The following is a 56,966-nucleotide window of genomic DNA, read 5'->3' as shown; positions in this document are numbered from 1 at the left end:
TCGAGGCGTGGCTACCGTGGCCGGCATGACCATCCGGGTGCTGCTGACCGACGACGACGCGCTCGTCCGGGCCGGGCTGGCCCTGATCCTCGGCGGCTCGTCCCAGATCGAGGTCGTCGGTGAGGCCGCGAACGGCCACGAGGCGGTCGAGCGCGTGCGGGCCGGCGGCATCGACGTCGTGCTCATGGACATCCGCATGCCGGTCATGGACGGCATCGCGGCCACCGAGGCCGTCCTCGCCCTCCCCGAGGCGCCCAAGGTGATCGTGCTGACGACCTTCGACGCCGACGCGTACGTGGTCAGGGCCCTGGCCGCGGGCGCCAACGGCTTCCTGCTCAAGGACACCCCGCCGGCCGACATCGTCGACGCGATCGCCCGTGTCGTGGCCGGCGAGCCGATGCTGTCGCCGGCCATCACCGAGCAGCTCATCCGCCAGGTCACCGACGCCGTCCCCGACGCCCGCGCCGGCCAGGCCGTCGAGCGGATCGCGTGCCTCACCGACCGTGAGCGCGAGGTCGCGGTGGCCGTCGGGCGCGGTGCGTCCAACGCCGAGATCGCCGCCGACCTCCACATGAGCGTCGCCACCGTCAAGGCGCACATCTCGCACCTGTTCACCAAGCTCGACGCGACCAACCGCGTGCAGGTCGCGATCGCGATGCACGAGGCAGGCCTGCTCTAGACCCTCCCCTCCCCGCGATGTGTGACGCCTACGGCGTCACGAAGGCCCCATGCCGCCGTAGGCGTCACGGATCGCGGGGACGAGCGGGGTCAGGAGGTCGCGCCTACCGTGGAGGCATGGTCTCTCCTCTGCTCTCGGTCGTCGACACGATCCTCGACAAGACCCTCGTCCCGGGCTACTCGTCGATCGGACCCGCGCTTCGTCGCCGGTGGTGGGCGGACGACCCCGATCCGCAGGCCCTGGTGGGCCGTCATGTCGTCGTCACCGGCGGCAGCAGCGGGCTCGGACGAGCGGCAGCCACCGGCATCGCCCGGCTGGGTGCCGTGGTGCACCTGGTCGGTCGCAACGCCGACCGCCTCCGCGAGTCGGCCGACCTCATCCGTCGCGACGCGCCGGACGCGCAGCTGGTCGAGGAGGTCTGCGACGTCAGCGACCTCGACTCCGTCCGCGCGTACGCCGCCGACCTGAAGGAGACGGTGGGTGCGCTGCACGCGATCGTCCACGACGCCGGCGTCATGCCGCCGGAGCGCACCGAGACGGCGCAGGGCCACGAGCTGGCCCTCGCGACGCACGTCATCGGACCCCTGCTGCTGACCGAGCTGCTGCGCGACACGCTCGCTGCCGCCGGGGACCCCCGCGTCGTCATCGTGTCGTCGGGCGGCATGTACTCCGCTCCGCTCGACAGCTCGATCGGCGACGACATCGAGTACGAGGAAGGCCCGTACGAGGGCATCCGCGCGTATGCGCGCACCAAGCGCATCCAGGTGACCCTGGCCGAGCTGATGGCGCGCCGGTATGCCGGCGACGGCGTCGTGGTGCACAGCATGCACCCCGGGTGGGCCGACACCCCGGGCGTCACCGACTCGATGCCCCGGTTCGCCAAGGTCGTCGCCCCGATCCTGCGCACCGCCGAGCAGGGCGCCGACACGATCGTGTGGCTCACGGCCTCACCGGTGGCGACGCGGTCGAGCGGCCGGTTCTGGAGCGACCGCCGTCCGCGGTCGACCTACTACCTGCCCGGCCGGGCCGACGACCCCGAGGCACGGCGGAGCGTCTGGGCCTACGCCCTGGACGCCGCGGGCATCGACCACGTCCCGGCCTGACTCAGTCGGTCCAGGCGTCCTCGATGGGCACGTCGCGGCCCAGGACGTTCTGTGCGGCGCGGTGCCCCGAGCACAGGGCCGCCGTGACCGTCGCCGGGTCGTCGGTCCACGTGGCCTCGCCGGCCAGGTGCAGCACACCGCCGACGGGGGTCGCGAGGTCGTCGTGGTCGGACGTCGTCGAGCCGACCGTCATGTAGGCGTACGAGCCGCGGGCGTACGGATCGTCCTGCCAGTGCGTGACATGCACGGCGGTCGGCACGCCGACTCGGTGGCCGTAGAGGCGCCGCAGCTGCGAGAGCACCGAGTCGATGACCGCGGCGTCGTCCCAGTCACGGATGGCTCGCGCGGCGGGACCGGCCGCGAAGGTCAGCAGCGTGGGCGTGCCGTGCAGGGACGTGAGGTCGTACCAGGAGTGCCACCACAGACCCTGCGGGCCCTGCTGGCGGATCGCGTACACCTCGTCGTCCCAGAACCTGGTCGGGAACCGCAGGAAGACCTTCTCGAAGGCGTTCATCTCGAGGCGCGACAGGGCGCCGGCCACCGGCGCGGGCAGGGCCGGCTCGATGACGAAGTCGGAGCTGCGCAGCACGCCGACCGGCACCGTGACGATCGCTGCCGCCGCCGTCAGCGTGCCCCGGTCGCCGCTCACCGACACGCCGTCGTCGTCCCAGCGGACGTGCGACACGACGTGCTCGAGACGGAGGTCGACGCCGTCGGACAACCGCTCGGCCAGGCGGTCGTACCCGTCGGGGAACACGACCTCGTCCCCGTCGATCGAGTCGTCGTCGAGGCCGTGAGCGGCCAGGTCGCCGATCCACGCGCCGTACTGCTCCTCCGACCGGTGGCGCAGGTACTCGCGCACGCGCTCGGCACGCGCCTCGTCCCAGCCGAACGTTCGCAGCACCTGCTCGGCGACGTCGGAGTACGAGGCGTCGGGCGCGGACGCCTCGATCACGGCCGGCAGTGCCTCGTCGACGGCTCGGATGTCGTCGACGAACCCCGCTGTCTCGACCTCGGACAGGCGACTCCCGGCCGGGCCGTAGTAGGCGATCGGACGGCTGTCCGGCTGGTAGCCGCCGACCGTGAACTCCGTCATCGGCATCTCGAAGGCGCGGGCCGCGGCCGCCACCGGACTGCCGTCGACACCATGGATCCACGACGCACCGAGATCGGTGGCCTCATCGCCGTCGCGCACCGTCCAGACGCGACCGCCGATGCGATCGCGCGCCTCGAGCACCACCACCGACCGGCCCGCGCGGGTCAGCAGACGGGCAGCGGTCAGGCCCGCCACCCCTGCACCCACGACGATCGTGTCGTAGCGGTCCATGGTCACCTCGTCGATCGTGTCGTGGGCTGCGGTGCGCTCCCATCCAACCTCATCCCCGACCTCGGGACAACGGATTCCGGTGCGAATGTCCGACAGAACCACGAAATCCCTTGTTTTCGACCAACCAGAGGCCTGACAATGAGGACATGACCCTCGACGACTACGACCACCTGCAGGAGGCCGGCAAGCGGCACCTGTGGATGCACTTCTCCCGTCACGGGAGCTACGACGACGCCCACGACATCCCCATCATCGTCAAGGGCGACGGCATGCACATCTGGGACACCCAGGGTCGCCAGTACCTCGACGGGCTGGCCGGGCTGTTCGTCGTGCAGGCGGGCCACGGACGCGAGGAGCTGGCCGAGGCGGCCGCCAAGCAGGCCAAGGAGCTCGCGTTCTTCCCGCTGTGGACGTTCGCGCACCCGCATGCCATCCGCCTGGCCGAGCGCATCGCGTCGTACGCGCCCGGCGACCTCAACCGCGTGTTCTTCACGACGGGCGGCGGCGAGGCCGTCGAGACCGCCTGGAAGCTGGCCAAGCAGTACTTCAAGCTGACCGGCAAGCCGGCCAAGACCAAGGTCATCAGCCGACAGGTCGCCTACCACGGCACGCCGCACGGAGCCCTGTCGATCACGGGCATCCCGGCCATGAAGTCGATGTTCGAGCCGCTCGTGCCGTCGACGTCGCACGTGCCCAACACCAACTTCTACCGGGCGCCCGACGAGTCCCTCGGCGGCTTCACCGACGAGAAGGAGCAGCAGCAGGCCTTCGGCCGCTGGGCCGCGAACCGCATCGAGGACGCGATCCTGGCCGAGGGCGCCGACACCGTCGCCGCGGTCTTCCTCGAGCCGGTGCAGAACTCGGGCGGGTGCTTCCCGCCCCCGCCCGGCTACTTCGAGCGCGTCCGCGAGATCTGCGACGAGCACGACGTCCTGCTGGTCTCCGACGAGGTCATCTGCGCCTTCGGACGCCTCGGCGAGATGTTCGGCGCCACCAAGTTCGGCTACCAGCCCGACATGATCACCTGCGCGAAGGGCCTGACGTCGGGCTACTCGCCGCTCGGAGCGATGATCGCGTCCGACCGGCTGATGGAGCCGTTCCTGAAGGGCAACGCGTCGTTCGCGCACGGCTACACGTTCGGCGGGCACCCGGTCTCGGCCGCCGTCGCGATGGCCAACCTCGACATCTTCGAGCGCGAGGACCTCAACGGTCACGTGCTGCGCAACGAGGGTGCCTTCCGCTCGACGCTCGAGAAGCTGCTCGACCTCGACCTCGTCGGCGACGTCCGCGGCGACGGCTACTTCTACGGCATCGAGCTGGTCAAGGACAAGACGACCAAGGAGACGTTCGACGACGTCGAGTCCGAGAAGCTGCTGCGCGGCTTCCTCTCCAAGGCCCTGTTCGACAACGGCCTGTACTGCCGCGCCGACGACCGCGGCGACCCGGTCATCCAGCTGGCTCCCCCGCTGATCGCCGACCAGTCGCACTTCGACGAGATCGAGCAGATCCTGCGGTCGGTGCTGACCGAGGCCCAGGGCCTCGTCTGACGACCGCCCCGGCGCGGTTTACCACGCCGGCAGGGCAAACTGGCTCGGGACGCGGCACCTTGGCCGTGCCCTGATCCGGTTCACCATGCCGGCAGGGCAAACCGACCCCGGGTGTAGTCCGGGCGACGCGGTTTCCCACGCCGGCAGGGCAAACTGGCTCGGGGCGCGGCACCTTTGCCGTGCACCGACGAGGTTTACCACGCCAGCGTGGTAAACCGGGGCCGTCAGGCGGCGAGGGCCTTCTCCTGACGACGCCGGACGATCTCGTTGCCGAGCACCACCGCGATCGAGATGACGAACATCGCCGTGCCGATGACGTTGACCTCCATCGGCACGCCGCGCTGGTTGGCGCCGTAGACGAACATCGGGAACGTCACCTCCTGGCCGGCATTGAGGTTGGTGATGATGAAGTCGTCGAACGACAGCGAGAAGCTCAGCAGCGCCGCACCCACGATGCCGGGCAGCACGAGCGGGAACGTCACCCGCCAGAAGGTCTGCGCCTCGGTCGCGTAGAGGTCCATCGCCGCCTGCTCGAGGTTGTCGTTGAGACCGCTCAGCCGTGCCTTGACGGTCACGATGACGAACGAGAGGCAGAACATGATGTGGGCGATCAGGATCGTCCAGAACCCGAGCTGGCCGCCGAAGCCGGCCGACACGAACAGGGCCAGCAACGACGAGCCCATGACGATCTCGGGCGACGCCATCGGCAGGAAGATGATCAGGTTGGCCGCCGAGCGTCCCGCGAACCGGTGCCGCACGAGGGCGAAGGCGGCCAGCGTGCCGAGCGCCGTCGCGACCACGGTCGCCAGCAGCGCGATGCGGATGCTCAACCACACCGAGTCGGCCATGCCGTCGGCCCAGCTTCCGGGGTGGAGCCAGTTGTCCCAGGTGAACTTCTGGAACTTGTAGACGTTGCGCGACGTGCTGCTGTCGTTGAAGCTCATCAGCACGACGATCGCGATCGGCACGAACGTGTAGGCCAGCACCAGCAGGCCGAGGCCGAGCACCAGGTGCTCGCCGATCCAGCGGCGCGCGCGTGTCATACCAGCTCCTCCGTTCCGGCGGTGCGGACGTAGGCCATCACGGCCGCCACGATGATGACCATGAGGATCACCGACAGCGCACCCGCCGTGGCGTAGTCACCCTGCGTCGTGAACAGGCTCTGGATCGAGTTGCCGATCATCTTGGTGTTGGTGCTGCCCAGCAGCTGCGCGTTGACGTAGTCGCCGGCCGCCGGGATGAAGGTCAGCAGCGTGCCCGCCACGACACCGGGCAACGACAACGGGAACGTGACCTTGAAGAACCCCCGCATGGGCGAGGCGTACAGGTCGCCCGCGGCCTCGATGAGACGGATGTCGACCTTCTCGAGGCTCGCGTAGAGCGGCAGCACCATGAACGGCAGGAAGTTGTAGGTGAGCCCCGCGATCACGGCGAACGGGGTGGCCAGCAGCCGGTCGTCCGTCGTGGTCAGACCGATGATGTTGAGCACGTCGGTCAGGTGGATCGCCTGGGCGACGCCCACGACCCAGCCGTCGTCGGCCAGGATCAGCTTCCACGACAGGGTGCGCAGCAGGAAGCTGGTGAAGAACGGGGCGATGACCAGCACCAGCATCAGGTTCTTCCAGCGTCCTGCCTTGAACGCGATGGCGTACGCGAGCACGTAGCCGACCACGAGGCACGTGAGCGTGGCCAGGCCGGCGTAGAGCAGCGACCGCCCGAGCTGGCCCTTGTACTGGTTGAACGCGTCGACGTAGTTGCCGACGTGCCAGGTCATCTCGTAGCCCGTCAGCACCGATCCCTTCGGGTCGAACAGGCTCGAGGCGACCAGCGAGTAGAACGGGATGACGAAGAACAGCAGCAGCCAGACAGCACCCGGCAGGATCAGCCAGTAGCCCGTGAGCTTGCGGCCGCGGGGCTTGGCTGCCGTGGTGTCGTCCGTGGAGACCGGCGGGACGCCTGCGGTGGACGTCATGTCAGTCGTCCTCGATCCCGGCCTTGGCGTCCTGGCTCGCATCGAGCAGGAAGGCGAACTCCGGCCGCCACGAGATGTCGACCTTGGTGCCGACCGGCAGCATCGACCGGGCACCGGTGTTCTGCTCGAAGACCGTCAGCTCCTGCCCCCACGGCATCATGACGGAGTACTGGGTGCTGACCCCGACGAAGCTGACGTCGGTGACGTAGCCACCCGTGATGACGTCGCCCGGGGCGTCGATCGGCGTCCCGGCCTCGGCGATCAGGACCTTCTCGGGCCGGATGCCCAGCCAGCCCTTGCCGGAGTCGGAGTGCGCCCGGTCGCCCGGGACGGACGCGACCGCACCTTGCACGCGGACCTTCACGTGGTCGCCGTCGCGCCCCTCGATCTCGCCGGCGATGAGGTTGGACTGGCCGAGGAAGTTGGCGACGAACGTCGTGCGCGGGTTCTCGTAGAGCTCGCTCGGCGCACCCATCTGCTCGATGACGCCCTGGTTCATGACGGCGATGGTGTCGGCCATGGTCATGGCCTCCTCCTGGTCGTGCGTCACGTGGACGAAGGTCAGCCCCACCTCGGTCTGGATGCGCTTGAGCTCGAGCTGCATGCCGCGCCGCAGCTTGAGGTCGAGGGCGCCCAGCGGCTCATCGAGCAGCAGCACCTCGGGCTTGTTGATCAGGGCCCTCGCCAGAGCGACGCGCTGCTGCTGGCCGCCGGACATCTGGGTCGGCTTCTTGTGCGCCTGCGAGGTCAGCTCGACCAGCTCGAGCATGTCGGCGACCTGCTGCCTGGTGTTCTTGATGCCGCGGCGCTCGAGCCCGAAGGCGACGTTCTTGGCGATGTTGAGGTGCGGGAACAGGGCATAGTTCTGGAACACCGTGTTGACGGGACGCCGGTACGGCTTCTCGAACGTGATCTCGGTGTCGCCGAGGTGGATCGTGCCGGACGTCGGGGTGTCGAGCCCGGCCACCATGCGCAGGGTCGTCGTCTTGCCGCAGCCCGACGGCCCCAGCAGTGCGAAGAACTCGCCCTGCGGCACGACCAGGTCGAGGGACTTGACGGCCGTGAACGTCGCGTACTCCTTGGTCAGGCCGGTGAGCCGCAGGTCTCGCGACCCGTCCGCTCCCCTCGCGTGCGCCCCGGATGGCGCTGCTGCTCCCTCATGCACCTGTGACATCGGCGTAGTCCCCTTCGTAGGTTCGCATCGTGGCCTCGTCGAGGGCCATGAAGCGGTGGGTCTGCGACAGCGTCTTGTCTGTCGGGAAGATGAGCTCGTTGTCGACCTGGTCGGGATCGACCTTCTCCATCGCCGCCTGCGCACCCTTCACAGGACAGATGTAGCTGTTGTAGGCCGCCAGCTTCGCGGCCACCTCGGGCTCGTAGTAGTAGTTGATCCACTTCTCGGCGTTGTCCTGGTGGGTCGCGAGGTTGGGCACCAGCATGTTGTCGGCCCAGATCATGATCCCCTCCTCCGGCGGCACCCACACGAGGTTCTCGTCGCCGGCATTGGCGATGTCGCCCGACCACGCCTCGCAGGCCAGGATGTTGCCCGACGCGAGGTCCTGGACGTACTCGTTGCCGCTGAACGAGCGCACCTGGCCGTCGCTGCGCGTCTTCTTGAGCAGGTCGATCGCGGCCTGCCACTCGTCGTCGCTGAAGTTCTCGGGGTCTCCCCCGCCGATCATCACCAGGAAGCCCATCGTGTCGCGCATCTCGGTCAGCAACGAGATCCGTCCCTTGAGGTCCTTGCGGGTCAGCAGCTCCTCGAACGACTTGATCTCGCCGACCTTGGCCTTGTTGTAGGCGATGCCGGTCAGGCCGCTCTGCCACGGGGCGGAGTACTGGCGCTTGGGGTCCCACGCGGGCGACTTGAGCGAGTCGATGATGTTGGCGTGCAGGTTCGGCACCTTCGCGGCGTCGAGCTTCTGGATCCACCCGACCTGGATCATGCGGGCCGCCATCCAGTCGGTCAGGGCGAACAGGTCACGCTTGGACGACGTGCCGGAGCCCAGCTGGTTCTTGACCTTGGCGAAGAACTCGTTGTTGTCGTTGACGTCCGGGGTGTAGCGCACCGAGATGCCGGTCTCCCGCTCGAACTGCGTCAGCGTCGAGACGTACTTGCCGTCGTCCTCGTCGATGTACTCCGGCCAGTTGGAGAACACCAGCGTCTTGTCCTGCGCCGAGCGGTCCTTGGCCACCAGCGTGGAGGGGTCCTGCTTCTGGTCCGGCGTGTTGAACCCGTACCTCAACGCCACCGCGCTGAGACCCAGCGCCGCCGCGCCACCCGCCCCCTTGAACACCGTCCGCCGGTCGACACCCGCCATGCGCCACCCTCACTTCTCCCCGTTGTTCACGAATAGTCGCAAGATACATCCGGCAGCACAAGGGATTCCGCCGTTAAGAGTGTGTTTCGCTCATGAAATCGTTGCCGTGGCGAGGTGATACGACCAAGGTCCCGGGTCGTGGGGCAGAATGTCCGTCATGACCGACCGCAGGCCCGCGCAGGTACGAGCACAGAGCCTCGACGCCACCGCCAAGCGCATCATCGAGCTGCTCCAGGACGACGGCCGGCTCTCGTACTCCGCCATCGCCAAGGACGTCGGCCTGTCCGAGGCCGCCGTGCGTCACCGCGTGCAGAAGCTCATCGACACCGGCGTCATGCAGGTCGTCGCCGTCACCGATCCCCTGCAGATGGGATTCGCCCGCCAGGCCATGATCGGCATCAAGGTCAACGGCAACATCCGCGAGGTCGCCGCCGAGCTCTCCACGATGCACCAGCTCGACTACATCGTCATCACCACCGGACGCTTCGACATCCTCGCCGAGATCGTGGCCGAGAGCGACGACGAGCTGCTCGACATCGTCTCGGCCCAGATCGGCGCTCTCGACCGCGTCGTCTCCACCGAGACCTTCGTCTACCTGCGGCTGGAGAAGCAGACATACGCTTGGGGGGTGCGGTGAGCGGCTCGTTCCTCGCCGCAACAGCCGTTCGTTCCTCACGGCTGCCGGGCTTCGCCCGGTCACCTGTCTTCGCTCGCTGCGCTCGCTCGACTCTTGGTGACCTCCCCCGGGTCAGACCTCGGTGATGGTGCCGCCGGTTTCTAGGGTTTCGATGATGGTGCCGTAGGCGGCTCGGAGTGTCTCTTCGTAGCCTTCGTCGTCGTGCTCAGGGGCCGTGTGGGGCTCGGTGCGGCCGGCCTTGTCGAGGACGTCCCACGCCACCTCGGTGTCGGGGGCGTGCAGCACCGGCGGCGTGCCGGCCAGCCGGAAGCTGCCCGTGCCGGCCGGCACCGCCCCGATGCGCGCGCAAGCCAGCACCGCCGTGACCAGGTCGCGACCGTGCAACCCGTCCAGCACGATCGACGTCCCGGCCTCGACGCCCATGTGGTGCAGGCCCGCGGCGATGCACGCCGACTCGTGCAGCAGCTGGGCGTACGAGACCGAGCCGCGAGCATCAGCCACGGCGAGCTCGTCGGCCAGGCCCGAGATGACCTGGCGGTCGAGGATGCGGAAGACCAGGCTCGTCATCAACGCCCCCTGAAGACCGGCGCGCGACGCTCGGTACGAGCCAGCGCAGCCTCCTGCACGTCGTCGCTGGCCCACACCGCCGCGAAGCTCTGCTCGATCGCGGCATCGTCGTCCGGCGAGCCGTTGAGCACCAGCTTGTTGTGCGCCAGCGTCAGCGGGGCGAACGTCGCGATCTCGCGCGCCCACGCGATCGCGTCGTCGAGGGTGCCGGCGCGGTCGGCCAGACCGCAGGCCAGTGCCTCGTCGCGGTCGAGGGACTCCGCCGCCAGCATCAGCCGGCGGGCACGCCCGGCCCCGGCGAGGTCGGCCAGCGTGCGGATGGTCCACGCATCGACCGCGAGGCCGTTGCGCGCCGTCGGCACGGCGAACTTCGCGGTGTCGGCTGCCACCCGCAGGTCGCACGCCATCGCCAGCTGGGTGCCGGCACCGATCGCGGGTCCGTTGACCGCGGCGATCAGCGGGACCGGCAGTCGCGTCAGGTGGTGGAGCATCCCGTACAGCGCTTTCAGGAAGTCCGGCCCGTAGACGCCGCCGAGGTCGGCCCCCGAGCAGAACGCAGAGCCCTGGCCCGTCACCACGATCACCCGGGCCCCGCCGGCGACGGCCGCGTCTGCGGCCTCGCGGATGGCCTCGCACAGCGCGAGGTCGAGCGCGTTGCGCCGGTCCTCGCGCTGGAGCTCGATGACGACGACGTCGCTGCCGTCGTCGCGTGAAGTCGCGATCATGGGTCTCCTCGGGGTCGACCTCACGCTATCGCCCCGTCCCGGGACCGGCAGATGTGACCAGAGGGTAACTCTGCGCCTGTGAGTCTCGTTACACGGACATGACGATGTCGCGCCGCGCCCTGATCCGCACCGGAGCAGCCGTCGGAGGGGCCGTCGCGGTCGGCGTGCGTCCCGGCGCGGCTTGGTCCACGCCGCGCGTCGTCGCGCCGACGTCGACGACTCTCGACAGCTGCTACCGCCGAGGGCCGGCGGGTGCCGGCGGCTACACCCGGGTCGTCCAGGCCGCCGGCGAGCCGCACACGGTGCGCGACGACCTGGGGGTCGGCGCCGGGGCGACGCGGGCCACGACGCGCACCGCGGTGCTGACCTTCGCCCACCTGACCGACGTCCACATCATCGATGCCCAGTCCCCCGCACGGGTGGAGTACGTCGACCGCTTGGACGACTCGTACGGGGGCGCCCCGACGCTCGGCGGTCTGCTCTCGTCGAGCTACCGACCCCAGGAGATGCTGACGCCGCAGGTGGCCGACTCGATGGTGCGCGCCGTCAACCGGGTCGCTCGCGGACCGGTCACGGGGCAGGGCCTGGACTTCGCGATCCAGACCGGCGACAACTCCGACAACTGCCAGTACAACGAGGTGCGCTGGAACATCGACGTGCTCGACGGGCAACGGGTGACGCCCGACTCCGGCAGCCGGACGGCGTACGAGGGCGTCGCCGACAACCGGGTGTGGGACGCGCACTACTGGCATCCGGAGGGTCCGCGGACGCCCGGCGGCGCCGAGGACGTCTACACGTCCCGCTACGGCTTCCCTCGCGTCCCTGGACTGCTCACGGCCTCACGCCGCTCGTTCGAGGCCGAGGGACTCGACATCCCCTGGTACTCGGTCTTCGGCAACCACGACGGCCTCGTGCAGGGCAACTTCCCGCAGACCCTGCCGCTGTCGATCCTGGCGACCGGACCGCTGAAGGCCACGGCCCTGCCGCCCGGTCTGTCGCAGTCCGACGTGCTCTCGAGCCTGGCGACAGCCGATGCCGGCGCGCTCCTCTCGGCCGCGTCCCTCACGTCGGCGACGATCGTCAGCGCCGACCCGCAACGACGCACCCTCACCCGGGGACAGGTGGTCGAGGAGCACTTCAAGACCACCGGCTCGCCCGTCGGGCACGGCTTCACGACGACGAACCGGCAGAAGAAGACCGCCTACTACAGCTTCGATCGCGGACGCGTGCGCTGCATCGTGCTCGACACCGTCAACCCCAACGGCTACGCGGACGGCTCGATCGACCGGCCGCAGCACCAGTGGCTGACGACGCTCCTGGCATCCTCGTCCGACCGCTACGTCATGGTGTTCAGCCACCACACGTCCGCCACGATGACCAATCCGCTGGTGCTCACGGGTCTCGACCTCAACCCCAGGGTGCTGGGCGACGAGGTGGTCGCGACGCTGCTCGAGCACCGCAGCGTCGTCGCGTGGGTCAACGGGCACACACACCGCAACCAGGTCACCGCGCACCGCGGTCCCGACGGCACCAGCGGGTTCTGGGAGATCAACACCGCGTCGCACGTCGACTTCCCGCAGCAGTCGCGGCTCGTCGAGCTGGCGGACAACCACGACGGCACGTTGTCGATCTTCACCACGATGCTCGACCACGCCGGGCCGGCCTCGCACGGCGGGACGCTCGCCGACTCGGTGCACCTGGCGGCACTGGCCCGCGAGCTGTCGGCCAACGACCCTCAGCTGCGCTCGTCGGCGCAGGAGGGATCGGTCGACGACCGCAACACCGAGCTGCTGCTGCGCGACCCCCTCGCCTGACGCTCGACTCCCCGGTGGTCGGGGTCAGACCAGGGACTCGAGGAGTGCGGCCACGCCGTCGTCGTCGTTGGACGCGAGCACGACGTCGGCGACCGCCAGCACGTCCGGATGCGCATTGGCCACCGCGTGCGCGCGCCCCACCCAGCGCAGCATCGGCAGGTCGTTGGGCATGTCGCCGCACGCCCACACCTCGGCGGCCGCGATGCCCTGCTGCTCGCACCACGTGGCCAGGCCGCTGGCCTTCGTGACACCCGGCGCGGTCATCTCGGCCAGGCCGATCGCGCCGGAGTAGCCCAGCTCGACGCGCGAGCCGACCACCGACTGGACCAGGCGCAGGAACTCGTCGGGGTCGAGCTGCGGGCAGCGCGCGAGCAGCTTGCCGACGGGTGTCGCCGCGATCTCGGCGAGGTCGCCGACGGTGTGGCCGGCGTTGTGCTCCTGCGCATAGGCGTACGCGTGCTCGCGCCCCATGCCGTCGGCCCGCTCGACCGCGAACGTCACGCCGGGCACCGCCTCGCGCAGGTCGGACACCACCTCGGCCATGACCTCGGGGTCGTGACCGTGCGATGCCGTGACCTGCCGCTCGACCAGGTCGTAGACGAAGGCGCCGTTGCCGCAGATCGCGATCCCGGGGCCCCCGACGGCGTCAGCGAGCTCGTCGAGCCAGCGAGGGGGTCTCGCGGTCACGAACAGCGTCGGGACGCCCGCTGCCTCGGCCGCGACGATCGCCCGGCGCGTGCGGTCCGACAGCGAGCCGTCCGTGCGCAGCAGCGTGCCATCGAGATCGGTGGCGACCAGGCGCGGTACGGCGATGGTCAGACCTCGGTGGCCGCGAGCTGGCCGCAGGCGCCGTCGATGTCGCTGCCGCGGGTGTCGCGGACGGTCGTCGGGATGCCCTTGGCGATCAGGCGGCGGACGAACTCGCGCTCGTCCTCGGGACGCGACGCGGTCCACATCGAGCCGGGGGTGGGGTTGAGCGGGATCAGGTTGACGTGCACCCAACCCCAGTCGCCGTACGACTGCAGGACGTCGCCCAGCAGGTCGGCGCGCCAGGCCTGGTCGTTGATGTCCTTGATCATGGCGTACTCGATCGACACGCGGCGTCCGGTCTTGCGCGCGTACTCCCAGGCAGCCTCGACGGCTTCACCCACCGACCAGCGCGTGTTGATGGGCACCAGCTCGTTGCGCAGCTCGTCGTCGGGCGCGTGCAGCGACAGCGCCAGCGTGACGGGGATGCCCTCGTCGGCCAGCTGCTTCATGCGCGGCACGAGGCCGACCGTGCTGACCGTGATGTTGCGGGCCGACATGCCGAGGCCGTCGGGCGCGGGCGACACCATGCGGCGCACGGCGCCGATGACGGCCTTGTAGTTGGCCATCGGCTCGCCCATGCCCATGAACACGACGTTGGACAGACGGCCCGGACCGCCCGCGATCTCACCGCGCGCCATCTTGCCGGCGGCGTCGACGACCTGGTCGACGATCTCGGCGGTGCTCATGTTGCGCTGCAGGCCGCCCTGGCCCGTGGCGCAGAACGGGCACGCCATGCCGCAGCCGGCCTGGCTGGAGACGCAGATCGTGGCACGGTCGGTGTAGCGCATCAGCACCGACTCGACGAGGGCGCCGTCGAACAGCTTCCAGAGGTTCTTGACCGTGGTGCCCTTGTCGGCCTCCATGGTGCGCACCGGGTTGAGCAGCGTCGGCAGCAGGCTCTCGACGATGCGGTCGCGGCTGGACGCCGGCAGATCGGTCATCGCAGCGGGATCGCGCTCCAGGCGTCCGTAGTAGTGCTGGGCGACCTGCTTGACCCGGAATGCGGGCTCCCCCATCGCCTCGGCAGCGGCCTTGCGCTCGTCGGCGCTCAGGTCGGCGAGGTGACGGGGCGGCTTGGCACGTCCGCGCTTCTGCTCGAAGACGAGCGGCAGCGGATTCGGGTTGACGGAAGACACGTCCACCATTCTCGCATTCGGGCCCTCATCCCCCGAATCGTCGCGACGGCAGCCGTCCGGCGCCCCGTCGTCGCCACCACTCGAGAGGCGCGTTCCGGTCGCCGAGTGGTGCGTACCGGTCAGACACGCCGTCCCAGAACGTCCAGGACGCACCACTCGCGAGAAGGGGCGGGGCGGCCGCAGGGACGGGTCAGGCCCGCGGGAGGTCGGCGACGAACTGCAGCTTCTCGAGCACCGGCGGCGGGATGACGAACGGGTAGAGCGCCCCTTTGCCCATGCTGCGGTTGATCTGGTTGAGGGCGACGCTCAGCGGGATCCACACGCCCACCACGAGGTCGTGGAACGAGCTGAACTCCTGCGGCGACGCGACGGTCGCCAGGCCGAACGCCGACGCCGTCTCGATCGTGTCGCAGATGTGCATGTAGTGCGCGAACGTCTCGGCGAAGTCCTCGAAGGGGTGCATCGTGGCGTACATGCTGATGTAGTTCTGCTCCCAGCCGGCCGGCGGACCCTGCGAGTAGTGCCGCTCGATCGCGTCGGCGTAGTTCTCCTCCTCGTTGCCGAAGAGCCCACGCGCCGTCTCGATCAGGTCGCCGCGGACGTGCTGCCACTCGATGTAATGGCCGATCTCGTGCCGGAAGTGCCCCAGCATCGTGCGGTACGGCTCGTCGAGGTCGACCCGCACCTTCTCGCGGTGCGCGTCATCGCTCTCGGCGAGGTCGAGCGTGATGATGCCGCTGTCGTGACCTGTCGTCACGTCCTCCTCGACGCTCGAGAGCAGGTCGAAGGCGAGGCCGTTCTCGGGGTCCTCGCTGCGCGGGACGATCGGGAAGCCCAGCGTGTCGAGCTCGACGACGAGCCGCCGCTTGGCCTCCTCGGCGACCTTGAACTCGCGCAGCCCCACGGCGTCGGCGTCACTGGGACGGGTGCGGGTGAGGCCGCAGCTGAAGCAGAAGCCGCCGGGGAACTCGGTCAACCAGGTGCATCCCGACAGGTTGAGGTTCTTGCAGACGTGCCAGATGTCGCCGTCGGCGTCGACGTACTGACCCTTGCCGTCCACCGGCACGATCGCGCGCTCGCTGCGCGAGAAGCCGAGGTTGGTCTTGCACGAGACGCAGATCGAGTTCTCGAAGTACAGGGAGTTGCCGCACACGCGGCAGGAGAAGGCCTTCACCGGACAAGTCTGGCAGGGCTGCGCCAAAGGGCGACCGCTGCGGGCGGCTCAGCCCGTGACGGGTGCCACGTCGACCTCGACGCGCAGGGTCGACGACGTCGCCTCGGTGAAGATGACGCCCTTGACCGGGGGCACGTCGCCGTAGTCGCGCCCCCAGGCGACCGTCACGTAGCGGTCGTTGACGAGCTGGTCGTTGGTCGGGTCGACCGCGAGCCAGCCGCTGCCGGGGATCCACACCGCGGCCCACGCGTGCGTCGCGTCGGCGCCCACGATGCGCTCCTTGCCTGGGGGCGGGGTGGTGGCGAGGTAGCCGCTGACGTACCGCACGGCGAGCCCGTGCGAGCGCAGGCAGGCCAGCGTCAGGTGGGCGAAGTCCTGGCACACGCCGGCGCGCTTGTCGAAGATGTCGGCGACCGTGGTGGTGACCGTGGTGGCCGTCTTGTCGTAGGCGAAGTCGGCGTGGATGCGGTGCATGACCTCGACGACGGCCTCGCCGACCGGGCGCCCAGGCGCCAGCGACTGCGCGGCGTAGGCATGGGCCTGCGGCGTCTGGTCGGCCAGCGACGACGCCAGGGCGAAGTCGTGCGCCTGCCATGCGTCGGCCAGGTCGGGGCGGCGGGCCGGGCGAGCGTCCTCCCACGGGGTGAGGAGCGCGTGCTCGTCGTGCTGGGGCGCCTGCACCTCGACGTCGCTGACGGCCAGGACGTCGAGCACCCGGTGGGGCTCGGTGACCTGGAAGTACGTGGCGGTGTTGCCGTAGTAGTCGAGGTCCTCGGTGTGGTCGAGCGGCTGGGGGGTGACGGTCAGCGCGCGCTCGGCGACGTGCTGCCACGCCAGCTCGCGCGGCACGAGGTAGGCGATGCCGAGGCTGTCGCTGACGTCGTCGTCGTACGAGTACGTCGTGCGGTGGGAGACGCGGTACCTCACTCGGTCACCGTCGCGAACCCGAACGAGCGCGGCACGGGGCTGCCGGCGAAGTGCATCTCGCCCACGGCGTCGGCGAACCGCGTCAGCTGCCCGATGTAGCCGGTCAGGAACCGGTCGAGGTGCGGGCGCCGCTCGCCCTCGATGGCCGTCAGCGCCGCGATGTCGACCCGCTCGAGCTCGTCGAGCAGGTCGTCGAGCAGTCGCTCGGGCCGCGTGGACCCGGTCGACTCCGGCATCGCGGCCAGGTGCTGGCGCATCTCGTCGATGCCGGACGCCAACGACCTCGGGTTGTCGGCATCGGTGAGCAGCAGCTCGAGGACGCCGGTGAGCCGGACGTAGCCGCGGTAGCGGCGGCGGTGCGTCACCGCGCTCTCGGTGGCCGCCAGCACCGCGGTGTTGACGTCGCGGTCGATGTCGATGCCGCGGCGGACCGTCGTCGTCGCGCTCAGCAGGTGGCACAGCTGGAGCCCGCGCTCGACCGCGCGCCCCGCGCAGATCATGCGCCACCCGGGGTCGCGCATCATGTTGGCCGTGACGCCCTGCAGCGACAGGACGCCCGTGAGCATCTGCGCGGCGCTCTCGGCCACCTGGTGGCTGTAGTGGTAGGTCGACAGGTGGGCCGAGGCCCGCTCGGTCCAGCTGAATGCCTGCCACGTGTCGGGCGACAGCTGGTCGCGCACGCTCTGCGCGGCATCCCGCAGGGCGCTGATGGACTGGGCGACCGAACCGGGGCGGTGCGCGTCGAGCAGCAGCGAGCGGAAGTTCTCGTCGAGCTGCTCGGTGCCGTGCCGCGACCCGCTGAGCCGGCCGATGGCCGACATGAGCACCGCCAGGCTCGCCCCGCCCGCGGTGTGCGGCCGCGACCGGAAGTCCTCGGCACTGGCGTGGGCCGTCAGCACCAGGCGCAGCATGTCCTCGGCTCGCTCGGCGTAGCGACCGAACCAGAACATGTCCTCGAGCACACGCGGCACCATGGCGGCCGGCGCGCGCACGTCGGTGAGCGGCAGGACGTCGGGGAGCCCCTGGTCGGGGTCGTCGGGGCTGGCCTTGAGCACCCAGACGTCCTTGCTGGACGGCACCCGGTCGTCGGTCATCACGGTGGCCAGGCCGCCGACGAGGGGGCGGTAGGTCGACCCGTACCGCAGCGTGAACGTGCGGAGCGTGACGGTCTGCGGGTGCACGCCGCGCGGGTCGAGCGTGGGCGACTGCGACAGCGGCAGCAGCTCTTGACCGACGTACCGGTGGGGCTCGGCACGGATCAGCTCGCGCAGACGGTCGGGACCGTGGTGCTCGAGGTCGACGCTCTGGTCGATCGACCGCACGGCCAGGCCGTCGAGGTGGTCGAGCACGTAGGCCATCGAGCGCTCGTCGCCGGTCCAGTAGGTCTGCACGGACGGCAGGCGCAGCGGCTCGTCGAGCAGCTGCTCGCACATCGCGGACAGGTACGGCAGCAGGCCGGGGTTCTCGAGCACACCGGCGCCGAGGCCGTTGACGACCCGCACGGATCCCCGGCGGACGGCCTCGGACAGGCCGGCGACGCCGAGCTGCGAGCCCTTGCGCAGCTCGAGCGAGTCGCTCCAGGCGGCGTCGACGCGTCGCAGGATGACGTCGACGCGCTCGAGCCGGCCGAAGACCCGCATCCACACCGCCCCGTCGCGCATGACGAGGTCGCTGCCCTCGACGAGCGGGAAGCCCAGGCTGGAGGCCACGAAGGCCTGGTCGTACGCGGTCTCGGACAAGGTGCCGGGCGACAGCACGACGACGCGCGGGTTGGGCGCGTGCTCGGGCGCGGAGTCGATCAGCGTGGCACGCAGGGCCTGGAAGAAGGGAGCCATGCGGTGCAGGCCCGCCTGGCGGTAGAGCTCGGGCATGACCCGCGAGATGACGCGCCGGTTCTCCATCGCGTAGCCGATGCCCGACGGCGCCTGCGCACGGTCGGCCAGCACCCTCCACTCCCCTGCCGCGTTGCGGCCGAGGTCGGCCGCCGAGAGCAGCAGCGGGTGCGGGTCGCCGGCCGACGCTCGCGCCGAGACGCGCAGGAAGCCCTCGTGGGCGAACACCACGGCCGGTGGGAGGACACCGGACGACAGCAGCCGCTGCGGACCGTAGAGGTCGACCAGGATCGCGTTGAGCAGCTCGGCGCGCTGGGCCAGTCCTACCTCGAGCGGCGCCCACTCGGCAGCGTCGAGCACCAGCGGGACGGGGTCGAGCCGCCACGGGCCGGGGTCGTGCTCGGGCACCGTGTAGGTGACGCCGTCATTGGCCAGGAAGCGCTCGATGTCACCGCCGACACGCCGAAGGTCGGCCTCGGTCAGCTGGATCGCGCCCTCCGCCAGCATCCGCCAGCCGGGCCGCAGGCCGCCGTCGGGGGCGACCACCTCGTCGTACGGCACCGCTCCGCCGCCGAGCGTCGGCTGGGTGACCGCCGCGGAGTAGTCGCGAAGGGCCGTCACCGCCCGCCCGCCCCGTGGACCGAGCTGGACGGCACGGGGCGACGCAGGTCGAGCGTGTGCGGGTACTCGGCGCTGGCAGCGCGTCGTCCCGCCTCGACCATCGCCGCGACGTCGAGCGCGCCGGGGGTGTGGCCGAACGGCTCGAACCGGCTCGAGCGCCGCGCCTCGGCCTCGCGGGCGTTGACCGGCGGACGCTCGTGGGCGCGGCCCCCGGGGTGCACGACGTGGTACGTGGCACCGCCCACCGAGGTGGCCGAGGCGATGTCGACGACGTCGAACCGCAGCGGGGCGTGCACCTCGATCGAGGGGTGCAGGGCCGACGGCGGCTGCCACGCGCGGTAGCGGACGCCGGCGTAGTACTCGCCGGCCACGCCCGTCGGTGTCAGAGGCACGGGAACACCCTGGCACGTCACGAGGTGCTCGTGCGGCAGAACCCCCCGCACCGTGACCTGGAGCCGCTCGACCGAGGAGTCGACGTAGCGGGCCATGCCGCCGGACGTCGCCTCCTCGCCGAGCACGTTCCACGGCTCGATGGCGGACCGCAGCTCGAGCTCGATGCCGCCGGCCGTGCGGGTCAGGCCGAGCCGGGGGAACCTGAACTCGGTGAACGGGTCGAGCCAGGAGCTCTCGAAGGCGATGCCGTGCGCGCGCAGGTCGGCCACCACCGAGCCGATGTCGTCGATCGCGCCCTGCGGCAGCAGGAAGTCCTCGTGCAGCGCGGTGCCCCAGCGCACCAGGGGCGCGCGATAGGGCTGCTGCCAGAACATCGAGACCAGGGAGCGCACCAGCAGCGACTGCACCATCGCCATCTGCGGGTGGGGCGGCATCTCGAAGCCGCGCAGCTCGAGCAGGCCGAGCCGTCCGCGCGACGAGTCGGGGCTGTACATCTTGTCGATGCAGAACTCGGCGCGGTGCGTGTTGCCCGTCAGGTCGGTGAGCAGGTGGCGCAGGGCCCGGTCGACGAGCCACGGACGAGGCTCCTCGGTCTCGCTGGTGAGCCGGTCGATCTCCTGGAAGGCGATCTCGGCCTCGTACAGCGACTCGGGTCGGCCCTCGTCGAATCGCGGCGCCTGGCTCGTCGGCCCGATGAACCGTCCGGAGAACAGGTACGACAACGAGGGATGACGTTGCCAGTACGTCATGAGGCTGACCAGCAGGTCGGGACGGCGCAGCATCGGCGATGCGGCCGGCTCGTGACCACCCAGGGTGATGTGGTTGCCGCCCCCGGTGCCCGTGTGAACGCCGTCGAGGTCGAACTTCTCGGTGGTCAGGCGGGCGCGCCGCGCGATGTCGTACAGCGTGACGGTGAGGTCGCGCAGCTCGGACCACGACGCCGTCGGGTGCACGTTGACCTCGATGACACCGGGATCGCTGGCGACGACCAGCTGCGTCAGCCGCGCGTCGGGCGGCGGCCCGTAGCCCTCGACGACGAGCCGCTGTCCGAGCGACGCGGCCGCGAGGTCGATGACGCGCAGCAGGTCGGCGTAGTCGTCGAGACGCTCGGTGGGCGGAAGGAAGACGTGCACGAAGCCGCCGCGGGCCTCGATGGTCAGCGCGGTGGTGGGCTGGTCGGCCGGGTCGACGACCGCGACCGACGGGACCCGGGGGTCGAGCCGCGGGCCGGCCTCGACGTACGACGGGTCGCCGGACGCGCGGGGGTCGCTCCAGGAGATCGAGCTCAGCGGCAGGCGCAGGCCGACCGCCGAGGTGCCGGGCAGCAGCACGATGCGACCGCGTCGCAGCGACCAGTCGGGGCTCGTCCACTGCTCCCCCGTCACCAGCGGCAGGACCCACCCGGTCGGCTCGACGACGTCGGCGTCGAGCTCGGCCGCCAGGCCGGCATCGGCACGCTGCGGGTCGAGGCCGGGACGGTCGCCGTCCGGCTGGCGCAGCTCGCCGACGAGCGCCGTCAGCGGGTCCTCGTAGGCGGGCCGCAGCTGAGTGTCGGGCAGGCCCAGCAACCTGGTGATCTCGCGCCCCAGCGCCTCTGCCCGGGCCGGCGACTGCGTGTCGGCCTGCGTTTCGTCCCACGGGTCGGCGAGCAGCGCCGGCGACGACCACAGCGTCTGGCCGTCGTCGCGCCACTGCAGCGAGATCTGCCAGCGGGGCAGCTCTTCGCCCGGGTACCACTTGCCGTCGCCGCGGTGCACCAGGCCGCCGATGGCGTAGACCTCGCGCAGCCGCTCGGCCAGCTCGCTGGCCTTGACGCGCTTCTGGGGTCCGTCGGCCTGGGTGTTCCACTGCTCGGAGGTGACGTCGTCGAGCCCCACGAACGTCGGCTCGCCGCCCTGGGTGAGACGCACGTCGCCGGCCTCGAGGCGCAGGTCGACGCCCTCGCCCAGCGCGTCGATGCGCTGCCACTGCTCGTCGGTGTAGGGCTGGGTGACCCGAGGGTCCTCGTGGACGCGGCGGACCGTGTTGTGGAACGAGAAGTCGACGTCGGCGCGCTCGGTCAGCACGCCCGAGATCGGTGCGGCCGACGACGGGTGCGGCGTGGCCGACAACGGGATGTGTCCCTCGCCGGCGAACAGGGCCGACGTCGGGTCGAGTCCGATCCACCCGGCGCCCGGCACGAAGACCTCGGCCCAGGCGTGCAGGTCGGTGAAGTCCTCGGACGGGCCGCTGGGGCCGTCGATCGCCTCGGTGTCGGACGCCAGCTGCACCAGGTAGCCCGACACGAAGCGCGCCGCGAGACCGTGCTGACGCAGCAGCGAGACGAGCAGCCACGCGCTGTCTCGACACGAGCCGATGCCACGCCGCAGCGTCTCGTCGGGGCTCTGGACGCCGGCCTCCATGCGCACCGAGTAGTCGACCGCTCCGTACACCGCCGCGTTGAGCTGCACGAGGAACGGCACCATGGCCATGCCGCCGTCGGGCAGGGTGGGCAGCGCGTCGCGGAACTGCACGACGAGCGGTCCCGGAACGTCCGTGCCGTCGTCGCCGACCGGGCGCAGGTAGGGCGCGAGATCTGCTGCGAGCGAGGGCTCGTACGAGAACGGGAACGTCTCGGCGTACTCCTCGATGAAGAAGTCGAACGGGTTGACCACGACCATGTCGGCGACGAGGCCGACCGTGACGTCGAGCGTCGAGACCTTCTCGGGGAACACGAGGCGGGCCAGCCAGTTGCCGAACGGGTCCTGCTGCCAGTTGACGAAGTGGTTGGACGGGCTGACCGTCAGCGAGTACGCCTCGATCGGTGTGCGGCTGTGCGGCGCCGGACGCAGGCGCACGACGTGCGGGCCCAGCCCGACGGGTCGATCGAACGAGTAGGTGGTCTTGTGCTCGAGAGCGACCTTGATCGACATGCCTCAAGGGTGCCCGGTACCCCCGACAGCCACGCAACCGCCCTGACCCACCGCCCGCGAGTCGCAACGACTCGTGCCGGCGACTCAGCGAATCGCGGGCGTCAGGTGACGGGGACGAGCAGGAACAGGATGAGCCAGGCCACGGGGGCGACCGCGATCAGCGAGTCGAGCCGGTCCATCAGGCCGCCGTGGCCGGGCAGCAGGTCGCCCATGTCCTTGATGCCGAGGTCGCGCTTGATGAGCGACTCGGACAGATCGCCCAGCGTCGCGAACACGACGCCGGCGACACCCAGCACGATGCCCACCCACCAGTCGCCGTCGAGGGCGTACGTGACGGTGGCGATGCCGCTGCCGATGCCGAAGATCAACGACCCGGTGAAGCCCTCCCACGACTTCTTGGGGCTGATCGTCGGCGCCATCGGGTGCTTGCCGAACAGGACGCCGGCGATGTAGCCGCCGATGTCGGACGCGATCGTCGCGACGATGAACGCCACGATGCGCCACGGCCCGTCGTCCTCCTTGAGCATGAGCAGCACGAAGGTGCCCATCAGGTAGAGGTACGACAGGCTGAAGATGCCCGCGCTGGCGTCGCGCACGAAGCCCTCGGCGCCGTCGCTGAGGCGCCACACCATGGTGCCCAGCACCGTCAGCGCCATCGCGATCGACGCGGTCTCCATGCTGCCGAAGTACGAGCCGATCAGCATGATCGTGCCGCCGGTGACCACGGGCAGCACCGGCAGCGCGATGCGGACGGTGCCGAAGGCGCGGGTCAGCTCGAACAGCCCGATCGCCAGGGCGACGGCCACGACGGCGATGAACGCCTCCTTGACCACGAACAGCGAGGCGATCACCATCGCCACCAGGCCCACTCCGACGGCGATCGACGCCGGGAGATTGCGCCCCGCGCGGCTCGTCTTGAGCGCGACGGCGGGGATGACCTCGCCGTCCGGCGTCAGCTCGTCCGCGGAGACGACGGGCGGAGTCTCCTCGTGGGGAGACTCAGACCTCAAGGAGCTCTGCCTCTTTGTTCTTGAGCATCTCGTCGATGACCTCGACGTGCTTCTTGGTCAACGCGTCGAGGCGCTTCTCGGCCCCGGTGTTGTCGTCCTTGCTGATCTCGGAGTCCTTCTCGGCCTTGTCCATCGCCTGCTTGGCGTTGCGACGCACCCCGCGCACGGCGATACGGCCGTCCTCGGCCTTGGACTTGGCCAGCTTGATGTACTCCTTGCGGCGGTCCTCGGTCAGCTCGGGCAGCGTCACGCGCAGCACCTTGCCGTCGTCGCTGGGGTTGACGCCCAGGTCGGACTCGCGGATGGCCTTCTCGATCGCGGGCTTGGCGCCGGCGTCGTACGGCTGGATGATGACGGTGCGCGGCTCGGGCACCTGGAAGCCGGCCAGCTGGTTGAGCGGCGTCTGCTGCCCGTAGTACTCGGCCGTGATCTGGGCGAACATGGCGGGGTGCGCACGGCCCGTGCGGATCGCGGCGAACTCCTCGCGGGTGTGCTCGACGGCCTTGCCCATCTTGCTGTCGGCGTCACGCAGGGTCTGGTCAATCACGATGTTGTCCCATCACAGTAGTTCTGGATCACGGTAGCTGTGGAGCGTGCCCGGCCGCGGCCGCGTGCACGAGTGTTCCGATCTTCTCACCGCGCAGCACGCGCGCGATGTTGCCCTCGCCCTCCATGCCGAACACGATCATCGGCAGGCCGTTCTCCATGCAGAGGGCGAAGGCGGCGGCGTCGACGACCTTGAGCCCCATGCGCAGCGCGTCGTCGAAGGTCAGCTCGTCGAACTTGCGGGCCTCGGGATCGGTGCGCGGGTCGGCCGAGTACACGCCGTCGACACCCGACTTGGACATCAGCACGGCGTCGGCCTTGATCTCGAGCGCGCGCTGGGCCGAGACCGTGTCGGTCGAGAAGTACGGCATGCCCGCGCCGGCGCCGAAGATCACGACCCGGCCCTTCTCGAGGTGCCGGATGGCCTTGCGCGGGATGTACGGCTCGGCCACCTGGCCCATCGTGATGGCCGACTGCACCCGCGTGTCGATGCCCTGCTTCTCGCAGAAGTCTTGCAACGCCAGGCTGTTCATGACGGTGCCCAGCATGCCGATGTAGTCGGCACGCGACCGCTCCATGCCGCGCTGGCTCAGCTCGGCGCCACGGAAGAAGTTGCCTCCGCCGACGACGATCGCGACCTCGACGCCGTCGGCGACGGCCTCGGCGATCTGCTTGGCGATGCCGTTGACGACATCGGGGTCGATGCCGATCTTGCCGCCGCCGAACACCTCGCCCGACAGCTTGAGCAGCACGCGCCTCAGCGGACGACCAGAGGCCGGAACGTCGACATGCTCTGCAGTGGTCACGGTTCCGGCCTCTCGTCGATCAGCGGGTAGTACGGTCGGTGCTGGTCAGGCGCCGATCTCGATGTGGGCGAAGCGCTTGAGCGTCACGCCTGCCTCATCGAGCAGTGCCTTGACCGTCTTCTTGTTGTCCTGCACGGACGGCTGCTCGAGCAGGACGGTCTCCTTGAAGAAGCCGTTGAGACGGCCCTCGGTGATCTTGGCGATCGCCTGCTCGGGCTTGCCCTCCTCGCGCGACGTGGCCTCGGCGATCTCGCGCTCCTTGGCGACGATGTCGGCGGGGACGTCCTCGCGCGTGAGGTACCGGGGACGCATGGCCGCGATCTGCATCGCGACGCTGCGGGCCACGTCGTGACCCGAGTCGCCCTCGAACTCGACGAGCACGCCGACGGCCGGCGGCAGGTCGCTGGCACGACGGTGCATGTAGGTCGCGACCTCGCCGTCGAAGCTGGCGACACGCCCCAGCTCGATCTTCTCGCCGATCAGGACCGCCATGTCGGCGACGGCCTCTCCGACGGTCTTGCCGTTCTCGAACGGCGTCGAGGCGAAGGCCTCGGCGTCGGCGGGACGGGTCTCGTCGGCCTTCTCGGCCAGCTTCTCGGCCAGGGTGACGAACTGCTCGTTCTTGGCGACGAAGTCGGTCTCGGAGTTGAGCTCGACGATCGCGCTGCCGTAGTTGGCGACGAGGCCCGAGGTGGCCTCGCGCTCGGCGCCACGCTTGGCGGCCTTCGCGGCGCCCGAGATGCGGAGCACCTCGATCGCCTTGTCGAAGTCGCCGTCGGCCTCGGTGAGAGCCTTCTTGGCGTCCATCATGCCGGCGCCGGTGGCGTCGCGGAGCTTCTTGACCTCTGCGGCGGTGATAGCCATGTGGTGTTCTCGCTTCTCGTTAGTCGTGGACCGCGGTCACTCGGCAGCGGGAGCGGCAGCAGCCGTCTCCGGCTCAGCGGCCTTCGTGTCGTCGGCCTTGGCCTCGTCGGCCGCAGCGGGCGCCTCCTGGGTCACCGCGGGGGCGGCAGCGGCGTCGTCGGCGGCCGGGACGGCGTCGGCCGTGGTGGCGGCGGCAGCGTTCTCGGCGTCCTTCTTCTCGAGCAGCTCGCGCTCCCAGTCGGCCAGGGGCTCCTCGGCGCCGAGCTCGGCACCGGGCTGCTCTTCACCCGTCTTGGCGCCACCGCGGGCGATCAGGCCCTCGGCGACGGCGTCGGCGATGACCCGCGTGAGCAGGCCGACCGAACGGATCGCGTCGTCGTTGCCCGGGATCGGGAAGTCGACGTCGTCGGGGTCGCAGTTGGTGTCGAGGATCGCGATGATCGGGATGTTCAGCTTCTTGGCCTCGTCGACCGCGAGGTGCTCCTTCTTGGTGTCGACGATCCACACGGCCGACGGCGTGCGGCCCATGTCGCGGATGCCGCCGAGGGTGCGCGAGAGCTTCGCGTACTCGCGGCTCATGCCGAGGAGCTCCTTCTTCGTGCGGTTGCTGCCCGCGACGTCGTCGAAGTCGATCTCCTCGAGCTCCTTCATGCGCTGGAGCCGCTGGTGCATCGTCTGGAAGTTGGTGAGCATGCCGCCGAGCCAACGCTGGTTCACGTAGGGCATGCCGACGCGCTTGGCCTGCTCCTCGATCGGCTCCTGCGCCTGGCGCTTGGTGCCGACGAACAGGATCGTGCCGCCGCGGGCGACGGTGTTCTTGACGAACTCGTACCCGGCGTCGATGTAGGCCAGCGACTGCTGCAGGTCGATGATGTAGATGCCGTTGCGCTCGGTGAAGATGAATCGCTTCATCTTGGGGTTCCAGCGACGGGTCTGGTGCCCGAAGTGGACGCCGCTCTCGAGCAGCTGGCGCATGGTGACGACGGCCATGGTCGTATCTCCTTGTGGCACACGTGTGCCGATTCCTGGTTGACTCACCGCCGGTTGACGGTGACCTGGCGCCTGCCGCATGACGTGACCAACCGCCCAGCAGGACTGGACGGACCAGGGCATCTTCCGCATTCGGCTTTCGCGTCATACGGGGACAGGCGCGCGAATTTCACCTCCGAGGAAGTGAGTGGTGCCAGTCTAGGGCACGGGGACGTCCGGAACGAAATCCACAACGAACGCCGAGAGCACCGGTCGTCCCCAGGCTGTCCGCCGGTCCTGTCGGTGAGCATGCCGGCACGCGTTGCATGGGCGCATGCACCGTGCTCTCGTCGCCGTCGTCGTCTCGATCTTCGTCCTGCTCGCCCCGCAGGCCGCTGTCGGGGCGGCTACCTCCGATCCGTGGTCGTGGCCCCTCGACCGCCACGCCGTCGGCGAGCGCTTCACTCCCCCGCCCGACCGCTTCGGCGCGGGCCACCGCGGTGTCGACCTGGCCGGCAGCGTCGGCGACCCGGTGCGCGCGGTGGCCCCGGGCCGGGTGACGTTCGCCGGGCAGGTGGGCGGTGTGCAGGTCGTGACGATCGACCACGGTCGCGAGCGGTCGACGTACCAGCCGGTCGCAGCCTCCGTCGAGGTCGGCGACGCGGTCGAGGCGCGGCAGGTCATCGGTACGCTGCGGGGCGAGCACAGCCACTGCGAAGGAGCGTGTCTCCACCTCGGACGACGGGTCGGTGACGACTACCTCGATCCCCTCGAGCTGCTCGGCGGAGGCAGGTTCCGGCTCATCAGTCCCGACGGCGCTCCGCCCTCGCCGCCGGCAGGCGCCGGTGGGGACGGCTCGCTCCAGCGTCCGGTCGGCGGCCCCGTCACCTCCCCGTTCGGACTGCGCGTGCATCCCGTCACCGGCGTGCGCAAGCTGCACGACGGCACCGACTTCGGCGTCCCGTGCGGCACGCCCGTGCACGCGGCCGCCGGCGGCACCGTCGTCGAGGCCGGCGACGCCGGGGCCTACGGCACCCGCGTGACGGTGCGGCACCCCGGTGGGCTCGAGACGTCGTACGCGCACCTGTCGTCGACCGCGGCCGGCGTCGGCACCACGGTCGCGGCCGGCGACGTCGTCGGCCGCTCGGGCTCGACCGGGCTCTCGACGGGATGCCACCTGCACCTGATGGTCAGGCGAGACGGAGGTCTCGTCGACCCGATGCAGCTGCTGTGACGCCGGGCCTCAGGCGCGTGGGTGGGCCTGCGTGAAGGCCTTGCGCAGACGCTCGTTGCTCACGTGCGTGTAGATCTGCGTCGTGCCCAGCGAGGCGTGCCCCAAGATCTCCTGCACGCTGCGCAGGTCGGCCCCGCCTTCCAGCAGGTGGGTCGCCGCGGTGTGACGAAGACCGTGCGGCCCGAGGTCGGGTGCACCGTCGACGGCCGCGAGGCGTTCGTGCACGATGCGCCGGACGGCCCGTTGGTCGATGCGACCGCCCCGCGCGCCGAGGAACACCGCGGCACCGCTGCTCGCGACCATCATCTGAGGCCGCCCCGAGGCCAGGTACAGCTCGAGAGCGTCCGACGCCGGCAGGCCGAAGGGCACCGAGCGCTCCTTGCGACCCTTGCCGAACACGCGGACGACCCGCCGCTCGCGGTCGAGGTCGTCGACGTCGAGGCCGACGAGCTCGCCGACGCGGATGCCCGTCGCGTACAGCAGCTCGAGCACGGCCAGGTCGCGCAGGCCGCGCGCCCCGTCGTCGACCAGCGTCTCGGTGGTGGCGTCGATCAGGGCGCGCACCTCGGTCTGGCTCAGCGCGACGGGCAGCTCGCGGTGCGCCTTGGGGCTGACCAGCAACGCTCCGGCATCGGTCGACGCCCGGCCCGTGCGTGCCAGCCACGTCGTGAAGACCCGGGCCGACGTCGACCGGCGTGCCAGCGTGGTGCGCGCCTTGCCCATCGTCTTGAGGTGGGCCAGCCAGCTGCGGAGCACGCGGATCGTCAGGTCGGCCGGGTCGGCCACGCCGACCCGGGCGGCGTGCGAGCCGAGGCTCCCGATGTCGGCCAGGTACGCGCGCACGGAGTGCTGCGAGAGATCCCGCTCGGCGGTCAGGTGGTGCTCGTAGGCGCCCAGCACGGCAGACCAGGCCTCGGTCAGGTCGTCCGGCGTCTCGGAAGTCATCCACGCCAGTGTGACCCATCGGAGCCGTGCGACCGCGGCGCCGACGTCAGCCCGTGTCGGCGCGTCGCACCAGCACCCACCCCGGCCCCTGCCGGGCCGCGAGGTCGTGCCGTTCGAGGACCGCCAGCGCCCTGCGCACGTCGCGCACGGTCGACCTCACGGCGGCCGCGACCTCGTCGGGCGTGCGCGGCACCTGCCAGTCGAGCCCGTCGAGCGCGGCGCGCGTCGCCGGGGGCAGACGGTCGAACTCGGTCTGCTCGGACGGCCCTGCGACCTCGCCCACCCCCAGGCCGCCGACCTCCTCGACGACGTCGGACGCATCCGTGACCAGCACCGCCTTGCCCTCGCGCACCGCGCCGTGGGCACCACCCGAGGCCTTGGACGTGACCGGCCCCGGCAGCGCCATCGTCACGCGACCGAGCTGGTCGGCCCAGTGCAGGGTGTTGAGCGAGCCGCTGCGGAGGGCGGCCTCGACCACGACGGTGCCCACCGTGAGGGCGGCGATGATGCGGTTGCGCGACAAGAACCGGTTCTTGAGCGGCGCCTCGCCCGGCGCCTGCTCGCTGACGACCAGCCCCTCCTCGGCGATGCGGTCGAGCAGGGTCGAGTGCGACCGCGGGTAGTCGACGTCGGCCCCGCACGCGAGCACCGCGACCGTGGGCCGTCCCATCGCCAGTGCCCCGCGGTGCGCGCACCCGTCGATGCCGTACGCCGCGCCGCTCACGACCGTCCAGCCGGCGTCGGTGAGGTCGGCACCGAGGTCGGATGCGCACTCGGCCCCGTACGTCGTGCAGTCGCGGGCACCCACGACGGCGACCGAGTGCTCGACCAGCTGCGCCAGCTGGCCCGGCCCGCGCACCCACAGCCCGAGCGGCGCACCGCTGGTGCCGTGGAGGGGCTCGACGTGGTCGAGGTCGTCGAGCCGGGCGGGCCAGCCCCGGTCGCCCGGGCAGATCCATCGCAGGCGGCCCGCCGCGGCACGGTCGGTGGCGCCCGCCACGAGCCGGTCGAGGTCGTGTCCGCGTTCGCGCCACGCATCGGGCAGCCGCACGTCGGGCAGGGGTGCGCCGCCGCGGATCGCCTCGACGACCCGACCGGGCTCGTGGGCGGCGAGCAGTACCGGCAGCCGCGGGTCACCGGGCTCGGCCACCAGGCTCAGCGCCATCCGGTCGCGCCGGCTCACGACGCCTGCACCAGGTCGCGCATGGCCCCGCCGAGCGCCGTGCCACGCCGCAGGGAGAGCGCGGCGTCGACGTCGTCCGCGTCGGGGACGTCGTGGCCGGTGAGGTCGGCGACGGTCCAGGCCAGGCGCAGGATGCGGTCGGCCGAGCGGGCGTTGAGCTTGTTGGAGCGCAGCTGGTGGTCGACCAGGGCCCTCCCCTCGTCCAGGACGGGCCAGTGCTTGCGCAGCTCGACGCCCGGCACCTCGCTGTTGAGCCGCCACGGGGTGCCGGAGAGGCGCCGGTGCTGGCGCTCTCGGGCGAGGGAGACGTGCTCGGCCAGCTCGGACGTCGACCGCGCGCCGTGCAGCCCCGCGACGAGCTCGGGCCGCGAGATCGCCGTCAGCGACCGGTGGACGTCGATGCGGTCGCGGATCGGCCCGGACAACCGATCGGCGTACCGCCTGCGCATCAGGGGCGTGCAGCGGCACTGGTCGGCCGCCGACGAGCTGAGCCCGCACGGGCACGGGTTCGCCGCGAGCACCAGCTGGAACCGGGCGGGAAACGCCGCTGTCATGGCCGCCCGGGACACCACGACGTGCCCGCTCTCGAGCGGTTGCCGCAGCGCCTCGAGCACGTTGGACGCGAACTCCGGTGCCTCGTCGAGGAACAGCACCCCGTGGTGCGCCAGGCTGAGCGCCCCGGGCCGGATGACCTTGCTGCCCCCGCCGACGATCGAGACCGCGCTGGCGGTGTGGTGCGGGTCGAGGAACGGTGGCCGGACCAGGAGCGGCGAGTCGCTCGGCAGCACGCCGGCCACGGAGTGGACGGCACTGACCGACAGCGACTGCTCGTAGGTCAGGTCGGGCAGCAGGCCCGGCAGCCGCTGGGCCAGCATGGTCTTGCCGATGCCCGGCGGCCCGGTCATCAGGACGTGGTGCCCGCCGGCGGCCGCGACGAGCAGTGCCATGCGGGAGTCCTCCTGCCCGGAGATGTCGGCGAGATCGAGGTGCGCGAGGCGGTCGCCCGACGTCCACGAGATCGAGGGGGTGTCGTCGAGGGGTGGCACCGGCGGGTCGTCCGGCTCTTCCTGCGCCGTCAGGATCGCCACCGTCTGGCGCAGGGACCGCACCCCGACCACCGAGACGCCGTCGACCAGCTCGGCCTCGGGCACGTTGACCTCGGGGACGAACACCCGGTCGAAGCCCGCCTCGGCCGCGGCCAGCGTGGCCGGCAGCACGCCTCGGATGGCCCGCAGGCGGCCGTCGAGCGCCAGCTCGCCCAGGAAGGCCGCACCCTTCAGGTTCTCGGCCGGGATCAGCGACTTCGCCGCGAACACCGCCAGCGCGATGGCCAGGTCGTAGTGCGAGCCGCTCTTCGGGAGCGTCGACGGCGCCAGGTTGATCGTGACGCGCTGATCGGGCCAGGTGGTGCCGGAGTTGGCGACCGCCGAGCGACAGCGGTCGCGCGCCTCGTTGACCATGGTGTCGACGAGTCCGACCAGCACGGTCTGGGGCAGGCCTCCGCCGATGTCGACCTCGACCTCGATCGGCCGGCCCGACAGCCCGTCGAGGGCCACCGAGTGCGTCGCGGCGGCCATCACGCCACCCCGGCGATGCGCTCGACGACCGGTCCGCCCTTCGGCGGCACCACGACCGAGACGACGTCGATGCGCACGCTCGGCGGCGAGACGTCGTGCACCTCGAGCCAGTGGCTCGCGAGCCTGCGAAGACGCGCGGCCTTCTGGCCCGTGACGGCCTCGAACGGGCCACCGTGCTGGCTGGACGTGCGTGTCTTCACCTCGCAGATGACCAGGGTCGACCCGTCACGCGCGACGATGTCGATCTCGCCGTACCGGCACCTCCACTGGGTCGCGAGGACCACCATGCCGAGGCTGCGGAGGTGGTCGGCAGCCACCCGCTCGCCGTAGTCTCCGACGGACTTGCTTCGCTCGTAGGTCATGCCTCCAGCGTCACGTCGCCACCGACCCACCACCAGCACCCGCCCATCCGCCTGTGGACGACCGGCGAGCTGATGCTCACCTGTGGAGAGACGCCTGGCGAGGAGTCAGACCGCTCCCCCGGACGACGACGAGCCGGGATCGGACGAGTTGCCCGGCCGCGACGTGTAGCGTCCGGACAGGCGGCCGGCGCGGACACGACGACCCAACGTCGCGCCGAGCAGCCAGATCATGGTCAGCCCCACGACGAGGGCCGCCGCGGCGATGCCCAGCCCGACCACGACCACGGTCATCGGACCACCCCTCTCGTGCTGCCGCTCAGTCGCCCGAGGGCACCTTGAAGTCGGAGTCCTGCAGCTCCTCGACGTTGACGTCCTTGAACGTCAGCACCTTGACGCTCTTGGCGAAGCGCGCCGGCCGGTAGATGTCCCAGACCCAGGCATCGCTCATGGACACCTCGAAGTAGGCGTCGCCCGTCTCGGAGCGGACCTTCACGTCGACGGCGTTGCACAGGTAGAACCGCCGGTCGGTCTCGACGACGTACTTGAAGATCGACACGACGTCGCGGTACTCGCGGTACAGCGCGAGCTCCATCTCCGACTCGTAGCGCTCCAGGTCTTCCGAGCTCATGCTGTGCCTTCCATTGCTGCCTTGACGTTCACGTAGGTCTTGCGGTGCTGGTCGCACGGTCCGTGCTCGCGCAGGGCCGCCTGGTGGACGGGCGTGCTGTAGCCCTTGTGCGTGGCGAAATCGTACGCCGGGAACTCGTCGTGCAGGCGCACCATCAGACGGTCGCGCGTCACCTTGGCGATGACGGAGGCCGCCGCGATCGACGCGGCGACCCGGTCGCCCTTCCACACCGCGAGCCCGGGGACGCCCAGGCCGTCGACCGGGAAGCCGTCGGTCAGCACGTAGCCGGGACGGATCTCCAGCTTCCAGAGCGCCCGCCGCAGGGCCGCGATGTTGGCCTGGTGCAGCCCGAGCCGGTCGCAGTCGGCGGCGGGGACGATCACGACCGAGACGTCGGCCGCGCGCTGCATGATCAGGTCGAAGCACGCCTCGCGGCGCTTCTCGGTGAGCAGCTTGGAGTCGGCGAGCCCGGGGATCGGACGCTCGAGCACCACGGCGGCCGCGACCAGCGGACCGGCGCAGGCGCCTCGCCCGGCCTCGTCCACGCCCGCGACGGGATGCAGCCCCTGCCGGGCCAGTGCGCGCTCGTAGCCGTAGAGGCCGGCGTCGCGGCGGATCGTCGAGCCCTTGGCCAGACGGGTCATGTGGCGCCTCGCACTACTTGCCGTTGACGGCGTCGAACGTCGAGGGCTTCTTGATGAAGCCGGCGCGGCCGAGCGGCCAGACCCGCACCCACGCCTTGCCCACCACGGCCTTCTCGGAGACCTGACCACCACCGGGGTCGGCCTGGTGGAAGCGCGAGTCGGACGAGTTGCCGCGGTTGTCGCCCATGACCCACAGGTAGCCCTTGCGGACCTTGACCTCGAAGGTGTTGTCCTTCGTCGCCGTCTCGTCGAGCAGGTACGGCTCGTCGAGAGCCTTGCCGTTGACCGTCAGCTTGCCGTCGGTGCAGCAGACCACGGTGTCGCCGCCGACGCCGATGACGCGCTTGATGAGGTGACCGCCCGTCGGGAACAGCCCGACCTTCTCGAGCGCCTCCTGCACGACGTTGCCCGCGTGCTTGGACTCGTCGGCCGGCAGCCATCCCCCCGGGTCGTCGAACACCACGATGTCGCCGCGCTTCACGTCGCCGCCCCAGTACGAGACCTTCTGGACGAGGATCTTGTCGTCGACCAGCATCGTCGGCTCCATCGACTCCGACGGGATGTAGAACGCCTGCAGGAAGAACGTCTTCACCACGATCGCCATGACCATGGCGGTGAGGACCAGAAGGATCGACTCCTGCCAGACGGGGAGCTGTCGCTTCTTCTCGGTCACCCGACGAGCCTAGCCCGAGACCTCGACGGATCGCCGCACGGATGGAACGTGTTCGTGCGAGGCGTGGATCAGGGCTTCGGGACGTCGTCGAAGGCCGATGTGCCGTCGACGAATCCCGCCCGACCGATGGGCCACAGCCGCAGCCAGGCCTTGCCCACGACCGTCGAGTCACGGATGAAGCCGCCGCCCGGATCGCCCATGTGCTGGGGCGAGGCCTCGGAGTTGCCGCGGTTGTCGCCCATGACCCACAGGCGCCCCGCGGGCACCGTGACGTCGAACGGCGTCTCTGCCGTGGACGTGTCGTCCTTGAGGTACGGCTCGTCGATCGCCGTGCCGTTGACCGTCAGCCGGCCGCCCTTGCAGCACACGACATGGTCGCCACCGACCCCGATGACGCGCTTGATCAGGTGGCCGCCGCTCGGGAACAGGCCGATCTTCTCCAGCGACCTCTGCACGACGTTGCCCGGACGCGACGAGTTCTCGGGGCCGAGCCATCCCCCCGGGTCGTCGAACACGACGATGTCGCCGCGCTTCACGTCCCCGCCCCAGTAGGAGACCTTCTGGACGAGGATCTTGTCGTTGACCAGCATCGTCGGCTCCATCGAGCCGGACGGGATGTAGAACGCCTGCACGAACAAGCTCTTGACCACCACCGCCATCACCATGGCGACCACCACCAGGAGGATCGTCTCCTGCCAGACGGGGAGCTTGCGTTTGGTCACCGGCACGCGCAGAGCCTAGCCTGACGCTCCACCAGGGCATGCGTGAGTCACGTCCTGACCATCCAGACGTCGACGGCGTCCTCGCGCTCGACCACGAAGCCGTGGCGCTCGTACAGGCGACGAGCCGCGCTGCCCTGCAGCACGTTGAGACGCATCGGACGTGGGTCGTCCTCTCGCAGCACCTGCTCGAGCACGCGACCGCCCAGTCCTCGTCCCTGGTGGTCCGGACGGATGTAGAGGTGCTCGAACCAGCGCTCGCCCGCCTCGGGACGCACCGCGAACAACCCGACGTCCACGTGCTCGACCTCGATGACGGTGGTGTGCTCGGGCCGGTAGGCATCGAGGAAGCGTCGCCTGACCCGGTCGTCGTCGTAGCGTCCGAGCCGCTCGAGGTCGGGCCGCATCGCGACGGCACGCAGCTCGGCCATCCACGACGCATCGGACGGGACGGCCGCGCGCAGCGTCCAGCTCGCAGGGACGCCAGAAGCCCCCGCCGCGGACGGCGAGGGCTTCGGTGACCGCTGGGTCATGCGTGCGGCGCGACTCAGATGTCGCGCTTCTCCTTGATCTTGGCAGCCTTGCCGCGGAGGTTGCGCAGGTAGTACAGCTTGGCGCGACGCACGTCGCCGCGGATCGCGACGTCGATGTGGTCGATGACGGGGGTGTGCAGCGGGAAGGTGCGCTCGACGCCGACGCCGAAGCTGACCTTGCGGACCGTGAACGTGCGGCCGATGCCGGAGCCCTGGATCTTGATGCAGACACCCTTGAAGACCTGGATACGAGAGCGGCTGCCCTCGATGACCTTCACGTGGACCTCGAGCGTGTCGCCCGGGCGGAAGGACGGCAGATCGGTGCGCAGCGACTCGCTGGCGACCTGGTCGATGAGGTTGGTCATGGTTCTGCTCCTCGCTGGTGCCACAGGTCACCCACGGATGGGTTGGTTCAAAGGGAAAGGATGGCGGTGATCGACGGCTCCCCTGTGGCAGATCCGTCCGGCGCCAAGGGTCAATGTTGCCACAGCACTCGCCTGCGGAGCCAATCGCCTCCTCGCTGCGCAGACCTCGCGCCGGCCGGACGCGGCGATGCGCCCGCCGGGCGTGCCGGCGGGCGCATCGGATCGTGGGACTGACGAGTCGGCTGGTGCTCAGCTGAGGGCGTAGCCCTCCTCGCCGTGCAGCACCGAGTCGATGCCGGCTGCCTCCTCGTCCTCCTTGATGCGGAAGCCGATCGTCTTCTCGATCGCCGTGCCCAGGATGAAGGCGACGACGAAGGAGTACAGACCGACCGCCACGGCGGGGATCAGCTGGACGATGAACTGGTCGAGGTTGCCGCCGCCGGTGAACAGGCCCGTGTCGGTGGCGAAGAAGCCCAGGTACAGCGTGCCGATGACACCGCCGACGAGGTGGATGCCGACGACGTCGAGGGAGTCGTCGAAGCCGAGCTTGAACTTCAGGTCGACCGCGACCGCGCAGACCGCGCCGACGAACAGGCCGAGGACGATCGACCAGATGGGCGACAGGTTGGCGCACGCCGGGGTGATCGCGACCAGGCCGGCGACGATGCCCGACGCCGCACCGATCGAGGTGGCCTTGCCGTTCTTGACGTGCTCGACGACGATCCAGCCGAGCAGCGCGGCAGCGGGGCACACGATCGTGTTGACGAAGATCAGCGTTCCCTGGCCGAGCGCCGTGGCGGCGCCGCCGTTGAAGCCGAACCAGCCGAACCACAGGATCGCGGCACCGATCAGCACGAGCGGCACGTTGTGGGGCTTCTGCAGCTCCTTGCTGAAGCCGACGCGCTTGCCGAGCACCAGGGCGAGGGCCAGGGCAGCCGCACCGGCATTGATGTGCACGGCGGTGCCGCCGGCGAAGTCGATCGTGCTGACGTCGAGCCCCAGGTGCGAGCCGAGCTGGCCGATCCAGCCGGTGAAGGTCGCGCTGCCGTCGTCGTTGACCACGAAGGCGAAGACCCACGAGGCGACCGGGAAGTAGACCAGCGTCGCGAACAGGCCGGCGAAGACCATCCACGGGAAGAAGCGCGCGCGGTCGGCGATCGCACCGGAGATGAGCGCGACCGTGATGATCGCGAACGTGCAGCCGAAGGCGGCGCTCGACAGGCCCACGGCCGCGGCGTCGCCACCCTTGCCGCCGGCGAACGCGTCGGCCGCCAGATCGCTCAGTCCGAAGTCGGAGAAGGGGTTGCCGAGGATCTCGGGGATCCAGTCGGAGCTGGAGCCGTCGACGAAGGCCTGGTTGAAGCCGAACAGCATCCACAGGACGGCGACCAGCCCCATCGCGCCGAAGCTGAGCATCATCATCGAGACGACGCTCTTGGCGCGGACGAGGCCTCCGTAGAAGAAGGCCAGACCCGGTGTCATGAACAGGACCATGGCTGCGGTGATCATCAGCCAGAGGATGGGTGCTTCGGTCATGAATCGATACCTCTCGTGGGGGGCAGGGCATCGGATTCCAGCGACGCTGCTGCGCCCGACGCAGGCCACACTCTGTCGTCGGGAGGTTTTGCGAGCCTTGCCTCGCGATGTCCACGGTGTTACGCGGACCGCGCACGTGTTAATTCGGCGTCACGACGGCGCCCCACGAGCGCACCTGCACCGCCGGCGGGCTCAGTCGAGCAGCTCGGGCCGCCGCTGCCGGGTGCGCTCGAGTGCCTGCTCGCGGCGCCAGGCAGCGATCGCCGCGTGATGGCCCGAGAGCAGCACCTCGGGCACGTCGCGTCCGCGCCACGACGCCGGCTTGGTGTAGACCGGGTACTCCAGCAGGCCGTCGGTGCCGTGCGACTCCTCGACCAGCGACTCCGGGTTGCCCATGAAGCCGGGGATCAGGCGCACGACCGCCTCGATGATCGCGAGCGCGGCGACCTCGCCGCCGTTGAGCACGAAGTCGCCGAGCGAGATCTCCTCGACGCGCCAGCGGGTGCCGGCCTCGTCGATGACCCTCTGGTCGATGCCCTCGTAGCGGCCGCAGGCGAACACGAGGTGCTGCTCGGTGCTGAGCCGCTCGGCGACGCGCTGCGTGAAGGGCGTGCCCGACGGGGTCGGCACCACGACGACGGCCTCGTCGGACGTCAGCGCGTCGAGCGCCTGGCCCCAGGGCTCGGCCTTCATGACCATGCCCGCTCCCCCGCCGTACGGGGTGTCGTCGACGCTGCGGTGCTTGTCGCGGGTGAACTCCCGCAGGTCGTGCGTCGCGATCTGCAGCAGGCCGGAGCTCTGCGCCTTGCCCGCGAGCGAGAGCTGCAGGGCGTCGAGGTAGGCCGGGAAGATCGAGACGACGTCGATGCGCATCTCAGTCACCGACGAGGTCGGACGCGGCGTTCTCGGCGCGCGTCGGGTCGAGCAGGCCCTCGACGTCCTTGACGGTCACGAAGCCGCCTGCGACGTCGACGACGGGGACGAGCTCGGTCACGAACGGGATGAACACCTCGCGCCCGTCGACCTCGACGGTGAGCGTGTCCTGGTAGGGCAGGTGCACCAACCCGGTGACGGTGCCGACGACCGCGGCATCGGTGTCGCTGCGGACCTCGAGGCCGACGAGCTGGTGGTCGTAGAACTCGTCGGGGTCGTCGGGGGTGTCGTCGGGGTCGACGACCGCCTCCAGCACCGTGCCGTGGAGCTTCTCGGCGGCGGTGCGGTCGGGTACTTCCTTGAACGCCACGACCAGGCGTCCGCCGTGGTGACGGGCGGACGCGACGGTCAGCGTGCGAGTGCCACACACGACAGACGAGCCCGGGGCGAAACGCCGCTCGGGCTCGTCTGTGCGGATGTCGACGTTCAGCTCACCGCGGATGCCGTGGGCCCGGCCGATACGGCCGATGACGACCTGCATGTCGATGCCGTCAGCTACGACGGTCGACGTCCACGAAGTCGATGCGTGCACCGCCGCTGCCGGCGATCGCACCCGCGACCTTGCGGATGGCCGTGGCCGTCCGGCCCTGACGGCCGATGACCTTGCCGAGGTCGTCCGGGTTGACCCGGACCTCGAACAGCTCGCCTCCACGCGTCTGCTTGGAGCGGACGGCGACGTCGTCGGGATGATCGACGATGCCGGAGACGAGGTGGTCGATGACCTCGATGAGGGGGGCGGCCACGATCAGGCCTTGGCCTCGTCAGCCGCGTCGGCGACGGGGTCGCCCTGCGCCTTGGCCTCTTCGGCTGCGGGCTCGTCGGCCTTGGCCTCGTCGGCCTTGGCCTCGTCAGCCTTCTGCTCAGCCTTGGGCTCCTCGGCCTTCGCCTCGTCAGCCTTGGGCTCGGCCTTCTTGGCCGCTGCCTTCTTGGTGACGGCGTCGGACTTGGGCTCGCTGTGGAGCTCCTTGAGGGCGTCCTGGAAGATGTCTTCCTTGCTGCGCTTCTCGTCGGCGAACTTCATGGTGTTCTTGCCACCGATGTCGCCGGTGATCTTGAGCAGGGCGGTGACGGCCTCGGTCGGCTGGGCGCCGACTCCGAGCCAGTACTGCGCGCGCTCGCCGTCGATCGTGATGATCGAGGGCTCGGCCTTGGGGTTGTACGTGCCGATCTCCTCGATGACACGGCCATCGCGCTTGGTGCGCGAGTCGGCCACGACGACGCGGTAGAACGGGGTGCGGATCTTGCCCATGCGCTTCAGGCGAATCTTGACTGCCACGAGTGTGGTGTCTCCTCAGATGTGTGTATGTGGGTGATCTGCCGGTTTGGCGTGGGGACACGACCGGCGAGGTCGGTGAGCCGGACGGCACGAAGATGAGAGGGTCTCCGCGCGAACCGGACGCAAGGGGTCATTCTGCCAGACCCGGCGCCTGTGCTCCAATTCGGACCACGACATGGATCCCGGGGGCGCTGTCGAAGCGCGCGCACGGGCCGCCCCGGCGCGCCGCCACGAGGCCCCTTGCCAGCAGCCGGCTCGTCGCGGGGGGCAACCGAGGACGCTGGCAGCTCAGAGCTGTGCGGCCACGTTCCAGAAGTCGGTGTCGGGCTTGTCCATGAGCCGGTAGTCGAAGAACGAGTCGTCGGCGAACGTGATGCGTGCGACCGGCACCCCACCCTGCGCCGTCTGCCCGGTGTCGACGAAGGACACCACGTCGGAGCGAGCGATGATGTGCCCGTGCTCAGGCGGCAGCTGCGAGCCGTTGTAGCCGAAGTCCCACCATGAAACCGATGACGTGCCGATGACGAAGACCCTCAGGTCGGCGGCACGACTGAGGCCGTGCGCGATCGACCCCTCGCCTCCCCCGACGTGGCGAGCCCCGGAGACAGCGGTCGACGCCGCATCCACGGCCTTGCCGAGCAGTCGGTTGGCACCGCTGCCGCCCGAGCCGCCACGCTCGAAGGCGCTCGGGACGACGAGGCAGTGCGCCAGGTACGCGTCTCCGGCCGGCAGCACCTGGTTCATCTCGGCGGCGTAGTCCGGCGGGGTCGGCGTCAGCTTCGAGACGATCTTGTCCATGAATCCCATGCGAGGGCCTCCTCGTGAAGGTGTCTGTATGCCCCCGTACGTGAGAGGACACCTCCGCGATCGAGACCACCCGTCTCCGTCACGGCTCGCGCGGAGGTCGCATCACGGGCAGGGTCACGCGGAGGCGGTGAACTGGGCCGAGTAGAGACGTTCGTACGCTCTCCCGGCCGCGCGCAGCGAGTCGTGCGTGCCCTGCTCGACGATGTGGCCGTCCTCCATCACCACGATGTGGTCGGCGTCGCGGATGGTCGACAGCCGGTGCGCGATGACGAAGGACGTCCGGCCCGCACGCAGCTGCTCCATCGCTCCCTGCACCAGCGACTCGGTGCGGGTGTCGACCGAGCTGGTCGCCTCGTCGAGCACCAGGACCGACGGATCGGCCAGGAAGGCCCGTGCGATCGTCAGCAGCTGGCGCTGACCCGCGCTGACGTTGGTGCCCTCGTCGTCGATGACGGTGTCGTAGCCGTCGGGCAGCGTGCGCACGAAGTGGTCGACGAAGGCTGCCTCGGACGCCGCGAGCACCTGCTCCTCGGTGGCGTTGTCGGCACCGTAGGCGATGTTCTCGCGGATCGTGCCGTTGAACAGCCAGGTGTCCTGCAGCACCACGCCGAAGTTCCGGCGCAGCGGGCCACGGTCCATCCGGCCGATGTCGACGCCGTCGAGCGTGATGCGTCCGGCGTCGAGCTCGTAGAAGCGCAGCACCAGGTTGGTCAAGGTGGTCTTGCCCGCACCCGTCGGGCCGACGATGGCCACGGTCTGGCCCGGCTCGGCGACCAGGTCGAGGTGCTCGATCAGCGGCTCGTCGGGCTGGTACGAGAACGAGACGTCCTCGAAGACGACGCGCCCGCGCACCGGGTCGGGGAAGGGCGCATCGACCTCGCCGGCACGCTCCTCGTCCTCGTCGAGCAGGGCGAAGACCCGCTCGGCCGAGGCGACGCCCGACTGCAGCACCTGGATCATCGCGGCGACCTGCGTCAGCGGCTGCGTGAACTGGCGCGAGTACTGGATGAAGGCCTGCACGTCGCCGATGCTGAGCGAGCCCGACGCGACCCGCAGCCCGCCGATGACCGCGACCAGCACGTAGTTGATGTTGGCGACGAACATCATGACCGGCTGCACGACCCCGGAGATGAACTGCGCCTTGAACGAGGCGGCGAACACGGCGTCGTTGCGCTGGTCGAACTCCTCGCGTGCCTCCTTCTGGCGGCCGAACACCTTGACGACGTCGTGGCCCGTGAAGACCTCCTCGATGTGCCCGTTGAGACGCCCGGTGCTGGTCCACTGCTGGACGAACTGGGGCTGCGACCGCTTGGTGACGGCCTTCGTGATGACGAAGGCCAGCGGGATCGTCACGACGGCGACGAGCGCCAGCAGCGGCGAGATCACGATCATCATGGCCAGTGTCCCCACGACCATCAGCACGGACGTGAGGAGCTGGCTCATGGTCTGCTGGAACGACTGGGCGATGTTGTCGATGTCGTTGGTCGTGCGCGACAGCACCTCGCCGCGCTCGGTGCGGTCGAAGTACGACAGCGGCATGCGGTTGAGCTTAGCCTCGACGTCGTTGCGGAGGTCGGCCACGGTGTGCTGGACGACGACGGTCGTGATGCGGCCCTGGAACCACTGCAGCAACGAGGCGAGCACGTAGAGCACGAGCACTCCCCCGAGCACCCACGACAGGCTCGTGAAGTCGATGCCCGACCCGGGCTGCAGGTCGACCGAGCCGACCAGCGAGGCCAGCTGGTCGTTGCCCTCCGCCCGCAGCTTGGCGACGACCTCGGCCTTGGTGGCGCCGTCGGGGAACTGGTCGGACAGGTAGCCCGTGAAGACGATGTCGGTGGCGTGACCCAGCACCTTGGGCCCGACGACCGACAACGACGTGGCCAGCACGCCGAACAGCACGAGGCCCCAGACCAGCATGCGCTCGCGCAGCAGACGCTCGGACAGCCGCCGCAGCGTGCCCTTGAAGTCGCGGGCGCGCTGGGGGCCCATCCCCATCCCGGCCAGCGCCGGTCCCCTCCCGCTCATGCGCTCGCCTCCTCGAGGGTCAGCTGGGACAGGACGATCTCGCGGTAGACCTCGCAACCGTCCATCAGCTCGGCATGCGTGCCGGTGCCGACGACGCGCCCCTCGTCGAGCACCACGATGCGGTCGGCCGACCGGATGGTCGAGACACGCTGCGCGACGATCACGACGGCCGACTCGGCCGTCACGGGACGCAGTGCCGCTCGCAGCGCGGCGTCGGTGCCGTAGTCGAGCGCCGAGAACGAGTCGTCGAACAGGTAGATCGGCGGACGCTTGATGATCGCGCGCGCGATCGCGAGCCGCTGGCGCTGACCGCCCGACACGTTGGACCCGCCTTGCGCGATCGGCGCGTCGAGCCGCTCGGGCATCCGCTCGACGAAGTCCCGGGCCTGGGCGATCTCGAGCGCCTGCCACACCTCGTCGTCGGTGGCGTCGGGGCGGCCGTAGCGCAGGTTGGAGCCGATGGTGCCCGAGAACAGGAACGGGCGCTGCGGCACCAGCCCGATCGCGGCCCAGACGTCTTCTGGGTGCAGCGAACGCACGTCGTGGCCGTCGATCTCGACCGAGCCCGCCGTCACGTCGAACAGCCGCGGGACCAGGCCGAGCAGCGTCGACTTGCCGCTGCCGGTCGAGCCGATGATCGCGGTGGTCTCGCCCGGACGCGCGACGAGGTCGACCTCGTGCAGCACGTCGTGCTCGGCGCCGGGGAACGCGAACGACGCACCGCGGACGTCGATGCGCCCCTGCGACAGCGTGACGTGGGGCGCGTCGGCGGGTGCCTGCACGCTCGGCTCGGTGCGGAGCACCTCGGTGATGCGCTCGGCCGACACCTCGGCGCGCGGCCACAGCATCAGCATGAAGGTGGCCATCATGACCGACATCAGGATCTGCACGAGGTAGTTCTGGAACGCCGTCAGCGTGCCGACCTCGAGGTCGCCGCTGCCGATGCGGTAGCCGCCGAACCATGTGGCCAGCACGACCGAGACGTTCATGATCAGCATGACGATCGGGAACATCATCGCCATGAGCCGCCCGACGGCGATCGCGACCTCCATGTTGTCGCGGTTCGCGTCGCCGAAGCGCTCGGCCTCGTAGTCCTCCTTGACGAAGGCGCGGATGACGCGGATGCCCATGATCTGCTCACGCATGACGCCGTTGATGGTGTCGATCTTGACCTGCATGAGGCGGAACAACGGCCGCATCTGCCGGATGACCAGCGCGATGCTGACGACCAGCGCCGGGATGACCAGCAGCAGCAGCGCCGACAGCTCGACGTCCTGGCGCAGGGCCATCGCGATGCCGCCGAAGCACATGATCGGCGCCGTCACCAGCAGCGTGAGCGCCATGAACACGATGAGCTGGACCTGCTGGACGTCGTTGGTGGACCGGGTGATGAGCGTCGGCGCGCCGAGCTCGGTCATCTCGCGGGCCGCGAACGTCTCGACCGTGCCGAAGACCCCGGCGCGCAGGTCGCGGCCGAGGGCCATCGCGGTGCGGGCGCCGTAGTAGACCGCGACGATCGTGCAGACGACCTGGAGCACCGTGATGCCCAGCATCTCCAGGCCCGTGCGGACGATGAAGCCGGTGTCGCCCAGGACGACGCCCCGGTCGATGATGTCGGCGTTGAGGCCCGGGAGGTAGAGGTTCGCCAGGGTCTGGACGAGCTGGAAGAACAGGACGATCGCGATGGGCCGCTTGTACGGGGCGAGGTACGTCCGCAGGAGCGGGATCAGCATGGTGTCAGGCTATCCCCGAGCACCGACCGACCTGCACGACGAATGTCATGGTTCGCTCTCGGCGTAGTGATCGGTCAGACGACGACGTTCAGGCCCAGCACCACGACCAGGCCCGTGACCGACAGGACCGTCTCCATGATCGACCAGCTCTTGATCGTCTGGCCGACCGACAGGCCGAAGTACTCCTTGACCAGCCAGAAGCCCGCATCGTTGACGTGGGAGAAGAAGACGGAGCCGGCGCCGACGGCCAGCACCAGCAGCGACAGCTCGCCGTTGGGCAGGTCTGTCGCGATGGGGGCCATGATGCCGGCGGCGGTGACCGTCGCCACCGTGGCGGACCCGGTGGCGACGCGGATGACGACGGCGACGAGCCAGGCGATCAGCAGGACCGAGATACCGCTGTCGCGCACGAAGTCGGCCACGACCTCGGCGATGCCGGTGTCGACGAGCGTCTGCTTGAACCCGCCGCCTGCGCCCACGATCAGGATGATGCCTGCGATGGGCGGCAGCGAGCTGCTGAGGACGTCGGACACGTCGTCCTTGGACATCCCGGTCGCCAGCCCGAACGTGAAGATCGCGACGACGACCGCGATCAGCAGGGCGACGAACGGCTCGCCGATGAAGTCCAGCACGTTGCGCGCGGTCGTGCCCTCGTCGAGCGCGATGTCGCTGAAGGCCTTGCCCATCATGAGCACGACCGGCAGGAGGACGGTCGCGAGCGTCATGGCGAAGCTGGGGCGGCGTTCACGCTTCTCGGTGGAGGCGTCGTACAGATCGCCGGCAGGCACCGGGACCCACTTGTCGGCGAATCGGGCGAACAACGGACCGGCCACCACGATCGTCGGGATCGCCACGAGGATGCCGAGGCCGAGCGTCAGGCCGAGGTCCGCGTCGACGGCCCCGATCGCCGCGAGCGGTCCGGGGTGCGGCGGCACGAAGCCGTGCATCGCCGACAGCCCGGCGAGGGCCGGGATCCCGAGCGAGATGACCGACCGCTCGGCACGCTTGGCCACCAGGAAGATCACCGGCATCAGCAGGACGAGACCGATCTCGAAGAACATGGGCAGGCCGATCAGTGCGCCGATCGCGGCCATCGACCACGGCAGCATGCGTGCGCTCGATCGTCCGACGATGGTGTCGACGATCTGGTCGGCGCCGCCGGAGTCGGCCAGCAGCTTGCCGAACATCGCACCCAGCGCGATCAGCACGCCGACGCCCGAGACGGTGTCACCGACGCCGTTGCTGAAGCTGTCGACGACGGCGAGCATCCCGCGGCCCGCGATCGCGCCCACCGTGAGCGATCCGAGGATCAGGGCCAGGAAGGGGTGCAGCTTGAAGAACGTGATGGCCACGACCAGCACCGCGATGCCCACGAGGGCCGCGGTGATGAGCTGACCCGTGCCGGCGACGGCCTTGATGGGCTCCGGGGCGTCGGCGGTCGCCAGCGTTGCGAGCATCATGAGGTTGCTCCTTCCAGCCCGGCCCTCGCGACGAAGGCGTCGACGATCTCGGCCGGCGACGGAGTGATGTCGAAGGCCCAGCCGCGCTCGTCGTCCTGCAGCGGCTCGAGCGTCTTCTCCTGCGACTCGAGCAGCGACAGCGGCATGAAGTGGTCGCGACCCTCCATGCGGGAGCGGATGAGGTCGTGGTCGCCGGTCAGGTGCAGGAAGAGCGTGCGCGGGGCGGCATCGGTGAGGACGTCGCGGTAGACGCGGCGCAGGGCCGAGCAGCTGATCACTCCCCCGTCGGCGCCGTGCTGGGCCAGCCACCGGCCGATGTCCTCCAGCCACGGCCACCGGTCGTCGTCCGTCAGAGGCGTGCCGGCCGACATCTTGGCGATGTTGGCCTCGGAGTGGAAGTCGTCACCGTCGACGTACTCGACACCGAAGCGCTCGGCGAGCTCGTGGCCCACGGCCGACTTGCCGACACCGGAGATGCCCATGACCACGACCAGGGGGGATGCGTCCATGCCCTGACACTATGTCTGGACGATCGAGGGCGCGACCCACGGGTACGACTTTCGGCCACCGATCGCCGACCGACGGACGATGGCGCCGGCGCTCGCCGTTCCTACCGTGGACGCATGACGCCGTCACGCCGCTCGCTCGTCCCCGCAGCGGGGGTCTTCCTGGCCGCGCCGTGGTTCGCCGAGATGGCGTGGGGCGGCATCCCGGTCACCCAGCTGCCGCTGGTGCTGCTGTTCCTCGCCCCGCTGTACGGCAGCGCGGCGCTGCTGATCCGCGAGGTCGTCCGCCGCACCGGTCGCGGATGGCCGTCGATGCTGCTGCTGGCCGCGGGCTTCGGCGTCCTGCAGGCCGGGGTCGTCGACCAGTCGCTGTTCAACCCGGCCTACGGACGCTACGACTTCCAGCACCCGGTGCACGTCGGGGGCGTCGACGTCAGCCTCTACTGGATGCTTGCGTTCGTCAGCGGCCACGTCGTCGCGAGCATGGCCACGCCGATCGCCCTCGCCGAGGCGTGGACGCGGGAGCCGGCGCGGCGCAGGCCGTGGCTCGGACGGCGCGGACCGTGGGTGGTCGCCGTGGTCTACGTGCTCGCCAGCGTCGTGAACCACCTCGGCGTCAAGGAGGACGAGGGGCACGGCTTCCAGGCAGCACCGGCCCAGACGCTGACGGCGGTCGCCCTGGCCGCTCTGCTCGTGACGGCCGCGCTGCTGTGGCGCCGCCGCGACGTCACGGACGTCCGGGTGCCGAGGCCCGCGGTCGTCCTGGTCATCGGCTTCGTCGCCTACCTGCTGTACCTGCCGGGCGAGACAGCCGCCGCGTTCGCGGTCGGTGTCGTCGTGGCGGCAGGAGTCGTCTGCGTGGTGGGACGGTGGTCGACGAGCCCGCGGTGGACCGACGACCACGTCACGGCCCTCGTGATGGGAACGGTGATGGTCGGCATGGTCATGCCGTTCCTGGTCGACCCGTACGACGACACGATCAGTGCCGGGCGCGAGCTGGCCCAGGACGCGGCGTCGGCCGCCATCTGCCTGACCGGGGTCGCCGCGACGTGGCTGCGGCTCCGCCACCTGGCGAGGCGGCCGCCTACATGAGGTCCTTGAGCTCCTTGGGCAGCTCGAACGGCTGATCGCCCTGGGCCGGGAAGCCGAAGGCGTTGGCGCCCTCGTCCTTCGGAGCCGTGCCGGAAGCCGCCGCGGCGCGCTTGGCGGGGTTGCCCGACACGCGCTTGCCCTTCTTCTTCTGCTGGGGCTTCTGCTTGGCCCCGGCACGCTTGCCGGCTCCGGGAAGACCCGGCATGCCGGGCATGCCCGGCATGCCGCCGCCCTTGGCCATCTGCTGCATCATCTTGCGGGCGTCGAAGAACCGGTCGACCAGCCCGTTGACGTCCTTGACCTGGGTGCCCGACCCCTTGCTGATGCGGGCGCGCCGCGAGCCGTCGATGATCTTGGGGTTGTCGCGCTCGGCGGGCGTCATCGACAAGATGATGGCCTTGATCTTGTCGACTTCGCGGTCGTCGAAGTTCTCGATCTGCTCCTTGTACTGCCCCATGCCGGGGATCAGGCCCATGATCTTGGACATCGAGCCCATCTTGGAGATGGCCTCCATCTGCTTGAGGAAGTCGTCGAGGGTGAACGAGCCACCCATGAGCTTCTCGGCGTCCTTCGCGGCCTGCTCGGCGTCGAACGCCTTCTCGGCCTGCTCGATCAGGGTGAGCATGTCGCCCATGTCGAGGATGCGGCCGGCCATGCGATCGGGGTGGAACGCGTCGAAGTCGGTCAGCTTCTCGCCGGTCGACGCGAACATGATCGGGCGTCCGGTGATCGACCGCACCGACAGCGCGGCGCCACCGCGGGCGTCACCGTCGAGCTTGGTGAGCACGACGCCCGTGAAGTCGACGCCCTCGAGGAAGGCCTCGGCGGTGACGACGGCGTCCTGGCCGATCATCGCGTCGATGACGAACAGGACCTCGTCGGGATCGACAGCGGCACGGATGTCGGCGGCCTGCTGCATCAGCTCGGCGTCGATGCCGAGGCGACCGGCGGTGTCGACCACCACGACGTCGTGCAGGGTGCGGCGCGCCTCGGCGAGACCGGCGGTCGCGACCTGGACGGGGTCGCCGACGCCGTTGCCCGGCTGGGGCGCGTAGACCGTGACACCGGCCTGCTCGCCCACGACCTGCAGCTGCGTGACGGCGTTGGGACGCTGGAGGTCGGCCGCAACGAGCATGGGCGACTTGCCCTGCTCCTTGAGCCAGAGGCCGAGCTTGCCCGCGAGCGTCGTCTTGCCGGCACCTTGGAGGCCGGCCAGCATGATGACGGTCGGGCCGTTCTTGGCGTAGCGGATGCGGCGGGTCTCGCCGCCCAGGATCTGGATCAGCTCGTCGTTGACGATCTTGATGACCTGCTGGGCGGGGTTGAGCGACTGGCTGACCTCGGCGCCGAGGGCCCGCTCCTTGATCCGCGCGATGAAGTCGCGGACGACCGACACGGCGACGTCGGCGTCGAGCAGGGCGACCCGGATCTCGCGCGCGACGGCATCGATGTCGGCCTCGGAGAGTCGACCCTTGCCGCGCAGGTTCTTGAACGCTGACTGCAGGCGGTCTTGCAGGGTGTCGAACATGGGGCTGCGACGTCCTCAGGTGGAAGAAACGAGATCTGGTCAACTCTAACCGAGGACCCCAGGTCATCCTCGCGCATGGGGCGGGCCGGGTCAGGCGAGCGCGGTGGCGACGGCGGACCGCAGGGCCTCGGCGGTGACGTCGTCGAGGCGGTGCCCGTCACCGTCGACGACGTAGAAGACGTCGCGCACCTCGTCGCCGTAGGTCGACATGTGCGCCGAGCGGATCGAGAGCCCCGACGACGCGATCTGGTCGCAGACGGTCCAGACGAGCCCGCGACGGTCGAGGGCCCGCACCTCGATCGCGGTCGCCGTCTCGGTGACGCGACCGAGCAGACGGACACGGGCGTCGGGAGCGTCCGCGATCGACGACAGCTCGAGGCGTCCGGCCAGGTCGAGCTCGCCGGCCATCGCGGGTCGCAGGCGCTCGGTCAGCCGCGCCGGGTCGACGTCGGCGCGCGACACCTCCCACAGCGTCACCGCCGCGTCGTCGAGGGTCACGGTGCGCGCCGAGCGGACGGTCATGCCGGCCAGCGCCAGCCCGCCGGCCAGGTCGGCCATGACACCGGCCCGGTTGGCCGTCACGATCGTGAGCAGCGAGCCGCCGCGGTGCGACTCGACCGTGAGCGTGAAGTCGGACGGTCCGGTGGTGCCGTGGTCGGGGATCGGCACGTGCGCGGGCCAGCCCTCGTACGTGGTGGCATCGGGCGTCGCGACCGACTCGTCGAGCACGCGCCGCACCTTGCCGATCAGACCCTCGACGAGCCCCTGCCGCCAGCCCGACCAGGCCGTCGGGCTGGTCGCCCGGGCGTCCGAGGCCGTCAGCGCGCTCAGCAGGTCGAGGAAGTCCTCGGTCTCGACGATCTCGGCCACGTTGGCCGCCGTCGACGGGTCCTCGATGTCGCGGCGCGTGGCGATCGTCGGCAGCAGCAGGTGCCAGCGGACCAGCCGGCCGATCGTCGCGGCGTCGCCGGCGGAGAACCCCCACCGCGTCGCGATGTCGACGGCCATCGGCTGTCCGACCTCGGAGTGGTCGCCCTCGCGCCCCTTGCCGATGTCGTGCAGCAGCGCGGCGACCGCGAGCAGGTCGGGCCGCGCGACGTCTCGCTTGAGCCCGGCCGCGTTGACGCAGGTCTCGAGGCTGTGCCGGTCGACCGTGAAGCGGTGCACCGGCGACGACGACCCGCGCAGCCGGATGTCCTCCCACTCCGGCAGCACCCGGTCGATCACCCCGGCGAAGTCGAGCTCGTCCCAGACCGGCAGCAGGCCGGGGCCGGCCGTCAGCAGGTCGACGAGGTGCCGGGTCGACGACGGCGACCACGGTGCGGGCAGGTCGCCCATCGTCGTGGCGAGCCGGCGAGCCGACCCCGGGCTGATCGGCAGGCCCTGACGAGCGGCGGCGGCCGCGGCACGCAGGGCGAGCTCGGGATCGGTGGACGGGTCGGCGTCCTTGGTGACGATGACCTCGCGGTCGAGCACGCCGACCCCGTCGTCGAGGGCGACCACGAGCGGGCCCCTGGACGTGAAGGCGCGCTTGCGGGTGATGGGCTCGAGGGCGTCGTCGACCTTGCGCCAGGCCAGCGAGGCCAGGTGGGCGATGCGCCGGCCGACGTGGCGCGCGTGCAGGTCGAGCTCGACGGGCGCCATGCCGAGCATCCGCGCGACGTCGGGGATGACGTCGGCGTCGAGACGCTCCATCCGACGTCCGACGGTCTCGTGCAGCGCGTCGCGGATGTCGAGCAGCTCGGCCCGCAGCATCTCGGACTCGCCGTGGGGGACGTCGATCAGCCACGTCGCGACCAGCGCCCGCAGCATGACGCTGTCGCGCAGCCCACCGCCCGACTCCTTGAGGTCGGGGACGGCGGCGTGGGCCAGCCAGCCCGCCCGCTCGATGCGTGCCAGGCGGGCCGAGCGGACCTCCTCGACCCTGGTGCGGGCGTCGCGCCGCCAGTCGGCCAGCACCTGCGAGCGCAGCGTCATGACGAGCCCCGCGTCGCCGGCGACCGGCCGGGCGTCGAGCATCCCCATGGCCGCCCGGTGGTCGGTCGCGGCGGCCTCGCGCATCTGGATCGTATCGCGCACCGAGTGGTCGAGGGCGACGCCGTCGTTCCAGAGCGGGTACCAGACCGCCTCGGCCACCTCGCGCACGACGGCCTCGTCGACCGCGGGATCGTGCAGCAGGACGACGTCGAGGTCGCTGAACGGCGAGAGCTCGGAGCGTCCGTAGCCGCCGACCGCCACGAGGGCCAGACCCGATCCCTCGCGGGGGTCTCCGCCCTGGGCCGGCGTCGCGTCCGCGAAGAGCTGGCGCAGCCGCCGGTCGGCCTCGAGGGCCCGGTCGGCGCGACGGCGGGCGAGCTCTGGGTGGTCGGTCACGCCCTCAGGCTAGTGGGGGCACCGACGACGAGGGCGGTGCGCCGGCGTCCACTCCGATGACCGAAGTGGACGCTGACGCACCGCCCAGGGGTAGGTGAGGCTAGAGCGCGGCCTCGTCGGTCTCACCCGTGCGCACGCGCACGACCGAGTCGACGGGGATGACCCAGACCTTGCCGTCACCGATCTTGCCGGTCTGCGCCGCCGACGTGATCGTGGCGACCACGCTCTCGACGTCGGCGTCGTCGACGACGACCTCGAGACGGATCTTGGGCACCAGCGACACGTCGTACTCGGCGCCGCGGTAGACCTCGGTGTGCCCCTTCTGCTGGCCGTAGCCGCTGGCCTCGGTGACCGTCATGCCGGCCACGCCCGCCGCGGCGAGTGCCTCGCGGACTTCTTCCCACTTGTGCGGCTTGATGACCGCGGTTACCAGCTTCATGCTCAGAGCTCCTTCAAGAGGTTGGATCCGCCGCTGCTGCTCCCGGCGTAGTCGTACGCCGTCTCGAGGTGCTCGACCTGGTCGATGCCGGTCACCTCGTCCTCCTCGGACACCCGGAAGCCGATCGTCACGTCGATCAACTTACCGATGACGTACGTCAGGACGAACGAGTAGGCCAGCACGACGAACGCTGCGACGAACTGCTTGCCCAGCAGGTCGAGGCTGCCACCGTAGAACAGACCGTCGCCGACGGCGAGCAGGCCGATCAGCAGGGTGCCGACGAGACCGCCCACGAGGTGGACGCCCACCACGTCGAGCGAGTCGTCGTAACCGAGCTTGTACTTGAGGCCGACGGCCAGGGCACACAGCACGCCCGCGACCAGGCCGAGCAGGATCGAGCCGAACGGCGACAGCGCGCCAGCGGCCGGCGTGATCGCGACGAGGCCTGCGACGGCACCCGACGCGGCACCGAGGCTCGTGCCCTTCTTGTCGCGGAAGAACTCGACCGCGAGCCAGCCGATGATCGCCGCTGCCGTCGCGACGGCGGTGTTGACGAACGCCAGGCCTGCCAGGCCGTTGGCGCCGACGGCCGAGCCGGCGTTGAAGCCGAACCAGCCGAACCACAGCAGGCCGGCACCCAGCAGCACGAACGGCAGGTTGTGCGGACGCATCGGGTCACGCCGCCAGCCGACGCGCTTGCCGAGCACCAGGGCCAACGCCAGGCCCGCCGCGCCCGCGTTGATGTGGACCGCGGTCCCGCCGGCGAAGTCGACGGCCTTGAGCTTGGTGGCGATCCAGCCGCCGTTGTCACCGAAGTCGAAGACCCAGTGCGCGACCGGGAAGTAGACCACCGTGATCCAGACGACCGAGAAGACGATCCACGCCGAGAACTTGGCGCGATCGGCGATGGCACCGCTGATGAGCGCGAGCGTGATGATCGCGAACATCAGCTGGAAGCCCACGAAGACGTACTCGGGGATCGTGCCGTAGGCGGTGTCGACCGAGATGTTCTGCAGCCCGAGGCGCTTGAAGCCTCCGAGGAACTGGTTGCCGCCGGGGCTGAAGGCGAACGAGTAGCCGTACAGCACCCACAGCACGGGGACGATCGCGAGCGCCGAGAAGCTCATCATCATCATGTTGAGGACGGTCTTGGAGCGGACCATGCCGCCGTAGAAGAACGCCAGTCCTGGCGTCATGAGCAGGACGAGGGCCGAGCTGGCCAGGATCCACGCGGTGTCGCCGGTATCCATGAAACCTCCGAAGTGGTGGACGCGGGCGAGGTCCCGCCCGCTGCGTCCCAGCCTGAGGTCGGAGGATTTCAGGAGGCGATGGTGTGCGTTGCGTCCATGTCACGAAATGGCGCAGCGTGTTAACAGCATGTTTCGAGGCGCGCGGCAGCGCCCAGGCCGCGCGCCTGAGGGCGCGCTCAGGACAGCAGGGCGTCGACGAACTCGTCGGCGTCGAACGGCGCGAGGTCGTCGGCACCCTCGCCGAGACCCACGTACTTGACGGGGACGCCGAGCTCGCGCTGGACGGCGATGACGATGCCGCCCTTGGCCGTGCCGTCGAGCTTGGTCAGGACGATGCCCGTGACGTCGACGACCTCGCCGAACACGCGCGCCTGGGTGAGGCCGTTCTGGCCTGTCGTCGCGTCGATGACCAGCAGCACCTCGGTGACGGGTGCCTGCTTCTCGATGACCCGCTTCACCTTGCCGAGCTCGTCCATCAGGCCCGACTTGGTGTGCAGGCGGCCGGCGGTGTCGACCAGCACGACGTCGACGCCGTCGGCGATGCCGCGCTGCACCGACTCGAAGCCGACGCTGGCGGGGTCGCCGCCCTCGGGACCGCGGACGGTCGGCACGCCCACGCGCTCGCCCCACGTCTGCAGCTGGTCGGCGGCGGCGGCGCGGAAGGTGTCGGCCGCGCCCAGCACGACGGTCTTGTCGTCGGCGACCAGCACGCGCGCCAGACGTCCGACGGTCGTGGTCTTGCCCGTGCCGTTGACACCGACGACGAGCACCACGCCGGGCTTGCCGTCGGTGCCGGTCGACGTCAGCGTGCGGTCGAGGGTCGGGTCGACGAGGCGCACCAGCTCGGCCCGCAGCGCCGCCTTGGCCTGGTCGGGATCGGTGATGCCCTCGACGCGCAGCGTGGTGCGCAGGTTGGAGACCAGCTCGTCGGTGGCCGTCACGCCCATGTCGGCGGCCAGCAGGGTGTCCTCGATCTCCTCCCACGCCGCGTCGTCGAGCGTCGAGCGTCCGAGCACCGACAGCAGGCCCCGACCCAGCGAGCCCTGCGACTTGGCCAAGCGGGCGCGCAGGCGGACCAGCCGGCCCTGAGGCGCCTCGGGACGCTCGAGGGTGCCGACCGCGGACGGCTCGTCGACGGCCGGCCCGGGCTCGGCCGGCACCTCGGGGTCGGGCGAGATGAGGGTCGGCTCGCCGGCCTCGTCCGCGCGGTCGATCTGGCGCGTCTGCGGCGCCGGCGGAAGCTGGCGGCGGCTGCGGGTCAGGACGAGCGCGGCTCCTCCGCCCAGCAGGACGACGGCGGCGGCGATGACGATGATGAGGGCTGTCGTGGTCACCGCACGATCCTAGGCGGTCGGTGCGAGGATCACGCGTCGCGGCGGCGGGGCCGACGTGCTGAGGCGACCAGCTCGCCCCTCGAACACGAACACGAACCCGACGTCGAGGGCGCGCACCGGGGCGGCCGGACGCATCAGGTAGCCCCGGACGTCGTGCCGCTCGACCCGGCGGCCCCGGCGGACGGCCACCACCCCGTCGGCGGCGACGAGCACAGACTCCCGGGCCCACACCGCCTCGGCCAGCGGCAGCAACCCCGGCCACAGCCTCAGCTCGGTGCCGGACATGGGTGCTCCCTGCGATCGCGGCGCGACCCGCCGTGAGTGGCCAGAGTCTAGCCAGCCGAGCCCGTGCTCGACGCCATGACGGCAGGCACCGCGCGACCCGTCTCGCCGATGCGCAGGACGTCGGCCACACGCTCCAGCACGCGCGGCGAGTGCGTCACGACCACGAGGCTCCGCTCCGGCGCGAGGGCCAGGACGTCGTCGAGAAGGGCATCGGCGGCGGCCTCGTCCAAGTGCTCGGTGGGCTCGTCGAGCACCAGCACGCGGTGCCCCGACAGCACGAGGCGTGCGAGGCACAGCCGCTGTCTCTCCCCACCCGACAGCCGCCCGCCGCGCTCCCCCACCGACGTGTCGAGACCGTCGGGCAGCGCCCGGACGAAGTCGGCCAGCCCGGCCCGCTCCAGCGCCACGAGCAGGTCGGCGTCCTCGGCGGACGGGGCGGCAAGAAGGAGGTTCTCGCGGATCGTCGTGTCGAACACCATCTCGTCCTGGCCCAGGTAGCCGACCACCGACCGCACGTCGGACGCCGCGAGCCCGCTGACGTCCACCCCGCCGAGCCGCAGGTCCCCGCCGAGCGGCTCGACCAGGCGCGCGAGCGTCAGGGCCAGGGTGCTCTTGCCGCCGCCGCTCGGTCCGGTGATCGCGACGACGCCGCCCTCGGGCACGGTCAGCTCGATGTCGCGGACGAGGGGCGCGCCCCAGCCGATCGCGAGACCGCCGGCGACCAGCTCGAACGAGCTCGGCAGGACGGCGGGAGCCGCCGGCTCGTCGATCGCGTCGGGCGCCTCGGCCAGCTCGGCGAGGCGACGCTCCGCGTCCTCGATGGCCGGGCGCAGCGCCTCGGCGTCCGCGACCGCCGTCAAGGGTTCGACCAGGGCGATGGGTGCCAGCACGACGACACCGACGAGGACGGGCGCGAGCCCTCCCGACATCGCGGCGACCGTGGCCACCGCGACGCCCGTACCGAGCAGCACGATCGCCTCGCCCGAGCCGGCCAGTCGCGCGGTGCGGCGCTGGGCCGACGCGAGCAGGTCGATGCTGCGGTGGGCCGAGTCGCGGATCAGCCCCGTCGCGCCGTAGGCCACGAGGTCGGGAGCCGCGACGAGGCCGTGGCTGACGTCGGCGGCGAGGTCGCCGCGCCATCCGGACGACCGGTCGCCCGACTGCCGCACGGCCCAGGGCACGATGCGGCGCACCAGCGCGAGCACCAGCACCGTGGTCGCGCCGACGACCGCGCCGGAGGCCGGGTCGATCACGGCGACGAGCCCGACGGTCGCGACCGACGTCACCAGGGCCGTGATCCACGGGCTGCGCAGCCTCAGCATGCGGTCCTGCACGGCGTCGATGTCCGAGACGACCCGGCTGACGAGGTCACCGCGGCGACCGGCGAGGCCGGACGGCGCCACGCGATCGAGCTCGCGGTACGCCGCGATGCGCGCGTCGGTGACGCGTGCCAGCGCCACGTCGTGGGTGAGCAGTCGCTCGACGTACCGCAGCGCGGCGCGACTCAGGCCGAAGAAGCGCACGGCCACGATCGCGACCATCAGGTAGAGCACGGGCGGCTGCTCGGCGGCGCGCACGATCAGCCACGCCGACACCAGGAGCAGCGCGACGGCGGCCAGCTGCGACAGCACCCCGAAGGTGCGTCCCCACGCCAGGCGTCTCATGCCGTCACCAGCCGTCGTGCCAGGCGCAGCTCGCGGTCGGCGGCGGCGATCGTCTCGGGCCGGTGTGCCACGACGACGACGGTGACCGGCAGCGTCCTCAGGGTCGACAGCACGGTGGCCTCGCGGCCGGCGTCCAGGCCCGCGGTCGGCTCGTCGAGCAGCAGCAGGCGCGCCCTGCCACGGCGGATGCGCAGCAGCGCCCGGGCGATCGCGATGCGTCGCCGCTCCCCCGCCGACACGTCGTCGCCCGACTCGTCGATCGTCCGGTCGAGCGCCAGGTCGCCGGCCCCTGCGTCACGCAGCGCCGCCAGCACGTCGCCGACCGACGAGTCGGCGTCGCCCAGGCGGACGTTCTGCTCGATCGTCCCGCCCACGAGACCCGGCACCTGCGGCACCCATGCGACCTGGTCGCGCCAGGCCACCGGGTCGATCGCGGCGAGGTCGACGTCGCCGACCAGGACGTACCCCGCCGAGGGGCGCTCGAAGGCCATCAGCAGCGAGAGCATGGTCGACTTGCCGCTGCCCGACTCGCCCGTGACCGCCACGAACTCGCCCGGACGCACGCGGTGGTGCGACAGCGCGAGGCTCGGCGCGCTGCGCCCGTCGTGCCGCACCACGACGCCGTCGAGCACGAGCTCGGACGTCGTGAGGTCGGGCGCGGCGAGCGTGCCGACGTGCCGGTCGTGCTCGAGCAGCGCGAGCACCGCCGCCGTCGCCTCCGCCCCCTCGGTGCTGTCGTGGAACAGCGAGCCGAGCCGCTTGACCGGAGCGAACGCCTCGGGTGCCAGCAGCAGCACGAACAGCGCGGGCGCCAGGTCGAGATGGCCCTCCACGACCCGAAGGCCGACGCTGACCGCGACCAGCGCGACCGCGAGCGTCGAGAACAGGTCGAGCACGAACGACGACAGGAACGCCAGGCGCAGGGCCCGGCCGGACTCGCGGCGGTGCCGGTCGCCGATCTGGCGCAGGCCCTCCTCCTGCCGGCGCCCGAGCACCTTGAGCACCACGAGCCCGTCGAGCACCTCGGCGAAGTGACGCCCGACCCGCTCGAGCGCCTGCCAGCGCCGGTCGATGCGGTCCTTGGTGACGAGCCCTACCAGCACTAGAAAGACGACCGTCAGCGGCAGCGTGACGCCGACGATGACGGCCGACAACGGGTCGGCCAGG

The 56,966-nt window shown here is 70.5% G+C and carries 55 protein-coding genes (2 of these 55 cut by a window edge); 8 read left to right on the top strand and 47 right to left on the bottom strand.

The window, feature by feature from the left end; all coding sequences use genetic code 11:
* From DX116_RS11370 to DX116_RS11360, 3 genes are all read left to right on the top strand, one after another.
* Positions 1-29, top strand: the 3' portion of a protein-coding gene (locus DX116_RS11370) for a sensor histidine kinase (RefSeq protein ID WP_119704390.1). It extends 1,129 nt beyond the left edge of the window; the window shows 29 of its 1,158 coding nt (coding positions 1,130-1,158); its start codon lies off the left edge, out of view; the stop codon is at positions 27-29.
* Entirely contained in the window at positions 26-679 is a 654-nt protein-coding gene (locus DX116_RS11365; protein WP_119705599.1) for a response regulator transcription factor, read from the top strand. The genes DX116_RS11370 and DX116_RS11365 overlap by 4 nt, the downstream gene beginning before the upstream one ends.
* A gap of 116 nt (positions 680-795) precedes the next feature.
* On the top strand, positions 796-1,782 hold the full coding sequence (locus tag DX116_RS11360) for an SDR family NAD(P)-dependent oxidoreductase (RefSeq protein WP_119704389.1): 987 nt from the start codon (positions 796-798) through the stop codon (positions 1,780-1,782).
* Between the two features lies 1 nt (position 1,783).
* Here the strand turns inward: DX116_RS11360 and DX116_RS11355 are convergent, their stop codons facing one another.
* The gene (locus DX116_RS11355) at positions 1,784-3,109 is read right to left on the bottom strand and encodes a flavin monoamine oxidase family protein (RefSeq protein WP_119704388.1); all 1,326 of its coding nucleotides are present in this window, start codon (positions 3,107-3,109) and stop codon (positions 1,784-1,786) included.
* 146 nt (positions 3,110-3,255) lie between these two features.
* Here DX116_RS11355 and DX116_RS11350 point away from each other — a divergent pair, with 146 nt between their 5' ends.
* Complete coding sequence (locus DX116_RS11350) at positions 3,256-4,656, top strand: aspartate aminotransferase family protein (protein WP_119704387.1); 1,401 nt, start codon at positions 3,256-3,258, stop codon at positions 4,654-4,656.
* A gap of 224 nt (positions 4,657-4,880) precedes the next feature.
* On the opposite strand, the gene DX116_RS11345 is transcribed toward DX116_RS11350, so the two are convergent.
* The 4 genes from DX116_RS11345 to DX116_RS11330 are packed head-to-tail and all read right to left on the bottom strand — an operon-like array spanning position 4,881 to position 8,949.
* Positions 4,881-5,699, bottom strand: coding sequence for an ABC transporter permease (locus DX116_RS11345; protein WP_119704386.1), 819 nt, complete (start codon positions 5,697-5,699; stop codon positions 4,881-4,883).
* On the bottom strand, positions 5,696-6,628 hold the full coding sequence (locus DX116_RS11340; RefSeq protein ID WP_119704385.1) for an ABC transporter permease: 933 nt from the start codon (positions 6,626-6,628) through the stop codon (positions 5,696-5,698). The genes DX116_RS11345 and DX116_RS11340 overlap by 4 nt, the downstream gene beginning before the upstream one ends.
* Before the next feature lies 1 nt (position 6,629).
* Positions 6,630-7,802, bottom strand: a complete 1,173-nt coding sequence (locus tag DX116_RS11335; protein ID WP_119704384.1) for an ABC transporter ATP-binding protein — start codon at positions 7,800-7,802, stop codon at positions 6,630-6,632.
* Entirely contained in the window at positions 7,786-8,949 is a 1,164-nt protein-coding gene (locus DX116_RS11330; RefSeq protein ID WP_119704383.1) for an ABC transporter substrate-binding protein, read from the bottom strand. Before DX116_RS11330 ends, DX116_RS11335 begins: the two co-directional genes overlap by 17 nt.
* 157 nt (positions 8,950-9,106) lie before the next feature.
* Between DX116_RS11330 and DX116_RS11325 the strand changes: the two genes are divergently transcribed.
* Entirely contained in the window at positions 9,107-9,586 is a 480-nt protein-coding gene (locus DX116_RS11325; protein WP_199716058.1) for an Lrp/AsnC family transcriptional regulator, read from the top strand.
* 111 nt (positions 9,587-9,697) lie between these two features.
* On the opposite strand, the gene DX116_RS11320 is transcribed toward DX116_RS11325, so the two are convergent.
* Together DX116_RS11320 and DX116_RS11315 are read right to left on the bottom strand one after the other, a co-directional pair.
* The gene (locus tag DX116_RS11320) at positions 9,698-10,153 is read right to left on the bottom strand and encodes an AMP-binding protein (RefSeq protein WP_119704381.1); all 456 of its coding nucleotides are present in this window, start codon (positions 10,151-10,153) and stop codon (positions 9,698-9,700) included.
* Positions 10,153-10,878 carry an enoyl-CoA hydratase gene (locus DX116_RS11315; protein WP_119704380.1) on the bottom strand — a complete coding sequence of 242 codons (726 nt, stop codon included), beginning with the start codon at positions 10,876-10,878 and terminating at the stop codon, positions 10,153-10,155. Before DX116_RS11315 ends, DX116_RS11320 begins: the two co-directional genes overlap by 1 nt.
* A 98-nt stretch (positions 10,879-10,976) precedes the next feature.
* On the opposite strand from DX116_RS11315, the gene DX116_RS11310 reads away from it, so the two are divergent.
* Complete coding sequence (locus tag DX116_RS11310; RefSeq protein ID WP_119704379.1) at positions 10,977-12,692, top strand: TIGR03767 family metallophosphoesterase; 1,716 nt, start codon at positions 10,977-10,979, stop codon at positions 12,690-12,692.
* 24 nt (positions 12,693-12,716) lie between these two features.
* On the opposite strand, the gene DX116_RS11305 is transcribed toward DX116_RS11310, so the two are convergent.
* The 11 genes from DX116_RS11305 to rpsB form a co-directional block, all read right to left on the bottom strand.
* Entirely contained in the window at positions 12,717-13,490 is a 774-nt protein-coding gene (locus tag DX116_RS11305) for an HAD family hydrolase (RefSeq protein WP_267897700.1), read from the bottom strand.
* A 17-nt stretch (positions 13,491-13,507) separates the two neighbouring features.
* Positions 13,508-14,647 carry a 23S rRNA (adenine(2503)-C(2))-methyltransferase RlmN gene (gene rlmN, locus DX116_RS11300; RefSeq protein ID WP_119704378.1) on the bottom strand — a complete coding sequence of 380 codons (1,140 nt, stop codon included), beginning with the start codon at positions 14,645-14,647 and terminating at the stop codon, positions 13,508-13,510.
* 181 nt (positions 14,648-14,828) lie between these two features.
* Positions 14,829-15,812, bottom strand: a complete 984-nt coding sequence (locus tag DX116_RS11295) for a zinc-binding metallopeptidase family protein (RefSeq protein WP_119704377.1) — start codon at positions 15,810-15,812, stop codon at positions 14,829-14,831.
* Between the two features lie 48 nt (positions 15,813-15,860).
* Positions 15,861-16,739: a transglutaminase family protein gene (locus DX116_RS11290; protein ID WP_119704376.1), complete on the bottom strand. Its 879-nt coding sequence runs from the start codon at positions 16,737-16,739 to the stop codon at positions 15,861-15,863.
* Positions 16,736-19,192 carry a circularly permuted type 2 ATP-grasp protein gene (locus DX116_RS11285; RefSeq protein WP_119704375.1) on the bottom strand — a complete coding sequence of 819 codons (2,457 nt, stop codon included), beginning with the start codon at positions 19,190-19,192 and terminating at the stop codon, positions 16,736-16,738. The genes DX116_RS11290 and DX116_RS11285 overlap by 4 nt, the downstream gene beginning before the upstream one ends.
* Complete coding sequence (locus tag DX116_RS11280) at positions 19,189-22,497, bottom strand: transglutaminase family protein (protein WP_119704374.1); 3,309 nt, start codon at positions 22,495-22,497, stop codon at positions 19,189-19,191. Before DX116_RS11280 ends, DX116_RS11285 begins: the two co-directional genes overlap by 4 nt.
* A 101-nt stretch (positions 22,498-22,598) precedes the next feature.
* The gene (locus tag DX116_RS11275; RefSeq protein WP_233556712.1) at positions 22,599-23,507 is read right to left on the bottom strand and encodes a phosphatidate cytidylyltransferase; all 909 of its coding nucleotides are present in this window, start codon (positions 23,505-23,507) and stop codon (positions 22,599-22,601) included.
* The gene (gene frr, locus DX116_RS11270; RefSeq protein ID WP_245343662.1) at positions 23,497-24,018 is read right to left on the bottom strand and encodes a ribosome recycling factor; all 522 of its coding nucleotides are present in this window, start codon (positions 24,016-24,018) and stop codon (positions 23,497-23,499) included. The genes DX116_RS11275 and frr overlap by 11 nt, the downstream gene beginning before the upstream one ends.
* A gap of 64 nt (positions 24,019-24,082) precedes the next feature.
* Positions 24,083-24,859 carry a UMP kinase gene (gene pyrH, locus DX116_RS11265; protein ID WP_119704372.1) on the bottom strand — a complete coding sequence of 259 codons (777 nt, stop codon included), beginning with the start codon at positions 24,857-24,859 and terminating at the stop codon, positions 24,083-24,085.
* Between the two features lie 45 nt (positions 24,860-24,904).
* Entirely contained in the window at positions 24,905-25,723 is an 819-nt protein-coding gene (gene tsf / locus DX116_RS11260; RefSeq protein WP_119704371.1) for a translation elongation factor Ts, read from the bottom strand.
* 36 nt (positions 25,724-25,759) lie between these two features.
* A complete protein-coding gene (gene rpsB, locus DX116_RS11255; RefSeq protein ID WP_119704370.1) occupies positions 25,760-26,713 on the bottom strand; it encodes a 30S ribosomal protein S2 in 954 nt (317 codons plus the stop codon).
* A gap of 313 nt (positions 26,714-27,026) precedes the next feature.
* Between rpsB and DX116_RS20340 the strand changes: the two genes are divergently transcribed.
* Positions 27,027-27,926, top strand: a complete 900-nt coding sequence (locus DX116_RS20340) for a peptidoglycan DD-metalloendopeptidase family protein (RefSeq protein ID WP_119704369.1) — start codon at positions 27,027-27,029, stop codon at positions 27,924-27,926.
* A gap of 9 nt (positions 27,927-27,935) precedes the next feature.
* On the opposite strand, the gene DX116_RS11245 is transcribed toward DX116_RS20340, so the two are convergent.
* The 21 genes from DX116_RS11245 to DX116_RS11145 form a co-directional block, all read right to left on the bottom strand.
* Positions 27,936-28,871: a tyrosine recombinase XerC gene (locus DX116_RS11245; RefSeq protein ID WP_119704368.1), complete on the bottom strand. Its 936-nt coding sequence runs from the start codon at positions 28,869-28,871 to the stop codon at positions 27,936-27,938.
* 46 nt (positions 28,872-28,917) lie between these two features.
* Positions 28,918-30,054 carry a DNA-processing protein DprA gene (gene dprA, locus DX116_RS11240; RefSeq protein WP_199716057.1) on the bottom strand — a complete coding sequence of 379 codons (1,137 nt, stop codon included), beginning with the start codon at positions 30,052-30,054 and terminating at the stop codon, positions 28,918-28,920.
* Entirely contained in the window at positions 30,051-31,631 is a 1,581-nt protein-coding gene (locus DX116_RS11235) for a YifB family Mg chelatase-like AAA ATPase (protein WP_199716056.1), read from the bottom strand. The genes dprA and DX116_RS11235 overlap by 4 nt, the downstream gene beginning before the upstream one ends.
* Complete coding sequence (locus DX116_RS11230; RefSeq protein WP_119704365.1) at positions 31,631-31,993, bottom strand: YraN family protein; 363 nt, start codon at positions 31,991-31,993, stop codon at positions 31,631-31,633. Before DX116_RS11230 ends, DX116_RS11235 begins: the two co-directional genes overlap by 1 nt.
* A gap of 105 nt (positions 31,994-32,098) precedes the next feature.
* Entirely contained in the window at positions 32,099-32,284 is a 186-nt protein-coding gene (locus DX116_RS11225) for a hypothetical protein (protein ID WP_119704364.1), read from the bottom strand.
* A 25-nt stretch (positions 32,285-32,309) separates the two neighbouring features.
* Positions 32,310-32,621 carry a DUF2469 domain-containing protein gene (locus tag DX116_RS11220; protein WP_119704363.1) on the bottom strand — a complete coding sequence of 104 codons (312 nt, stop codon included), beginning with the start codon at positions 32,619-32,621 and terminating at the stop codon, positions 32,310-32,312.
* Positions 32,618-33,265 (bottom strand): ribonuclease HII, encoded by a 648-nt coding sequence (locus DX116_RS11215; protein ID WP_119704362.1) that lies wholly within the window; start codon positions 33,263-33,265, stop codon positions 32,618-32,620. Before DX116_RS11215 ends, DX116_RS11220 begins: the two co-directional genes overlap by 4 nt.
* A gap of 13 nt (positions 33,266-33,278) precedes the next feature.
* On the bottom strand, positions 33,279-33,938 hold the full coding sequence (gene lepB / locus DX116_RS11210) for a signal peptidase I (protein WP_233556710.1): 660 nt from the start codon (positions 33,936-33,938) through the stop codon (positions 33,279-33,281).
* A gap of 68 nt (positions 33,939-34,006) precedes the next feature.
* Positions 34,007-34,666, bottom strand: coding sequence for a signal peptidase I (gene lepB, locus DX116_RS11205; protein WP_233556708.1), 660 nt, complete (start codon positions 34,664-34,666; stop codon positions 34,007-34,009).
* 41 nt (positions 34,667-34,707) lie between these two features.
* Positions 34,708-35,190 carry a GNAT family N-acetyltransferase gene (locus DX116_RS11200; protein ID WP_119704361.1) on the bottom strand — a complete coding sequence of 161 codons (483 nt, stop codon included), beginning with the start codon at positions 35,188-35,190 and terminating at the stop codon, positions 34,708-34,710.
* A gap of 14 nt (positions 35,191-35,204) precedes the next feature.
* Entirely contained in the window at positions 35,205-35,555 is a 351-nt protein-coding gene (gene rplS, locus DX116_RS11195) for a 50S ribosomal protein L19 (RefSeq protein ID WP_119704360.1), read from the bottom strand.
* 249 nt (positions 35,556-35,804) lie between these two features.
* Positions 35,805-37,091, bottom strand: coding sequence for an ammonium transporter (locus DX116_RS11190; protein ID WP_119704359.1), 1,287 nt, complete (start codon positions 37,089-37,091; stop codon positions 35,805-35,807).
* Between the two features lie 192 nt (positions 37,092-37,283).
* Complete coding sequence (gene trmD / locus DX116_RS11185) at positions 37,284-37,964, bottom strand: tRNA (guanosine(37)-N1)-methyltransferase TrmD (RefSeq protein WP_119704358.1); 681 nt, start codon at positions 37,962-37,964, stop codon at positions 37,284-37,286.
* A gap of 1 nt (position 37,965) precedes the next feature.
* Positions 37,966-38,505, bottom strand: coding sequence for a ribosome maturation factor RimM (rimM, locus tag DX116_RS11180; protein ID WP_119704357.1), 540 nt, complete (start codon positions 38,503-38,505; stop codon positions 37,966-37,968).
* A 10-nt stretch (positions 38,506-38,515) separates the two neighbouring features.
* Positions 38,516-38,767, bottom strand: coding sequence for an RNA-binding protein (locus tag DX116_RS11175; RefSeq protein ID WP_119704356.1), 252 nt, complete (start codon positions 38,765-38,767; stop codon positions 38,516-38,518).
* A 2-nt stretch (positions 38,768-38,769) separates the two neighbouring features.
* Positions 38,770-39,300 carry a 30S ribosomal protein S16 gene (gene rpsP, locus DX116_RS11170; protein WP_119704355.1) on the bottom strand — a complete coding sequence of 177 codons (531 nt, stop codon included), beginning with the start codon at positions 39,298-39,300 and terminating at the stop codon, positions 38,770-38,772.
* Positions 39,301-39,588: 288 nt separating this feature from the next.
* On the bottom strand, positions 39,589-40,107 hold the full coding sequence (locus DX116_RS11165; protein ID WP_119704354.1) for a hypothetical protein: 519 nt from the start codon (positions 40,105-40,107) through the stop codon (positions 39,589-39,591).
* Between the two features lie 114 nt (positions 40,108-40,221).
* Positions 40,222-42,135: an ABC transporter ATP-binding protein gene (locus tag DX116_RS11160; RefSeq protein WP_199716055.1), complete on the bottom strand. Its 1,914-nt coding sequence runs from the start codon at positions 42,133-42,135 to the stop codon at positions 40,222-40,224.
* Entirely contained in the window at positions 42,132-43,868 is a 1,737-nt protein-coding gene (locus DX116_RS11155; protein WP_119704352.1) for an ABC transporter ATP-binding protein, read from the bottom strand. The genes DX116_RS11160 and DX116_RS11155 overlap by 4 nt, the downstream gene beginning before the upstream one ends.
* Positions 43,869-43,942: 74 nt before the next feature.
* Positions 43,943-45,328, bottom strand: coding sequence for a GntT/GntP/DsdX family permease (locus DX116_RS11150; RefSeq protein WP_119704351.1), 1,386 nt, complete (start codon positions 45,326-45,328; stop codon positions 43,943-43,945).
* Entirely contained in the window at positions 45,325-45,837 is a 513-nt protein-coding gene (locus tag DX116_RS11145; RefSeq protein ID WP_119704350.1) for a gluconokinase, read from the bottom strand. Before DX116_RS11145 ends, DX116_RS11150 begins: the two co-directional genes overlap by 4 nt.
* A gap of 114 nt (positions 45,838-45,951) precedes the next feature.
* Here DX116_RS11145 and DX116_RS11140 point away from each other — a divergent pair, with 114 nt between their 5' ends.
* The gene (locus DX116_RS11140; protein ID WP_119704349.1) at positions 45,952-46,926 is read left to right on the top strand and encodes a hypothetical protein; all 975 of its coding nucleotides are present in this window, start codon (positions 45,952-45,954) and stop codon (positions 46,924-46,926) included.
* Here DX116_RS11140 and ffh read toward each other — a convergent pair.
* From ffh to cydD, 8 genes are all read right to left on the bottom strand, one after another.
* The gene (gene ffh, locus DX116_RS11135) at positions 46,919-48,454 is read right to left on the bottom strand and encodes a signal recognition particle protein (protein WP_119704348.1); all 1,536 of its coding nucleotides are present in this window, start codon (positions 48,452-48,454) and stop codon (positions 46,919-46,921) included. The two genes, DX116_RS11140 and ffh, sit on opposite strands and share 8 nt — an antisense overlap.
* A gap of 90 nt (positions 48,455-48,544) precedes the next feature.
* Positions 48,545-50,827, bottom strand: coding sequence for a [protein-PII] uridylyltransferase (locus DX116_RS11130; protein ID WP_119704347.1), 2,283 nt, complete (start codon positions 50,825-50,827; stop codon positions 48,545-48,547).
* Between the two features lie 100 nt (positions 50,828-50,927).
* On the bottom strand, positions 50,928-51,266 hold the full coding sequence (locus DX116_RS11125) for a P-II family nitrogen regulator (RefSeq protein WP_119704346.1): 339 nt from the start codon (positions 51,264-51,266) through the stop codon (positions 50,928-50,930).
* Between the two features lie 2 nt (positions 51,267-51,268).
* Positions 51,269-52,516, bottom strand: a complete 1,248-nt coding sequence (locus tag DX116_RS11120; protein ID WP_119704345.1) for an ammonium transporter — start codon at positions 52,514-52,516, stop codon at positions 51,269-51,271.
* 176 nt (positions 52,517-52,692) lie between these two features.
* Complete coding sequence (ftsY, locus tag DX116_RS11115; RefSeq protein ID WP_119704344.1) at positions 52,693-53,850, bottom strand: signal recognition particle-docking protein FtsY; 1,158 nt, start codon at positions 53,848-53,850, stop codon at positions 52,693-52,695.
* Between the two features lie 9 nt (positions 53,851-53,859).
* Positions 53,860-54,135, bottom strand: coding sequence for a hypothetical protein (locus DX116_RS11110; RefSeq protein WP_119704343.1), 276 nt, complete (start codon positions 54,133-54,135; stop codon positions 53,860-53,862).
* Positions 54,136-54,182: 47 nt separating this feature from the next.
* The gene (gene cydC / locus DX116_RS11105) at positions 54,183-55,799 is read right to left on the bottom strand and encodes a thiol reductant ABC exporter subunit CydC (protein ID WP_119704342.1); all 1,617 of its coding nucleotides are present in this window, start codon (positions 55,797-55,799) and stop codon (positions 54,183-54,185) included.
* On the bottom strand, positions 55,796-56,966 hold the 3' portion of the coding sequence (gene cydD / locus DX116_RS11100; RefSeq protein ID WP_119704341.1) for a thiol reductant ABC exporter subunit CydD. Its footprint extends 446 nt past the window's final position; the window shows 1,171 of its 1,617 coding nt (coding positions 447-1,617); the start codon falls outside the window, past its right edge; its stop codon occupies positions 55,796-55,798. Before cydD ends, cydC begins: the two co-directional genes overlap by 4 nt.

This window comes from Aeromicrobium endophyticum (assembly GCF_003586285.1).
Lineage (GTDB): Bacteria > Actinomycetota > Actinomycetes > Propionibacteriales > Nocardioidaceae > Aeromicrobium > Aeromicrobium endophyticum.
Note: the sequence above shows the minus strand (reverse complement) of the source record. Positions and strands in the feature narration are given on the sequence as shown.

Excerpts from the sequence above, each read along its gene's own strand:
- DX116_RS11365 (WP_119705599.1), top strand. The coding sequence starts at position 26 with ATGACCATCCGGGTGCTGCTGACCGACGACGACGCGCTCGTCCGGGCC.
- DX116_RS11360 (WP_119704389.1), top strand. The coding sequence starts at position 796 with ATGGTCTCTCCTCTGCTCTCGGTCGTCGACACGATCCTCGACAAGACC.
- DX116_RS11355 (WP_119704388.1), bottom strand. The coding sequence starts at position 3,109 with ATGGACCGCTACGACACGATCGTCGTGGGTGCAGGGGTGGCGGGCCTG.
- DX116_RS11350 (WP_119704387.1), top strand. The coding sequence starts at position 3,256 with ATGACCCTCGACGACTACGACCACCTGCAGGAGGCCGGCAAGCGGCAC.
- DX116_RS11345 (WP_119704386.1), bottom strand. The coding sequence starts at position 5,699 with ATGACACGCGCGCGCCGCTGGATCGGCGAGCACCTGGTGCTCGGCCTC.
- DX116_RS11340 (WP_119704385.1), bottom strand. The coding sequence starts at position 6,628 with ATGACGTCCACCGCAGGCGTCCCGCCGGTCTCCACGGACGACACCACG.
- DX116_RS11335 (WP_119704384.1), bottom strand. The coding sequence starts at position 7,802 with ATGTCACAGGTGCATGAGGGAGCAGCAGCGCCATCCGGGGCGCACGCG.
- DX116_RS11330 (WP_119704383.1), bottom strand. The coding sequence starts at position 8,949 with ATGGCGGGTGTCGACCGGCGGACGGTGTTCAAGGGGGCGGGTGGCGCG.
- DX116_RS11325 (WP_199716058.1), top strand. The coding sequence starts at position 9,107 with ATGACCGACCGCAGGCCCGCGCAGGTACGAGCACAGAGCCTCGACGCC.
- DX116_RS11320 (WP_119704381.1), bottom strand. The coding sequence starts at position 10,153 with ATGACGAGCCTGGTCTTCCGCATCCTCGACCGCCAGGTCATCTCGGGC.
- DX116_RS11315 (WP_119704380.1), bottom strand. The coding sequence starts at position 10,878 with ATGATCGCGACTTCACGCGACGACGGCAGCGACGTCGTCGTCATCGAG.
- DX116_RS11310 (WP_119704379.1), top strand. The coding sequence starts at position 10,977 with ATGACGATGTCGCGCCGCGCCCTGATCCGCACCGGAGCAGCCGTCGGA.
- rlmN (WP_119704378.1), bottom strand. The coding sequence starts at position 14,647 with ATGGTGGACGTGTCTTCCGTCAACCCGAATCCGCTGCCGCTCGTCTTC.
- DX116_RS11280 (WP_119704374.1), bottom strand. The coding sequence starts at position 22,497 with ATGTCGATCAAGGTCGCTCTCGAGCACAAGACCACCTACTCGTTCGAT.
- frr (WP_245343662.1), bottom strand. The coding sequence starts at position 24,018 with ATGGGCAAGGCCGTCGAGCACACCCGCGAGGAGTTCGCCGCGATCCGC.
- tsf (WP_119704371.1), bottom strand. The coding sequence starts at position 25,723 with ATGGCTATCACCGCCGCAGAGGTCAAGAAGCTCCGCGACGCCACCGGC.
- rpsB (WP_119704370.1), bottom strand. The coding sequence starts at position 26,713 with ATGGCCGTCGTCACCATGCGCCAGCTGCTCGAGAGCGGCGTCCACTTC.
- DX116_RS20340 (WP_119704369.1), top strand. The coding sequence starts at position 27,027 with ATGCACCGTGCTCTCGTCGCCGTCGTCGTCTCGATCTTCGTCCTGCTC.
- DX116_RS11245 (WP_119704368.1), bottom strand. The coding sequence starts at position 28,871 with ATGACTTCCGAGACGCCGGACGACCTGACCGAGGCCTGGTCTGCCGTG.
- DX116_RS11235 (WP_199716056.1), bottom strand. The coding sequence starts at position 31,631 with ATGGCCGCCGCGACGCACTCGGTGGCCCTCGACGGGCTGTCGGGCCGG.
- DX116_RS11230 (WP_119704365.1), bottom strand. The coding sequence starts at position 31,993 with ATGACCTACGAGCGAAGCAAGTCCGTCGGAGACTACGGCGAGCGGGTG.
- DX116_RS11225 (WP_119704364.1), bottom strand. The coding sequence starts at position 32,284 with ATGACCGTGGTCGTGGTCGGGCTGGGCATCGCCGCGGCGGCCCTCGTC.
- DX116_RS11220 (WP_119704363.1), bottom strand. The coding sequence starts at position 32,621 with ATGAGCTCGGAAGACCTGGAGCGCTACGAGTCGGAGATGGAGCTCGCG.
- DX116_RS11215 (WP_119704362.1), bottom strand. The coding sequence starts at position 33,265 with ATGACCCGTCTGGCCAAGGGCTCGACGATCCGCCGCGACGCCGGCCTC.
- DX116_RS11200 (WP_119704361.1), bottom strand. The coding sequence starts at position 35,190 with ATGACCCAGCGGTCACCGAAGCCCTCGCCGTCCGCGGCGGGGGCTTCT.
- rplS (WP_119704360.1), bottom strand. The coding sequence starts at position 35,555 with ATGACCAACCTCATCGACCAGGTCGCCAGCGAGTCGCTGCGCACCGAT.
- DX116_RS11190 (WP_119704359.1), bottom strand. The coding sequence starts at position 37,091 with ATGACCGAAGCACCCATCCTCTGGCTGATGATCACCGCAGCCATGGTC.
- trmD (WP_119704358.1), bottom strand. The coding sequence starts at position 37,964 with ATGCGCATCGACGTCGTCTCGATCTTCCCGGCCTACCTCGACGCCCTG.
- rimM (WP_119704357.1), bottom strand. The coding sequence starts at position 38,505 with ATGCAGGTCGTCATCGGCCGTATCGGCCGGGCCCACGGCATCCGCGGT.
- DX116_RS11165 (WP_119704354.1), bottom strand. The coding sequence starts at position 40,107 with ATGGGATTCATGGACAAGATCGTCTCGAAGCTGACGCCGACCCCGCCG.
- DX116_RS11160 (WP_199716055.1), bottom strand. The coding sequence starts at position 42,135 with ATGAGCGGGAGGGGACCGGCGCTGGCCGGGATGGGGATGGGCCCCCAG.
- DX116_RS11155 (WP_119704352.1), bottom strand. The coding sequence starts at position 43,868 with ATGCTGATCCCGCTCCTGCGGACGTACCTCGCCCCGTACAAGCGGCCC.
- DX116_RS11150 (WP_119704351.1), bottom strand. The coding sequence starts at position 45,328 with ATGATGCTCGCAACGCTGGCGACCGCCGACGCCCCGGAGCCCATCAAG.
- DX116_RS11145 (WP_119704350.1), bottom strand. The coding sequence starts at position 45,837 with ATGGACGCATCCCCCCTGGTCGTGGTCATGGGCATCTCCGGTGTCGGC.
- DX116_RS11140 (WP_119704349.1), top strand. The coding sequence starts at position 45,952 with ATGACGCCGTCACGCCGCTCGCTCGTCCCCGCAGCGGGGGTCTTCCTG.
- ffh (WP_119704348.1), bottom strand. The coding sequence starts at position 48,454 with ATGTTCGACACCCTGCAAGACCGCCTGCAGTCAGCGTTCAAGAACCTG.
- DX116_RS11125 (WP_119704346.1), bottom strand. The coding sequence starts at position 51,266 with ATGAAGCTGGTAACCGCGGTCATCAAGCCGCACAAGTGGGAAGAAGTC.
- DX116_RS11120 (WP_119704345.1), bottom strand. The coding sequence starts at position 52,516 with ATGGATACCGGCGACACCGCGTGGATCCTGGCCAGCTCGGCCCTCGTC.
- DX116_RS11110 (WP_119704343.1), bottom strand. The coding sequence starts at position 54,135 with ATGTCCGGCACCGAGCTGAGGCTGTGGCCGGGGTTGCTGCCGCTGGCC.
- cydC (WP_119704342.1), bottom strand. The coding sequence starts at position 55,799 with ATGAGACGCCTGGCGTGGGGACGCACCTTCGGGGTGCTGTCGCAGCTG.